This is a genomic window from Microcystis sp. Msp_OC_L_20101000_S702 (assembly GCF_007095705.1).
Classification (GTDB): Bacteria; Cyanobacteriota; Cyanobacteriia; order Cyanobacteriales; family Microcystaceae; genus Microcystis; species Microcystis ichthyoblabe_A.
In genome coordinates, this window is sequence record NZ_SFBO01000120.1 from 1 (window position 1) to 57,671 (window position 57,671).

A 57,671-nucleotide genomic window follows, 5' to 3' on the forward strand; every position below is an offset into this window, starting at 1 on the left:
TTACAGAATTTAGTCAATCAGGTATTTACTGATGCCAATGGAGCGATTACAGGTAATCAAGGATTAGGGGTTAATAGTGCCGCCTTAGTGCAGGTAACAACCGGTGCAATAGCTGGAACTTACCTCGTTATTAATGATAGCGCGGCTGGCTTCCAATCCAGCAATGATTTATTAATAAATATCACTGGATTTACTGGGACTTTACCAGCTTTAGGGAGCATTCCAGTGGGTAATTTCTTTGTTTAATTAACAATCCTTCTAGCCACAACCTCGCTTTTCGAGGAGAATCTTTACTGAACCACAGATAGGCTTTTTCAATTCCCTGTTGTGCTTCAGGTTGTATGACCACTTGATACTTTTGGCTCATGGAGAACTGTCCAGCTTATCGAACAATTCAGAGAAGAATTCCTCTGCCTTCTTACCTTTGCCTTGCTTCATCTCTTCAAGACCACGCTTGACTCCTTTAAGCGTCTCAACCAATTCAGCAGCTTCAAGAAGTGTCTGATAGGATTCCGCATCTTGCACGACGAGTGCTGCTTTCCCATCAACCGTAAGCACCAAAGGGTCTTTGGTTTGTTTGAGATGCTCTAGGAACCGGGTCGTGTTTCGTTTAAACTCAGTTAAAGAATGAATGTCTTTTGAAAGGTTGAGCATTATCCTAGCAGACAAAACGCATTTAATTGTATGCTACCACAAATTAATTCCCCTGTGACAAATACCCGCTCCTCTCACGGCTGGCTTCCAATCCAGCAATGATTTATTAATAAATATCACCGGATTTACTGGTGCTTTGCCAGCTTTAGGGAGCATTCCAGTGGGTAATTTCTTTATCTAAGTGTCTAAGTCACCTAGAAAACGGGTTTCTTCAAGTATTTAGAAACCCGTTTTCTGTGTTAAAAATTGTCAGCTACCCCCGCCATTTATTAGTTACATATTTCTTAACATAAAGTTTGACAACAACTATGGTATAACTTCACAAGAACTTGATATTAAGTAGGTAGGCGTTAAAAGTTGTCAGATCCCCCCGCCTATCGGCACCCCCCTTATCAAGGGGGGCAGGGGGGATCGAACCTAAAATCCATTTTTAATTTAATTATAACCAGCTACTTATTATTACAATAGTCTCAAAAACAATGATCGAATTAAGTCCCGCCGCCGCTAGAGAAATTGAACGTTGGAGTCAAAGCCGTCGTCTGACTGGTTCCTATCTGCGTTTGGCAGTAAAAAATGGTGGTTGTTCGGGACTTCACTATCATCTCGAATTAACCCCTATTGCGGCAGAAAACGATCGCTTTTATCAAAGTCAGGGTATTAATATTGTAGTCGATCCTGACAGCGATCGCTACCTACAAATTTTAAAATTAGACTATTCAGAAGATCTCATGGGTGGTGGTTTCCGTTTTACCAATGCCAACACCCAAAATACCTGCGGTTGTGGTCTTTCCTTTAGCACTTAGTTAACTGGTCCAAATAGCCAAGACAACTAAAAGCGCATTAACCAGATAAAAAGCTCCCACAATCTTCGTTTCCGTCCAACCACTTAATTCTAAATGATGATGAAAAGGAGCCATTTTTAATAATCTTTTGCCCTTGCCATCGGGTCCTTTTGTGGCTTTATAATAGATAACCTGAGCGATTACCGAAAGAGATTCCAGAAAGAAGAGACCACTAATTAAAAATAATCCCCAGAGATGTCCAGTAATTAAACCCACCGCAGCTAAAGCACCTCCCAAAGCGAGGGAACCCGTATCACCCATAAAGACTTTAGCGGGGTTGCGGTTATGAAAAATGAAGCCTAGACAAGCACCAGCAAAACAAGTGCAGAAAATCGCCAAATCTGGATGACTAGGAGCGATAATAATGGCTAAACCCAAAAAAGCGATCGCACCTGTTCCCCCCGCTAATCCATCCACCCCATCGGTGAGATTAGTGGCGTTACTTTCAGCCACAAGGACAAATCCCGCCAAAATCCAGAAGAAAAAGCCCAAAGGAATGACTAATCGACCCCAAAGGCCGATATCGGTACTCACCTGATTGAACGACATCCAGAGGCAAAAAAGCACCGCCCCCGTTATCTGTAAAATTAACTTCATCCGGGGAGATAGGCCCTTATTCGACTTATAACGCAGAATTTGCCAATCATCTAACCAACCGATGCCCATGTAAGCAAAAGTCAGCAAAGCAACCGCCACCACATTAGGAGTGAATTTAGACCAGATTAAAGCGAAAATAAGGGCTACTGGCACAAAAAAGCTGCCTCCCATCGTCGGGGTTCCTGCTTTCTTTAAATGGGCCTGGGGTCCATCTTCGCGCATAATCTGACCCATTTTCAAGCGCCGCAGCATCGGTACTACTTGACAGCCAAGACCAGCACTGATTAACGTTGTGGCCATCAGGGGGAGTAACAGGGAATTAGTGGACTGAAAAAAAACTACTAACAGAAATAGTAATCCCGTTAGTAGAATCAGGAGATGGGTTCCAGTGGGTTTTTTAAAGATAGGGGCGGAAAAAATGTTAGCGTTCACGACTAAAGCGTCAGATAAGGGTAAAATTTGCCAAAGAAGACAGGATTAATCTTCATCTAAGACTAATTCGTCCTCGTCGTCATCATAACCGATATCATCGACATCCATGAGTTCAGATAGTTCCACATCTTCTTCGAGAGTCAGATCCGGTTCGGCGATTTTATCCCGGGGAATCATGCGATTATTTTTTTCTAACCACTCGACAATGGAAGCGTCTTTTTTTAGGGGAATAACCGCGGCCGGTTCGTAGCGGGGTTCTTGACGAATAGAAGGATTAAGCATAATCACTCGACGATTAACAGCAATCATTTCGAGTTTACCATGTCTTTTAAGGCTCTGATAATCTCTTGATTGGCCGCGGGGAAAGTGTAATTATCTAGTTCCTCGATAGTTACCCAGCGGATTTCTTCACATTCGATCGCTCTTGCTTGGCCGCTGAGATAACGACAGTTATATACTTGTAGATTAACCCGAAAATGACTATAGGTGTGGTCGATGGTGATTAAATGACTATCAACCGCGATGTCAATGCCAATTTCTTCTAATATCTCTCGTTTAATACATTCCTGCACCGTTTCATTGCCTTCGATTTTGCCGCCGGGGAATTCCCAAAAACCGCCCAGGAGTCCCTTGGCCAGACGGCGATCGATTAAAATTAAATCTCGATCATCTCTAATTACGGCCACACCGATTTGTTTAGAAGCTAAAGAGTCTGTTTCGGGAATCATAGCGGTTATTGGCGAAAAAATAGGAAAAAATAGTTAAAAACTGACTGCGGAGAATTGAGTCAAAAGATGATATAATCGAGAATTGTACGATTAACGATTAACAATGACAGTCAGTTCCGAATCAAAGTTTATTTTAAAAGTATTGTGGTTAGATCAGAACGTAGCGATCGCTGTGGATCAGGTGGTCGGCAAAGGAACTAGCCCCCTCACCGCTTATTTTTTCTGGCCGCGCAATGATGCTTGGCAACAACTGCAAGAGGAGTTAGAAGCAAAACACTGGATTGATGAGTCCGATCGCGTTGATGTTCTCAACAAAGCCACAGAAGTAATTAATTTTTGGCAAGAGTTACGCAATCAAGGCCGACAAATCACCATGGCCGATGCACAGTTAAAATTCCCCGAAGTTGTGTTTAGTGGTAGCAATTAATCGGCTTTTTAGCCGTCAGCTAGATAATCTTGATAATAGGCAGAAAAATGGCTAAAAGCTGATTGCTAAAGGCTAAAAAATTAATCGGGTAGGTTTATATAAACCCGCCCGATTTTGCTTTAATTTAATTTGATTTGGTTGGGTTTAAACCGATACTAAACCGCCAGCGGCCTGGTATCTAGCGCGAGCTTTGCGCCATGATTGTTGCGCTTGGATAGTTTTGCGACGGTCATCCCCTTTACTGACTTCATCGAGACGAGTTTGGGCCCGTTCGTATTCGGCGCGAGCTTTTTCTTTATCGATTTTTGAGCCTAATTCCGCCCCATTAACGAGGACTTTGATCTCATTATTTTCGACTTCGGCAAAACCGCCCAAAACTGCGATATTTTCCCAGTCTTTCCCCGGTCGAATTCGCATTACGCCAATATTCAGGGCAGTTAATAAAGGAGCGTGACCACTAAGAATACCTAATTGTCCCGTGGAACTGGGTAGGATTACTTCTTCGGCCACGTTATCCCAGACAATGCGATCGGGTGTAATAACCCGTACTGTAATGCTCATTGGTGATAATAACGATAATTTTGGCAGATTTCTGGGTTAAGTAACCGCTAAACGCGGTTACTACTGACTTTTAATTAGCCTTTTTTGAGTTTTTCGCCTTTAGCGATCGCTTCATCGATATTGCCGACCATATAGAACGCTTGTTCGGGTAAGCGATCGAGTTCACCTTTGAGGATCATCTGGAAGCCTTTGATCGTATCAGCGAGGGTAACGTATTTACCCGGAGAACCGGTGAACACTTCCGCCACGAAGAAAGGTTGCGAGAGGAAACGCTCAATTTTGCGAGCGCGGTCAACGGTGAGACGATCTTCTTCCGACAATTCGTCTAAACCGAGAATAGCGATGATGTCCTGTAACTCCTTATAGCGTTGCAGGGTAGATTGGACGGCGCGAGCGGTGCCGTAGTGTTCATCACCGACGATATCAGCTTGGAGCATGGTGCTGGTGGAACCGAGGGGATCTACCGCCGGATAGATACCTTTGGAAGCCAGACCCCGGGATAGTACAGTAGTTCCATCCAAGTGAGCGAAGGTAGTAGCGGGAGCGGGGTCAGTCAAGTCATCCGCCGGTACATAGACCGCTTGGATGGAAGTGATCGATCCCTCTTTGGTGGAGGTAATCCGCTCTTGCAGGTCGCCTACATCAGTGCCGAGGGTGGGTTGGTATCCTACCGCAGAAGGCATCCGACCGAGGAGCGCCGATACTTCCGAACCAGCTTGCACGAAACGGAAGATATTATCAATAAATAAGAGTACGTCTTGCTTGCTGACATCGCGGAAATATTCGGCCATGGTCAAAGCAGAGAGACCGACGCGCATTCTCGCTCCGGGGGGTTCGTTCATCTGACCGTAAACGAGGGCAATTTTCGAGTCTTCGGGGTTATCAGCGTTGATTACCTTCGATTCGATCATCTCGTTGTAGAGGTCGTTTCCTTCGCGGGTTCTTTCACCCACACCGCCAAAAACCGAGACACCCCCGTGTTGAATGGCGATATTGTTGATTAATTCCATCATAATGACGGTTTTGCCCACACCAGCACCCCCAAAGAGGCCGATTTTGCCACCTTGACGGTAGGGGGTGAGCAAGTCAATTACCTTGATACCGGTTTCAAAAACCGTCGGTGTTACTTCAAGATCGACTAATTTGGGAGCGGGACGGTGAATAGGAGAGGTTTCGGTGACGTTAACCGGTCCTTTTTCGTCCACGGGTTCACCAAGAACGTTAAAAATCCGACCGAGGGTGCATTTACCCACGGGAACGCTAATCGCTGCGCCGGTATCCACGATATCCATACCGCGCACTAAACCATCGGTGGTACTCATGGCAACGGCCCGCACTTGGTTATCACCGAGTAACTGTTGCACTTCACAAGTAACCGATAGATTTTGACCGGCGGAGTTGGTTCCTTTTACGGTTAAGGCATTATAAATACGGGGCAGTTTGCCACTGGGAAATTCGGCATCGATGACAGGACCGATGATCTGGACGATTTTACCAACGTTAGTTTCTGTTGTCGCTACCATTGTTTATGTCTACTCTGGGTTTTAGCTGATAACTCCCACAAGGGGAAAGTCTTAATTTTTTGTAAAATTAGCCAATACACAGCTTATCACGCTAGGGGATCAGATCAGTTATTTTCGCTATCAGCCCTCAGCAGTCGGTCGTCACGAGACTCGGAGACAGGAGATTATTTTATTTGTTCCCCCCACTTCCCGCTTCCCACTCCCCGCTTCCCGCTCCCTGCTTGACAAACACAGGGGTTTGCCTTTAATTGAACGTTACCTCATGTCTCAAGGAGAAGATGGCCACAGTGTCGAGGGTTTAATTGCTCAAGATATAGGTTGGGATTTTTAAGGGGAAACTCTCTTTTAAAATTGGCGTTTACTTTTGATTTTATTACTCAATCCAAGCTTTTGGGGGGTTGGGGGAAGTCGCTGAGTCTCAAATTAAATTAATTAAGCTTGAACAAATGCCAGAAAAAGCGACATTTTTTAAGGGATTACAGATACCAAAATACCATTTTAATTTCTATAAGTCATACAAAAATTTAGGTTAAGATGACCTCCGAGGATGAATTAATCTGATTTTTGACGCTTTCTAGTAAAAGTTGATACAAAAAATGAGGTGTTTTTTGATTGGCTAATTCCAGACTATTCTGATAAATTTTAACAGCAGATTCATCATTAATCATTCGATAGTGAATGATTTTTGTCCATTCTGGTGCAGTTATCATTAATTGAGGAATCACTTCAATAAAAGCCTGTATTTGTTGTTGGGGTTCAAAATCTTCTAAAAAATGCAATAAACTAAACATAATTTCAGGATGTTCACAGTTATCATCTAGGATAAGATGTAAGTCTTTTAAATCTTTATCATCAGGATATTTGGCAAGTTTTTCTAATGTTTCCTCAAATAAGTTAATTTCTTGGGGTGTTTTCATTAAGCGATTCTCTTGTAGGATTTTTATTAAATTCATGGGGTTGTTGCTCCTTGATCAAAAAAGGTTGACCAAGTAGTTTTATTAAGTTGAATGAGTTCTTGTAATCCCTTTCTAATATCTGCATTATATAATCCTTGACCTAGATAAATTGAGCGAATATCCCAAACTTCTTGTGCTAAGGTTTGTCGAGGGGAAAGAGTTAAGTCTGGACTTTTACCATAAGATAAGGTTTGACGATGACGACCTCCTTTTCCGGGGGATAAGTGTTCCATCATGATAGCAATTCCTTGATTAGTTGTGTAACCTTTGATTTTCGCTTTCATATACGCATTGGATGGTAGATGATGAGGGGTTAAGTTATCTCCTCTACGACCTAATTTTAACAAGTCGCCGTATGTCCCGACTTTTCCTTCTCCTGTCAGTAGTTTAAATTGAGTGATGTTGTCTCCTTATGATTATTTTAGGCCATAGGTTGATCATAGGTGAATAAAAATCTTATCACTCTTCTATCTTGGAAAATCCCTGTCAACACATAAGTGCTGAAACTCCTATTTTATAAGCGAGCGCTTGCCTATTTTCTAACAACAACTCGAAAATTTAGTTTCTGTTAGTTATTGATCACCCGAAAGCTTGCCCCGAAAGAAAGCTAGAATTTAGACACGATCAGAGCTTTTTCCTGATAATTAAGCTTTAATGACCCATTTTCCTCTTTTCCCCCTGCTCCCCTCTTCCCAACCCAAAAAAGTAAGGCAGGCCTTAGCCTACCTTAAAACAAAGCGAGGTTGATCAACTTTGAAGATGCCGATGCAGTGGATGGAATTGGACTCATACCATATATTGGCGATTATAACAAGGGTTTTGCTGGTTGCATGGATTCAAATAAAAAATAATTTAAAGCTTGACCATAGATTTTAGTCTATATACTGAAACACAAGAACTATCTCCTGTCAAATTTTCAAGGGACAGCTTTACTGAGACGCACTCCCTTCCCTCAACCGTCCGGGAGAATTGTGCTGTAAGATATCTTCAGTTTCAATTGTTTAGGCTCGCAATCGTAGATGAGAATAAATTTCGGTAGCTTTTGCGGCAATCTCAGGAAATTATCGGTTAATTATATGAATTCTGCTAAAATTATCGCCATTATCACGGGAGCGATTTCGATTTTAATCGCCGTTGCCTATTTAATCCTAGTTCAGATTCTGGACTTTCGCACCGAGATGATTCCCGCTCCCCTAGAAGTTATTTTTCCAGGATGATAAAAATTGGGGTTGAAAAATTTTCAACCCCGAAAAAAGCAATTTTTGAGCGGATTAACCCACCGATTGTAACTGTAATTGCGAGAGAATATCGCTCTGCTCGGAGCGCTGATGACTAGAGACTGTCACCACAGCTTCAGCAGTTACATCTAATAGCGCATGGTCTCCAGAATTGACTTTTCCCGATAACATCGCCTCGGCTAAACTATCCTCTAAGCGTCGAGTTAAAGCACGACGTAAAGGCCGCGCACCGTAGCTAGGATCATAACCCTCATTGATGACCAAATCCTTAAAAGCGGCGGTAACTTGCACAGAAATGCCTTTTTCTGTCAATTGTTTGGCTAGATCTGCGATCAGAATATCGGCAATCTGGGTAACTTCTTCGCGAGTTAACTGTCGGAAAACAATGATTTCATCGAGACGGTTGAGAAATTCGGGACGGAAATATTGTTTTAACTCGTCTGTCACCCGATTAGAAATCTGTTGGTAACGCGATTGAGCAAAATCGTCAGCCATCTCAAATCCTAAGCTATTACCGCCCTTTTCGATGACTTTTGAGCCAATATTCGAGGTCATGATAATTAGGGTATTCTTAAAGTCCACCCGACGACCTTGGGAATCGGTCAAACGACCATCTTCTAACAGTTGCAGGAGAAGATTAAAAACATCGGGATGTGCTTTCTCGATTTCGTCAAACAAAACCACTCTATAGGGTTGACGACGCACTGCTTCCGTTAACTGACCGCCTTCATTATAACCGATGTATCCGGGAGGCGCACCGATTAATTTAGAAACCGTGTGGGATTCCATAAATTCCGACATATCTAGGCGAATCATACTGGATTCCGAGCCAAAGAGCAACTTAGCTAAGGCTTTCGTTAATTCAGTTTTACCCACTCCCGTGGGACCGGCAAAAATAAACGAGGCAATCGGACGGTTAGGATTCTTTAAATTTACTCGCGCTCGACGAATAGCACGAGAAACGGCATTTACTGCCTCCTGTTGACCAATAATCCGCTCGTGCAGTTGATATTCCAGATTTAAGAGCGATTCCGACTCAGTTTCAGTTAATTGGGTAACGGGAATACCAGTCCAAGCGGCGACAATTTGGGCGATTTCCTCCGCATCCACCACCGGAATTAAAGATTCGGGGTTAATTAGGGGTGATTCTTCGCTAACCTCTGCGGGACTTTTACTTTGCAGGGAATAGCGTAGATGGGTGCGGGATCCCGCTTCATCGAGAAGATCGATCGCTTTGTCCGGTAAAAAGCGATCATTGATATAGCGCGAGGATAGATGAACAGCAGCTTCGATCGCTTTTTGATCGTATTTTACCTGATGGAAATCCTCGTAGGTGGCTTTTAAACCGCGTAAAATCTCGATCGCTTGCTCTTTGGTCGGTTCTCCCACCATAACTGGCTGAAAACGTCTTTCTAGAGCCGCATCTCGCTCAATATGCTGTTTATACTCATCGAGAGTGGTTGCCCCTAAACACTGTAACTCGCCGCGAGCTAAAGCAGGTTTAAGCAGGTTAGAAGCATCCATAGCTCCCCCCATGCTACCAGCACCCACAAGAGTGTGAATTTCATCAATAAACAGGATAATACTGCCCGATTTGCGAACTTCCTCCACGATACCCTTTAAACGTTCCTCAAAATCGCCGCGAAAACGGGTTCCCGCCAGTAAAGACCCCATATCGAGGGCAATTACCTGTTTATCCTGCAAAAGTTCGGGAATATCGCCACTATGGATGCGTTGTGCTAACCCTTCAGCGATCGCTGTTTTCCCCACCCCCGGCGCACCGAGTAAAATCGGGTTACTTTTGGTACGACGGCCTAAAATTTGGACAACTCGCTCGATTTCTGGCTCTCTACCGATTACAGGGTCAATTTTGCCATTTTTGACCTCTTGGCTTAAATTGCGACCATATTGGGCTAAAATACCGCCTTGGGGAGTATTTTTCTGGTCTTTATAGTCACTATCACCTGTTAAGCGACCACTAGCGACTTTTTCCCCAGCATTTTTCAGTAAAAGGCCGCGAAGTTTGATCAAATCAACACCCTGCATAATTAAAATTTTAGCGGCTAGGGATTCAGGATCGGCGGTGATAGCGAGTAATAGATGTTCAGGTGCGATCGCCTGTTCCCCTAATTGTCGAGCTTCCTGAAATGCTTGCTCGAACATCTTTTTCGCTTTCGGGGTAAAAGGGATATTAACGGGACTGTAACCGCTGCCACGGCCGGTCATTCCTTCAATCAGGCGGCGACTTTCGTGCAGGGTGACTTTTAAATCCTTGAGAATTAAGGCTGCGGCGGCGGTGGCTTCTCCTATCAATCCTAACAGTAAATGCTCCGTACCCACGACACTGTGACCGGCACGACGGGCTTCTTCTTGGGCGAACATCACCGCTTTGATAGCTTTCTGGTTAAAGTATTCAAACATGATCGACGGCTTCCTGGCTACTGGGCTTTACTTGTTACTGTAACGTTTTCTTTACATTAGCCGGAAGGGGGATATCCGTATCAGTAGGGTGGGTTAGTCAGTGGTGAGTTTGGGCGATGCTTAAAATCCTTAACAAAAATTAAGGCTGCTGGCAGTTATAACCTAACCCCTGTGCAACTGTCGCTCTACAAAACTAATGCAGAAATGATAATTATTGATGTACCATATAAGGCGCGATAACTGAGGACGTAAGGATTGAAAAGGCTGCCAGCCAAGTTTTTTCGAGCCGAAGGTGGGTCGGAGCCGGTCAAAGATTGGTGGAAAACTCTCAGCCGTGAAGATTGCCGGATTATTGGCAGCGATATCAAGGACGTAGAGTTTAGCTTTCCCATCGGCTGCCCCTGTGCCGTTCACTTTCATCAAGAAGTCCCAAAAAAAACCAAAACAGGAAATCGATTTAGCTCTCAATCGTAAGAAGGAACAGAAAAAATATGACCCCTAACCCCCATACTGGCTCCGATTTCGATGATTTTCTCAAAGAAGAAGGTCTAGGAGGACTGTAGTGCGGTGGCACTCAAACGGTTACGGTTGCGGCAGTTGGCTGAGGAGATGAAACGGCTCTCTCTGACGAAAACGGAGATGGCGGCGCGGATGCAGACCAGTCGAGCGCAACTTGACCGCCTCCTCGACCCCGAAAAGACGGGCGTTTCTCTCGATACTATCCAACGGGCGGCTTCTGTGGTGGGCCGCCAATTGCGAATCGAGTTGCTCTGAGGGAAGTCAGAAAGTTCGGAGTGCCGCAGATGAAATTACCCAACGGGGAACTGGCAGAAATCTCGATGGAAAAACTGATTGGCTATTGCTTAAATCCAGAACATTCCAGGGGAAAAAATAAAGCCAGAGTCTTTCGCTCTCGTCTGGGAATAACTGCCGAGAACGCTGAGGTTTTGCGATCGCTCATCTCACAGGCTGCCCTGGAGGGGGAAGTTGTGCAACAAGCGGTCACGGAATTCGGCCAGCAGTTTAAAGTGGATTGGACGATACCAGAACGGGTAAGGAACAGAACTGCGAACTATCTGGGAAATCAGCTTAATTAATCCCAACCCTCGCCTAATTTCTGCCTTTATCAAGTGAAATAAAATGAAAGACATCAAACTCTTAGATCCGGTTGCCATCCTCAACTCCGTCCCTCGGGAGCGATTGACTTTGGTTGAGCCAGATTATGAAGCTTTCCCCAGCTTGCCAAGCGGACAGGTGGGAACGGTGGTTGAGGTGTATGAAAAAGGTTCGCGCTATCAATATTTAGTGGAATTTTCTGACAGTCAGGGGCGGGAATATGCGATGGCTATTCTGCCAGGCGATGAGCTTCTGGTCTTGCATTATGAACTGGAGGCGGCGTGAATTCTGCTTAAGGGAAAACGCTATGGCTCAAGTAGCGGTTAGCGAAATTTTGAACCCTATTATCGAATCTGACACACCGCGCCACAATCCCTCACGGAAGGCGATAGGTCGCCTGAGAAGCAGTAAAACAGGGGAAAATACCTGAAACTCTTTCCCCTGTGAATCCCTAAGCTAGGGAGAAGAATATAAAGATTTATTAAATTGTAGCTTTTGCTACAGTTGTGGGGGGGGGAGTGTGTATGCTTCTGCTATCTCCCTTTGGTGTTGGGTTGGGGTGCTGCTTGATCTAGCTACGAGGGAGGGCGATCGCACTACCCGCAATTTCAACAATGGCATGGGCAAGGATGCGCGAGTCTATCTCGATTCGATAGAAACACTACTAAAAAGATTAATATTCATTATGGGTTGGAGAAATTCACTTTTACTAACATTGTTGATTTTGGTTGTTGGCATTGGTCTTGGAGCGATTACAGGAAGTCCTATAATGCGTGGAATTGTCTTCTGGACAGCACTTTGGGCAGCAATTGATTCCCATAGAATAGAAATTCATAAGTATAAAATTACAGGATCATTCGTACCATCATTTGGTAATTCATGGTCAGTTTTTTTGTTTTTACTTCTCCTTTGGGTGTATTGTTTTCCTGCCTATTTGATTATTAGAGGAAAGATTCTTAAAGGAATTATACCTTTAAGAAACGAAGACGAATAAGGCTACCAATCAATCCAGACTAACTCCCCTCTCCTGCTCCCAGAGGGGTTGGGGGAGAGGTCAAATCATCAAACCATTATCTATCAACGAGTTGCTCATCGCCAAGAAATTTATAAATTTTTCCCTTAGTGCGATAACATGATCTTGTATGGTATTTTCTTCAACCGCAAACTAAAACCTTCCCAATATACCGAAAAAGAAACCACAAAAGCCAGCTAAATTGTTTCTAAAAATACCATAAATGCCCCTTCATTCAGTCAGTTGAGGAGGGGAATTTATATCGTATTTTTATGTTATCTTGGGGGTATCTATACCGTTTTGCGGAAGGCAAAAGTCTTATACCATAAACTTTTCACGTTCCTAGTATGTGCCTCACTCATTCGCAAATTGCTATATTTTTACAATCCAAGTCAATCATTTTCAGTCTATACTGTTACCAGTGTAAAATAAATAAGAGGGGTTATTCATAATGAGTCCACATCCGTATAACTTTGACAACCTTCTCTTCTGGAATAACCTGATAAACCAAACGATGCTGAATATTAATACGTCGGGAATAATAGCTCGCTAAATCGCCACTGAGTTTCTCATAAACAGGATAAGATTGATACGGATTTGACTTAAGAATATTTAATAACTCGTTAGCTTGTTTTGCCAACCCAGTACGAGCCAGCTTTTCAGCATCTTTTTTCGCTTGTTTGGTAAAAACCAACTGCCAATTATCCATTTAAAATTGCTCTGATACCCGCCTCATCCACACAATCTTCAATAGAAGTGTTGCCACCTTCAATAATTGAATCTACCATACCAGGAATAGAATACAAATAAAGCGTTTCTTGAATAGAGTTCCAATCTTCCTCAGCAATTAAAATAGCATTCTTTTTCGTACCAGATAACAAAATCGGTTGATGATTATCATTGGTATCATTCACTAATTCATCAATTTGTTCTTTGGCTTCAGTAACAGTAACAATTTTCATGTAACTATCCCTTAAATTAACAACAAGAGTGCAACCGATTCTAACACAAGTCAACTATTATTCAGGATAATAGCACCTTTTCTAAATATTTGTCAAATTTATTTTTGCTTATTCTCGTTGCCAATTCTTGATAAGTTGCCTTGCTCTGAAGAATGGTACATTGACTGATTGATTACTTTTCTGGGTGTTCCTAGTGGATTGAGTAAAGCACTAATAAAAACATTGGTATCTATAACAACTCGATTAGTCTGAGTAAAACTCCTAGTTTGGGTTGAAGCATGAAACCCAACAACTTCCCGGAATATTTTCACAATCTTGGTTGGGTTTCGCCTTGTGAGCCGATTGGTAATACCTGCTCAATAATGATAGCTCAACCCAACCACCTTGTTCCTAGAGATTTACACTTTTTGTTATCTCTGATCAAGGGTTGCGCTTGCTTTGGTTTAACCTGAGCGACTTAGTTTTTGCTGCGCTTTTTTCCGGCTTGAGATTTTGAGTTTTACGGCAACCGCTTGAGTTTTTTTGAATTACCCCTTGACAATCAAGACAGTCGCTACGGCTGATAACTGATAACTGACTTCTAACCCAATTTTGGACAAAGATAAGCAAAAATTATTTATTGACTCCACAAACTTGAGAATATTTAAATTAACATTTCGCAATATTTACAAATTCTTAAGAATTAATTGAGAAAGATTTTTATTTAACAAAGATGTTATGAAGGTTACAGCGATTTGATAGAATTTCATAATGGGCTATTCTGTGCTTTTTTAGGCAGCAATGGTTGAAACCCTTGCCACATCTACAAAGTAATCCTAATTAAGACGGGTAAATTAGTCAATTTCACCCACAACGATGATCTTTTTTTTGTGTAGTTTTATTGCAAAAAAAAAGTTTTTTTGACCAAAAGCACAAAGCATGATAAGGAAGCTGGTGTATTTCTGGCTGCGCGTAATTATTGCAGAGTTAGGTCAAAATCAGGGGATTTTCTGTTTTCAAGTGATGAAATACAGAAAAGCAGCAATTCGATCGAGAAATCGATAAAAACAGCCTAGACTAGAAAAAGAATCCTCTATCCTGACAGCTATCCTGTGGAGATTACTTTTTTAGGAACCAGTTCCGGGGTTCCCACTCGTTCGCGTAATGTCTCTAGTATCGCCCTTCGTTTGCCCCAACGGGCGGAAATATGGCTGTTTGACTGTGGAGAAGGAACTCAACACCAGTTACTGCGTAGCGACCTGAAAAGTTCCCAAATCCGACGCATTTTTATCACCCATATGCACGGGGATCATATCTTTGGTTTAATGGGATTGTTAGCCAGTATTGGATTAGCCGGTTCTGCTCAGGATATTGATATCTACGGACCCCCCGGACTAGGGGACTATCTGCGTGCTTGTGCTAAGTATTCCTATACTAATTTAGCCAATCGGGTGCGTGTCCATCCCATTTCCCCCGGCATACTCTACGAAGATGAAGAATTTACCGTCTCCTGTCAGCTATTAAAACATCGTATTCCTGCCCATGGTTATCGTATCGCCGAAAAAGACCGTCCTGGACGTTTTGATGTGGAAAAAGCCAACGCTTTGGGTATTCCCCCCGGACCAATTTACGGCAAGCTGAAAAAAGGGGAAACTGTCACCCTCCCCGATGGCAGCAAAATTCGCGGTCAGTCCCTCTGCGGAGAAACGGAAATCGGCCGTAAAATTGCCTACTGTACCGATACTATTTTCTGTGAAGGATCGATCGAATTGGCACAAAATGCAGATGTGCTAATTCATGAGGCGACTTTTGCACACCAAGATGCCGGATTAGCCTTTGAAAGTGTTCACTCCACTTCGACGATGGCAGCCCAGGTGGCCTTGGCAGCCCAGGTAAAATTGTTATTAATGACCCATTTTAGTCCCCGTTATCTACCGGGGAATTCTCTGGATATTTCCAATCTGTTAGAGGAAGCGCGGGCAATTTTTCCTAACACTAAATTAGCCTACGATTTCCTCACCTACGAAGTCCCCCGCAACCGTCAAGAAATCGCCTTAGGAGTTAAGTAATTATGCCAGCAGCAGTAGAAGAAAAAAGCATGGTTCCCACGGTTTTAGTGGGTATTGGTGGCACGGGTAACGAGATTTTATCGCGCTTGCGTCGTTTAATCGAGGAAAGTTATGGCAGTTTGAGCAATTTTCCGATTGTCAGTTTTTTGGTGGTTGACACGGATAAGGATTATAAAATCAGTAATCCTGAAGCTGCTGGCAGTGCTTTTAAAGATAACGAAAAACACTGGGCCCGGGTGAGTGGAAAACAGGTACAGGAAATGGTATCTGATATGGATAGATATCCCTGGATTAATAGTTGGTTTCCCCCGGAATTAGAGAGAAATATTACTTCCCTGGAAGCGGGAGCGGGACAAATTCGCGCCTGTGGTCGTTTTGCTTTATTTTGTAATTATCATGAGATCCAAAGAAAATTTCTAGACGCGGTGAGACGGGTAAAGGGACAAGAAAACTTTATGCTTGATCACTATGGAATTAAAGTTAGTAATAGTGCTATTAATGTCTTTACTACGGGGTCTTTAAACGGTGGTACGGGTAGCGGAATGTTAATCGATCTAGGTTACTGTATTCGTAATTGGTTACGAGGGGAAAGTAGTCCTTTGAGTACGGCAATTGTTCCGACTCCTGAAGCATTTGCGGGGATTAGTGTCGGCGATCGAGTTTTGGCTAATGGTTACGCTGCCTTGATGGAATTAAATTACTTTTCTGACTACAGAACTGAATATCAGCAACAGTTTAGCAGCGGTTTAGTCGATGAAGTTGTTAGTAAATTACCCCCCTTTGATTTTACCTATTTAGTGGGGACAAAAAACGGCGAAGGTGATTTTAAACTCGGTCAAATTCGGGAAATGATCGCCCAAAATATCTTCCTAGATATGACCTCTGATTTTGCACCCCATAAACGTTCTATTAGAGATAATATTAAGGGTTCTTGGGCGCAAGCTGACCCGGGGGGACGCGGTTATCCTAAGCAATTTATGAGTTTTGGACTATCAACTATTGAAATTCCTATTGCCCAAATTCGTGCTTCCTTATCGGAACGTTTAGCCAAAGATTTAATTAATTGGTGGCTGAATGATTCCGTGATTTTACCCGCTCAAATGTTGGACTTAGTAAGAGGTGATATCCTCAAAAAAATGCGCTTGAGCGAAGGGGAGTTAATTATGGATTTATGTGCCGACAAGGATCGCTCTTTAATTGCCATAATCTCCCAATGGATTAACGAAACTCGTCAGGAAATCAATCAAGATAATTGGCTATCTTGTACCAAACAGGGTGTTAATATTTTAGGCAACGAACAGGGAAAAATTCTGCAATTTATTAATGATTATTTAACGCCAAGAGTCGAGGAATTTAAACGCAATCATTTACTAGAATTGAGTCCCGATGAACGGATGCACGGCGATTACCTGAAAAAGATTTATAGTAATCGGGATGAAATTATTCAACGGGGTAAAAAGTCCCTAGAAATAGAGTTTTATAATATCCTTGAGGATCGGAACCGTGGGGTAAAATTTGCCGAGAGTTTTATTGTTTTAGTACGACAAATCTTCACCGACATAGCAGAAAAATTCCGTCGCGATCAAGAACAGGTTTGGAGTCAAAACGAAAGTAAACGTCAACGAGAATACGACACAGCCTTGGCAGAAATTAATGATATGAAAGATAAACTTCATATCTCAAAAAAAGATAAGATGGAAGAATATTGTGAACAAGCTTTAACGGGATTGGAAGGCTATTTAATGGCCAATATTCAACGAAAAACCAGAGGTGCGGGAGTAGAGGTTATTAATCGTTTACTGGAACATCTTAATCAATTAGAAAGCCGTTTTAATCGCTTTCGTCAGAAGTTAATTCAAAGTCGCGATCTATTTAATCTGCAAGCTAACCAACAGATTGATAGTGCCGATGCTTTGTTAATTAATGGGATTAAATTATTTGATAGACAAGAATTAAATGGTCTTTATCAAGACTTTATCGAACAATTTGCTTCGGGGATTGCTGGTAACAAAAACGCCTACGATACGGGTATGGATAACCTTTGTTTACCCCTCTCACAGGAGATTTTAAAGCAATCTAGTCCCCTCTGGAAAGAAACGCGGCGCTCCGATGAAAATATGCGTTTATTTGACATCACCGAGATTGCCGATATTCGTCAAGGTGATTTTCAAAAAGTTATCCTAAACCAAGCTAATCAACTCCTACAAAATGCTCCCGCTAGTAGTCGCATTCAGCAGGAATTAGCCGCTTGTGATCGCTTGTTAAAAATCTATAACAACGATGCCGATATTATCAATAATCTTCGCATTGCCTACCAAAAATCGCGACCCCTAATTATGCTTAATCCTGCGGTTTTGCGGGGAAAAGATGCGGGTTTTACACCCCAATTAAATCAAAATGTGGCCCTGATTGGGGGAAGAAATACCAGTAACCCGGCAGCCCAAAAAATTATTCCGAAACTGCGGGAATTTATTGCCAACGAAGACGATATTAAACCCTTGGGAGACGTGGAAAAATATCGTCTTGTCTTCGTGCAGGAAATTGGCGGTTTTTCCCTACGTTGTCTCGAGGGAATGCGAGAGTTGCGCCAATCCTATCAGGACTGGAAAGGAGAATTTATTCTCGCCAAACGCGCCCAACAAATGGGGGAAAATCGCGATTTACCCATCCCCGTGCATATCCAAAAGGAACCGCCTTTCTGGGATGTTTTTCCCGAAGATCCGAGTATTTATCAATTGGTGGTAACAGCCCGAGCTTTGAAAGTGCTTTTCCCAGAAGTCAATCGAGTCACTAATGAGAAAACAATTCGCTATGAAATTAAAACCGCAACGGGATTAAAAAAAGTCGATATCGCCACCAGTTGGGAAGATGCGGTACAGGTGTTAGAAGTAAAAGCTTGTCGCGAAGATAAGGAAAAAATTCAAAGTCAGGTGACAGCTAAGTTACAGGCTGCAGCTACTCCGGAGAAAAAACAAGCTTTGTATCGGACTTTCATTGAATATTTACAACAACGTTCCGAGGAGTTAACAGGAGGAAAAGACAATACAGAATATAAACGGGAAGATGCAATTATTTTGCAGTTAATCCATAACTATAAGTTGGATAGCGCTGGAGAAATTCCTCTTTCTCCGGTGACGGAAGTGGCTAACCCAGCTTTAATTATCTGCGGTAATTGTGGACATAAAAACCCGCCCTCGTCTAATTTTTGTTCTAAGTGTGGGGCAAAATTAGTTAAGTAGAAATTAGATTTTGGGTTTGATCCCCCCTGCCCCCCTTGATAAGGGGGGTGCCGATAGGCGGGGGGATCCGCCTTGATAAGGGGGGTGCCGATAGGCGGGGGGATCCGCCTTGATAAGGGGGGAATCTGACAATTTTTAACACCTACCTAATTTAATAGAAAAAGTGGGGGTGTTAGCTGGACTAACATCCCCCACAATGAAAATTTTCGGGAAAAATTGCCTAATAGCGAAAAAACTGGATTATAATAAGGTCTTTACTCAAGATTTTTGCTAATCGCTAACTGCCATAAAACCCAATCAAGACCCCTGTTTATCGAGAGAAAAACCAATGGTAGCCACTTTAAAAGGACGAGATGTTTTAAGAATAACCGACATGAGTAGCCAAGAAATCAGCGCCCTACTCAATCTATCGGCACAGCTTAAAGCTGGTAATCTTAACCCTAGCTGCAACAAAGTCTTAGGATTGCTATTTTATAAAGCTTCCACTCGGACCCGGGTTTCCTTTACCGTCGCCATGTACCAGTTAGGGGGACAGGTGATCGATCTTAATCCCAGTGTAACCCAAGTGGGGCGCGGGGAACCCTTAGCCGATACAGCCCGGGTACTCGATCGCTATCTCGATATTCTCGCGGTTCGCACCTTTAAACAAGAGGATTTAGAAGCTTTTGCTAATTATTCCCGCATCCCGATTATCAACGCTTTAACGGATTTAGAACATCCCTGTCAGATATTAGCCGATTTACAGACTATCCAAGAGACTTTTCAGACTTTACGGGGAATTAACCTCACCTATGTGGGGGATGGTAATAATGTCGCTAATTCTCTCCTCCTAGGTGGCGCTTTGATGGGGTTAAATGTGCGGGTTGCCTCCCCCGCAAACTATCAACCCGATGGGGAAATTGTCGCCAGCGCCCAGGCTATTGGCGAGAAAACCGGTAGTAAAATCTTAATTACCGACGATCCCGTTACTGCTGTAAAAGACTCTCAGGTGGTCTATACTGATGTCTGGGCGAGTATGGGACAGGAAAGCCTCGCTGATGCCCGAATTCCCGTTTTTCAGCCCTACCAAGTCAATGAACAGCTAATGAGTCACGCTGACAAAGACGCGATTATTCTCCATTGTTTACCTGCTCACCGGGGCGAAGAAATTACCGACGGGGCGATCGAGGGTGTACAATCAAAAGTCTGGGAACAAGCGGAAAATCGGATGCACGCCCAAAAAGCTTTAATGGTGAGTTTATTGGGATTAATCTAGCTGTAGATGCTCAGTTACCTAAAATAATTATTAAACTCGATCATCAATCATCCTAAGACCTGTCCGACACCGGAAGTTAACGCTAGGATTGATGGTAAGAGCAATAATCAGGGCAGCCTCCACACCTAACTATATGTCAGACACCTCCGCCGTTAAAAAATATCTCGCCCATTGGTTTCAATTGGGAAAAAAAGTTATTTGTCCCAAAAACCAAGCTATGCTATTTCCGCTGCCAATTTTCAATGCTGATCGCTATTCGTCGGAGTTTGAGGATTGTTGGCAAAAAATGCTTGATCCTGAAAGTGGCGATTGTTACCTAGAGGGTACTCAACAAACCATCCAAGACTTACTTTCCCCTCAATGGGAATTTCATCCCTGCGCTCGTTGTACTATACCTGTACCAATTGAAGTGCTGGGACAATCGGGTTTATCCTGTCCCTGCCATGATTTGAGTAATTGGCCCAATTTAGAATTACCCCTACCCCATTTACCCGTCAATAGTCGAGAAAATCTCGATCGCATCCGGCAAAGATTGCTAAAAAATTCTCACCCACATTAACCAGACAAAAAGAGACGTTAGGGGTAACGTCTCGAAAAAAGGATTGATATTTAACGATTTCTGCCAAAAAGATTGACTAAATCTCGCAATCTCTCGCTATATTCTCCGGTTAAAGCTTCCTGACGATAGCGCCATGACCAATTCCCTTCTGCGACACTGGGGGTATTCATCCGCGCATCCGATCCTAAACCTAACACATCCTGTAACGGTACGATCGCCTGATTAGCCACGGAACTATAGGCCAGTCGAATCAGATCCCAAGCCACTCCCTGACCACTGGGAGCGCCAAGATATTGATATAGTCGCGCTTTTTCGTAGTCATTGGCGTTATCCTGAAACCAGCCCACAGTAGTATTATTATCGTGAGTGCCGGTATAAATCACACAGTTGCGTTCGACATTAAAAGGAAGATAGGGATTACCCGCATCACCCCCAAAAGCGAAGTGGAGAATCTTCATGCCGGGGAAGGCAAAGTGATCGCGAAAATCTAGGACTGCTTGGTCAATATCGCCCAAATCTTCGGCAATAATCGGCAATTTACCTAAACGAGCGCCAATAGTATTAAAGAGATCATAACCTGGGGCCTTGAGCCAATGACCATTAATAGCGTTTTCCTGGCCAAAAGCCACGGCCCAATAGGCCTCTAATCCGCGAAAATGATCGATACGGATAATATCGACTAGGGAAAGAACCCCTTTTAAACGGCGTACCCACCAGTCAAAGCCCGTATTTTTGAGATAATCCCAGTTATAGAGAGGATTGCCCCATAATTGCCCCGTTTCTGAGAAATAATCCGGGGGAACCCCGGCCACTTCCAAGGGATTACCGGTTTGGGTATCTAGTCGGAAAACCTGCGGATTTGCCCAAACATCGGCGCTATTATGGGAGACATAAATGGGGATATCACCGATAATCTCGATACCGAGGGAGTTAGCATAGCGTTTTAGGGCTAACCACTGCTCAAAAAACTCAAATTGCAGGAATTTGTGCAGAAAAATCTCCTCTTGTAACTCCTGTTTCGGTGTTTCCAACGCACCCCAATGACGTTCGCGAATTTCTGTCGGCCATTCCATCCATGCTTTACCCTGGTAAGCGTGGGATAAAGCCATAAATAGGGCGTAATCCTCCAACCAATCGGCATTGCCAGCGCAAAAGCCAGCAAACTGTTTGTAAAGAATTGTGTCAGAACCCTTGACAAAATTGCTCGCCGCCTTTCTAAGTAGGGGAATTTTCCAAGCGATCAATCGCTCAAAATCCACTTGATCGAGGGGAAAATCGGGAATATCCTCGAAATCTGCGTCACTAAGCAGGTTTTTCTCCCGAAGAAGATCGAGACTAATCAGGAGATGATTGCCGGCAATGGCGCTAAAACTCATGTAGGGAGAGTTACCGTACCCTGTGGGGCCTAAAGGGAGAATTTGCCAGAGTTTTTGACCACTTTGAGCCAAAAAATCGATAAATTGATAGGCTTCCCTACCTAGTTCTCCAATCCCGTAACGGCCAGGATGACTGGTGGGATGAAGCAAAATACCGCTAGAACGGCTAAAAGCCATGAAAAAACCCCCTTATCAGTGATTCGGTTAGCAGTTATTAAGTGTTTAAAGCTGAATGCTCACTGCTATCTCCAAGCTAACCCGATCTCGATCGATAACGGCAATACTTAACAACTTTATTAGACCTATAGGACACAATCAGGCATTACAGCCGTACATTAACAGCTCGTCTTTCCAGTGAAAAGGATTCCTTCGGATCACGTTCTACGTTACCCCGGAGGAAAAACCGATCGCTTGTCAGTTATTGCGCCAATGATAGGGGCGCATCGTGGTCAGTGAGTTGATCGAACTGCGTGCGCCCAAAATGTAATATAGATATTTCGACCAAATTGAGATGCAGCCGCCGAAAATTCAAGAGCGATTCACTTACTGTCAGTAAGTCCCACTTCTTGTAACCTCCTCTTCAACCCAGACCGGTTACTGTACTGCTCGTAAATCCGGTTCAGGCGCTCTTGGAAAACGGGCAACCGGTTTTGATATTCGGCTAAATCTCTTAATTTGACCAACAATTTAACAGCCTCATCGTAGGATTTAGACTGGGCTTTCTGAATTAGGGACTCGACTTGCTGCCAAACTTGCGCTTCCCGTTTAGCTAAAGTTTGTAGTTCCTCAATTCGCTTGGCTTCCGCTTCTTGTTGTCGCCGTTTTTCTGCCTTTTTTCCTTCCTCAGCAGCAGCCTCAAGAAGTTCTTGGATCGTGCGTCGAGGCTGGTTAGAAGCAGGAGAAGTAGGGATTAATTGAGACAGCTTTTGTTTTAATTTAGCAGATAAATTATGTTCTCCTTTAGCCAATCTTAATAGGAAATCTTGGCGTTCAGAAGCCGATAATTGGCTAATAGCTTGTTGCCAAGTTTGCTCCGAGATAGTTGTTAGTTTACCACTGGATGCACAAGCAACATTTAATAAGTGTTCGTCCAATTCAAAGATTTCCGTAAAAGCCTTTTGAGCGGCAGAAAGTTGCCCTAGTCCGGGGGGTAAAGGAGGTTCTAGTTGGGTCTTATCGATGTCTATATATCCCTCGGATAAGTCAATAGCTTTCAGCCAGGCTAAATATAATCCTCGATAATCTTGCTGGAGAATTTCTTGGCGTAATCCTATCAATTCCGATAGAATCCCTTCTCCTTCTATCCAGTCATTAAAACCCTCTTCTTGACTAAATTCCCAATCTAAAATTGCCCAATCTCCCGCAAAAGATAAGCTGATATAATTATCGATACAGTAAAGTTCAATTGTTTCTCGGTTGATCAGGGATGTGGGAAAACGAAACATTAATTGCTGTGTTCCCCAGTTGGTGATGTAGTACATGATATCGAAATACCGAGCCAGCACCTGTTTGGGATCCCCCCGAAAATTGCCGTAACTATAGGTGAAACTGGCAGTCGTTGCCGTCGGTTTGACGCGGCTCGATAGCTCGCAGATGGCAGCCCTTTCCTCTTGGGTGAGGGGGCGATCGATAGCTTGGAATTCGTAATATTGGTATTCGCTCATGGTGTGCAACCTATCTCAAGGTTTATGATCGATATGCTGATAATTGTACGGGGATAGTTAGGGTTTAAAGATAAATTCGACAGGACGGGCGCTCTCGGATGTATTAGGAATAGCAAGAATATGCAAATCGCCCGATCTTTACCGATAAGGAAAAAGTTCGGGTGATCGATCGGTAATTTCCCCGCATCGGTCTTTTCAAGAAATCTAATCTATTCCTTTGGATAGTGACACGGTCAAAATCGATAAGATTATAATTTCTTTTGTTAAGCACTTTAGCGATCGCTGAATATTTCTACCATCGGCGATTCATTGTCGGCTAATCGTTAAATTTTGTGAAAACAGCCTCATTGGTTGAGATTATCGGAGATAGAGTAGGGATAGGTGAATAAGGGGGAAATAATCAGATTACTTGGGGGACAATTGCACGGATGAAATCGCCGAAACTTCATTAGGTTAAGAGTTTTACCATTTGGAGAAAAGTTTAGATAAGAGGTGGGGTCTGTTTGGTGGCAGGGATGATACTGAAACAGCTTGACCTGACCAGTATCAGACGGTTAGTTTGGCGGTGGCGGCGGTGCAGATGGATTATTGTGGGGTAGAGGGTGCGATCGCTCTCTTGAAAGACCAGTACGCGGTGGGGACGGTAACAGCGAAGATTATTTCGCCTAGACCTTAAAGGAGACTGATATGTTTAGCTTAAATGATTTATATGAGCTAATAGCGAAAATTAGCAATTTAAAGGGAATTTTAACCCTAATTTTGGGGTTCGTGCTTTTATCGATTCTGCTTTTGTGGCGAGCAAAAAAGTTAAACTTAGAACCACAGAACCAGATTCTCGACAGTCGATGGAGTTATACATCCCATGAAGTTAAAGAATTTTTTAAAAACTTAGAACCAAAAGGAGTAGAACTTTATAAATGGACTGAGATAACTGTCGATGGAATATTCCCCTTTATCTACGGGGCTTTTTGTGCTACTTTTATTGTTCTTCTTTATCCCACAGAAGTTGCCCGAATATTAATATTGTTTCCAGCTTTTACTATTCTAACAGATCTGGGTGAAAACTTGACGATTTTTGCCCTAGCCAGTAAATACTCTAAAAGTCAAAACAGTCATTTGTCTAACCTAACTAGAATAGCCATGTTTTTTACCAGAACTAAGTTTGTTTTATTAAGCACTTCCTTGGTCATCATCCTGATCGGAGGAATTACTAAGTATCACTCTTTTTTCTTTCCGTTGCGAGTCCCAATCGTCTTTGGTTTGATTTTGGTTGTCTTTCCTATCTTGGCAAATACGTTAGCTTCTGTACTTTTTCAAAATCTATTTTTCATGCGTGGTTCTTGGCAACTTGCTTCGGTAACAGTAGGTTCTACGATGGCTGCATTAATGGTTTCTTTTACTTCAGAGGAGATTTTTCTCAAAAATCCTTCACTTATTTCGTCTTCAAGTCAAAACTTGTTACCGTTGATGCGATATGGTCTGGCTTTGCTACTAACATTACCTACATGGGTTATGGTCTGGTGGCGTTCCTTTTCTGAATTAAAGCAAAGAGAATGGTTTTCAGGAATTCTGGCAGGTTTAGTTGCTAGTGGAGGATTTATCGGGCTTATAGCTTGGCTAGGTTCTTTGCTTAAAGATTTTTCAGTCAAAAATCTGGCAATTTTTCGGCAAATTCCAGCATTAGGTCAGTATATATCTCAGCTTAGAGAAGAAGATTTTCTCGGACTTGCTTTAGGAATTATTGGTTTACTAATCTATGGATTGGTAATTTATTTTTTCAAACCAAGAAGGAAGAAAATTGTTTCTTATCTAGGCGAAGCTCCTGCACTTTTGTATGCTTTATTATTAATTTGGATATTGACAGGGGTATTGGGCCTTTTAACATCTCATCTCGATCCATTCCACTTTCCTATTATTTTGTCCTTGATTGGTGTCTCTGGATTGATGTACTTATTTTTTGAAGTAGATCACTACTTTAAGTTGGCTGAAATTAAATATCCAGATATTGAAGAACAATTACAAAAAGGGGAACTAAATCAAGAGCAATATGGGACAAAAAAAGAACAATTAAATCAAGATCAACTAGGGAAAACGAAAGACTTTAAAGAAGCAATTCAAAAACGTCTTGAAAAACAAACAGAAGCAGACAAGACTTTAGTGGTTGTAGCTGCTAGTGGTGGGGGGATTCAAGCAGCAGGTTGGACAGTACAAGTTTTAAACGGCTTACAGGAGGAGTTAGGGCCTTCTTTTACTCAGGCAATCGGATTAATTAGCTCGGTGTCTGGTGGGTCTGTGGGAACGATGTTCTTTTTTGATCGGTTTGGGAAGAAAGGATTTCCTGAACAACAAGAATTAGAAATAGTCTTCAATAATGCAACTGAAGATAATCTAGATGCCGTAGGTTGGGGACTCGCCTATCCCGATTTGGTACGGTTCTGGTTTCCACCTCTTGCTGGCGATAAATACAATGATCGCGGATATGCAATAGAGGAGGATTGGAAGGGAAATATGCTTTATCCTAAAGCTACTCTAGCTGACAGGCGAGCGAAGATATTTGAAGGACAAATTCCTATCCCAGTCTTTAACGCCACTTTGGTTGAAGATGGTCGCCGGTTTTTGATTTCTCCGATGACCTTCATTAAGGATAATGAGGATGCAGAAAGACGTAAGGCCTTTGATTTTAACACTCTCTTTAATAACAGTGAAAATCGGATAACTACTGAGAGCATAATATATGATTTAAACGTCACGACAGCCGCCAGACTCTCGGCATCTTTTCCCTATGTATCGCCAATTGCTCGTAATAATGGCGATTTCACATTCAACTATCATGTTGCTGATGGAGGGTATTTCGATAATTCGGGGATGTTTACAGCAGTTGAGTGGTTAGATAAATATCTAGATGATTTTAGTAAAAACCTGAATATTAAACGGGTTTTACTTCTCCAAATTAACGCATCCCCTGAAGCGAAACTGCCACCAAAAATCAAGGGAGACAAAGGATGGTTTATGGAATGGATTGGTCCACTCCAGGCAGTCTATAGTGTACGAGATTCAACGCAAGCATCTCGCAACTCAAAAGAAGTTGAGTTACTAGCAAAACGAGCAGAAAGGAAAGGCATAACAATTAAGCCATTTGTTATCTCCTTCCCAGAAGGCTACAAGCAACCCCTGTCTTGGAAATTGACTGAACAGCAGAAAGAAAATTTGCGGCTTGGATGGAAAGAAATTAAGGGGACTCCTACTTTCCAACAGCTGCAAGAATTATGGCAGAAAAAATGGAATATTCCACATGAGTGGAAATGAAGAGTCCGCTTCTGTACTTGATTAAGGACGATCAAAGATGTTCAACTATCTTTTTGCCTTTTCGAGCTTGGCTGGATTAAGTTTGATTTCAATTTTATTTTTTCAGCCTCGCTGGATTCTTTCTCTTATTGCTTCAATTGTCCCTGGTGCCGTCTATTTTACTAAAACTGACAAGCCAATTATTGCTCTCACGATTGATGATGGTCCTGATGCGGTGGCAACACCAAAAATTCTGGAAATTCTTCAGCAATATCAAGCGCGGGCAACTTTTTTCATGATCAGCGATCGCGTCAAGGAGAACGAGTCGGTAATTAGAGAAGTAGTCAATCAAGGACATGAGTTAGCCAATCACCTTACTGAAGATAAACTCAGTATCCAACTGTCACCAGAAGAGTTTGAAACAGAATTACTGGAGGCTGATAGAATTATTGCCAACTTTGCCAAACCTCGCTGGCTGCGTCCAGGAGGGGGTTGGTATAATACCACTATGGTCAAGATTGCTCGCCAAAACGGTTATCGAGTTGCGCTTGGGTCTATATTTCCCTTCGATACCCATATTCCTTTATCTTGGTTTGCTTCGACGCAAATTCTCTGCAATGCTCGTCCTGGTTCGATCATTATTTTGCATGATAGTGGTTTGTGGGGAGAAAGGACTGCATTAACGCTCTCTAGAGTGCTGCCCAAACTTTCTCAAAAAGGATATCAAGTGGTGACACTTTCAGAACTATATGCAAGGAATTTGTGATGGATGATTACGAGAAATATGAAGCTGATTGCCAAAAGATAAGAAGAGCCAATCAGAAATTATTAACGGATTTTGAGAGTTGGTTAAAATCATCGGGTCTGTCAGAAAAAACCCTAAAAAATCATCTTTACAAATATAGATTTTTATACTAATAATTAACCTTCCCAGTACGCCTATGCCATGAACAACCTCCTGACCGTAGGCATTGCCAGCCTGACTGCGTTGGCACTTGCCCTCCCCAACCCCATCATCCTCGAACACGAGCAAGCCAAACTGAAGCAATTGAAGCAGAAGCACACCGCCGCCGTCAGGGACTACCAGTTAGCTGTAGGGAAGCTGCAATCTGCCAAGAACCAACGGGCTTACCAAAGCCTCCCTGGAAGCAGCGCGGCGGGTTGAGTAGGTCAATCAAGCGCGGTCTAATTATGAGCGGCAGTTGGCTGAGTATCAGCAGCGTCTGGGGGAGAGGGAGTTTCAAGTGGCTCAAGTTAAGGCAAAGCTCCAGGAGGTGGATAATGCGCTGCCGAAGGCACTGCGAAGCAGACCGCGTCCCTGTCTGTGGTCAAGAGTCCTTACGATGGCAATACTTCTCGGATAACGTCATTCGTGCGTTCACAATGAGACTGAAACCCTTATGATCCCGTAGGCGAGAAGCCCTAAAAAATCCTTAACCAAGAGGTATTGCTTACGATGGCACGTTACGGCGGGTGAAATGGCTTGGGCAAAATCCTGACGGCGGACTGATTGCTGAAATCACCTTGATGATAGCTAGAGAAAAGCGATAATTGACAATTAAAGGTTTGAAAACAAGGGAAGCATCAGGCAAACTAATTATGATAAAATGTTAATAAATAAGCGGGAAAAATGAAAGAAATTTAAGGGGAAAATTAATTATGCAACTAGAAGATTATTTCTTATTTATCTCCGAAAATGATATTAGAATCAAAGGTGATCGCCTCGGAATTGACAACGTACTCTTTTATTTCTTGGAAGGCTATACTCCAGAAGAAATAAATGCTATCTATCCCGATCTAAGTCTAGAGAAAATCTACGCTACTATTACTTATTATCTCCAGAATCAGCAAAAAATTGATGCCTATTTATTGCGCCTCCAGAATTGGCGAGAGACTCGCTACCATGAAGCACTAAAACATCCTTCACCTCAACGAGAAAAGATGAGAAAAATTAAACAGTAAAGGCAAAATTCTGTCAAGGTATGAAAATCAAGTTTTTACTGGATGAAAACTTATCTTCCCGCTTGAAAGTTGCTGTCTTAAGGTTAAATCCAGAGATAGATATTTTACGCGTTGGAGAGCCGAATACACCACCGTTAGGAACTCTTGACCCTGATGTTCTAAAGTATTTAGGATTATCTCAACGACTCTTGGTGACAGATAATCGGGCTCTTCTGGTTTCTGTGTGGAAACGAGGTCTATACTGATAGTTTCTTCGACAAAATAGTCCTAAAAGTGTTACCCGATAAGCATTTCACGATTCCATAAGCAAAAATTATCACACAAGTACCAGTATGCCTGAACATTTAGAAGAATATTGGCAAAAAAATCAACAAATCTGGGGACTGTTTTGGATACGTCCCACCACAACGATGGGAAAACTAGCCGAAGAATTAATTATAATTTGGGAAACTACCGAAGCAGAAGAATGGATCAATATTGTCGATTGGATTCCTTTTTAATTAATGATATAATAAGATTATTACCGTCCTTTTTATGCTTGATTATTAATTTGAATGACTCGCCAAATTCATGACCAATTTGCTAAGGAATATCTGGAGGAGTTACTAACACCTCTAGGGACGATTAGAAAAAGTAAGAAAGTAAAAAGTGAGGTTCAAGAAATCGATGTCTGGTTTGAACCATTTAGCTCACCTCCTCCCACTGAGTTACCTTTAGGGTTACTCGGAAAAATGGCGGCTACTTCCTGTTTATTTGAACCTTTTCGCAATCCCCCGACCGAGGTAGAGATTCGCAGTTGTTTGTCAAAGTTATACACGGTTCATGGGGATGTCTTGAGAAAAGCGAAACGGTCAAACAAAACTCTGACGGTCGCAGAATTGCCTTTCTTATGGATTCTAACGCCCACCTTTTCAGCTAGAATGATTGAAGATTTCGGGACTCACAGCGATGAGAGTAATTGGTTAACAGGGGTTTACTTTTTAGCGAAGTCTCTCAAAGCGGGCATCATTGTCATTCATCAATTACCAGTAATTGATGACACCTTATGGTTGAGGGTATTAGGTAAAGGAGGAACTCAAAAACGAGCAGTAGAAGAGTTAGTTGAACTGCCAGAACGCAATCCTTTTCGAGAGAATTTACTAGAAATTCTGGCCAACTGGCGCAAAAACTTAGAATTGAGAGATAATTTAAGTACAGAAGAACAGGAGGACATCATGAACTTATCACCAGCTTATTTACAACAAAGGGAAGAGTGGAAATTAGAAGGAAAGCAAGAAGGGATACAACAAGGTAGTTTAGAAGAACGGTATTCCCTGATAGCCAGTCTTCTGGAAGGACGGTTTGGCAGCCTAGATTCGGAATTATCTGGTCTGGTGGAACGGATCGCCCAACTTCCCATCTCGGAACGCACCGGATTGCTTCTTTCTTTGGCAAATTTATCCCGTGAAGAACTGCTACAAAGATTCAGGGAAAATTAAAACTCCAGCCCGTCCAAACCATGAAGAATCATCCCTAAACCCTGATGGTCGTTTGTCCGAGGAAATCTCTGCCCAATCATCGCAATTTTCTCCATACAATTTTTTTCCTGTACTGAGAGTTTTTCCATACCCATTATGATAAGATATTAATAAATAATCAGGAGCAATTATGACAATTACTCCAAAATCAGAACAATTAAGCAGCGATACTTTATTAGAGCAAGAGGCTAAAACCTTGAAGACTTCCTTTCCTTCTAACTCTTCGCCAAATAGTAAAGCTATTTTTCTGCAACAGGCAGGTGCTTTAAGCGATGATAGTTCTTTGGCCGACCTAAGAGATTCTATTTACCAAGCCAGGGGACGTTCGGAAACTGACGATGATGTATCTTCTTGACACGGATACTGTAACTCATCTCCACTCAGGTAACACTAACGTTATTAATCGATTGGAAAACTTACAAGATGAGGAAGTCGCCATTACGATTGTCACCAAGATCGAAATTTTGCGCGGGCGGATAGATTATCTGCTTAAGGCTTTTTCAGGGAGTGATTTACTGAAAGCACAAGAGCTTTTCTCTCGTTCAGAAACCTTATTAAATCAACTTCCTGTAATTTTAATTGACCCAAATGCAGCCAATCAATTTGACCGCTTACAAGATATTTCTAAATTTCGCAAAATTGGCAGGTCTGACCTGTTAATTGCTAGTATCGCCTTAGCTAATCAAGCCAGGCTAGTAACCAGAAATCTGCGACATTTTAGACAAATTCCTCATTTATTCTTAGAAAATTGGGTCGATTAATTCCCGTTCCTAATTGTTAGCAAGATTGGGAGAAAAGTCCGCTCAAACCATGAAGAATCATCCCTAAACCCTGATGGTAGTTTATCCGTTGAGGTTACTGTCAAGTCCGGCTTTAACACAGACGCTCCCCTGTCTGGACAGCAAGTAAAGAGTGCGAGTTGACCCAACGCGCGATCTCGAAGATATCCGTTTCGTTAACAATCATCTCTTCTAAATGTTGAAAGTCTTCATTTTTATCCATCGGAATTATCATTTTAATAGACCTCTCCCTAGTTTGATAAAATCACAATCAGGGGATATTGTCAACAACTAACCGTAGCTTACCCAGTCGTTTATGTCTTGCTGATGCACTTTTTTTAAAATGGTGATAAACTCAACGGTACTGGGTACACTCTCCCTATCGGATGAATTTGAGAAAAAATCGAGAGAAAAAAACGATGAACGAACGAGAAACATCCAACAAAATTGAGGCGGGCGGGGGTTTTCCCGTATTGCAATATTGGGCAGAAAAAACTCTCTCTCCTCAAGGGGTTAAACTCTGGCAAACCTTAAATCATAAAAGTGCCTGTTTAGCTTGCGCTTGGGGAACGGGAGGACAAAAGGGCGGTTTTGTCAACGAAGCGGGGGAAAGTCTGCAACGTTGTCTCAAAAGTGTCGAGGCAGTTACTTCCGAATTAATGCCAGGTATTAAAACTGATTTTTTTCAGACCTATCATCTCGCTCAATTACAGTCCTTAACCTCCCTAGAATGCGATCGCTTGGGTCGTTTCAGTTATCCCGTCCTCTTAAAAGCCGGAGAAAGTCACTATCAACGGATTAGTTGGGAAGAAGTGTATCGATTAGCCGAACAAGCTTTTCGTCAACCGTCCGAGACTATTGCCTCCTATAGTTCGGGACGTTCTTCTAATGAAGCCGCCTATCTCTTACAATTGTTTTTCCGGGCATTAGGAAGTAATAATTTAGCCGATTGTTCCGATCTCTGTCATGCCGCCTCGACCGTAGGCTTAAAACAGGTTTTCGGAACCGGAACTTCGATGGTCAGTCTGGAAAGTTTAAAACAAGCCGATTGTGTGGTGTTAATCGGTTCTAACGCTCCGGCTAATCATCCTCGCCTGATGAATGAATTAATTCAAATTCGTGATCGCGGCGGTAAAATTATTATTATTAACCCGCAAATTGAAGTCGGATTGGTCAAATTCTCCTCACCCGCTTTTCCGATTAAATCTTTATTGCGGGGCGGTTCCGATATTTCAACTCTCTACCTACAGCCGATTCCGGGTAGCGACACCGCCCTATTCGTCGGATTACAAAAATCTTTGATCGAACAAAATTTAGTTCGGTGGGATTATCTGGAATCCCATACAGAAAATTGGCAATCTGTTATAGATTATGCCCAACAAACACCCTGGGAAACCATTACTAAAACCTGCGGTTTGTCCCGAGAAGAAATTGAAGCAACCGCCGCCCTTTTCGGCAATTTAGAGCGTGTGGTTTTCGCTTGGGCGATGGGGGTTACACAACAGGAAAATGGTGTCGATAATATCATCAGTATTGCCAATACCGCTTTAATGACGGGAAATGCTGGCAAAATCGGAGCCGGAACCATGCCAATCAGAGGTCATTCTAATGTACAGGGCTTCGGTTCTATGGGCGTTACAGTGAGATTACGTCAGGAAATCGCCGAGGCACTTGCTCAACTTTTAGGAAAGCCATTAAATATAACCGGCGGTTATGATACCAGGGCATTAATTGAAGCTGCCGAACGGGGAAAAATTAACACTCTTTTCTGTTTGGGAGGTAATCTTTATGGAGCAAATCCAGATTTAACTCAAGCCAAAAAAGCCTTAGCTCAAATTGATACGATTTTTTATGTAGCTACTAAGCCAAATTTAGGACATTTTCAGGGATTAGCCCGACAAAATACGATAATTTTACCCGTATTCGCTCGTTTTGAAAATCCTCACCCGACAACCACCGAATCGGGCAATAATTTTGTCCGTTTTAACGAGCGGGGAAGCAGTCATCTACAGGGTTCCCATGTGGATATCATCTCGGAAGTAGAACTGTTAACAAATATTGCCGTCAAGGTTTTAGGCACAAACCCGATTGATTGGTCGAGATTACACGATACCGCCTATATTCGTCAGTTAATCGCCAAAACGATTCCGGGTTATGAAAAGATCGGGCAATTAGATCAAACCCAAACAGAATTTACCATTAGCGGACGGATTTTTACCGAACCCCATTTTCCAACATCGACCGGAAAAGCGCAAATGTCTGTCACGCTTTTACCCACTTTAAAAGCACCGCAAAAGCAAGATTTCAATCAACCAGAAAATGCACCCGGAATTGCTCTGATTCTCGGAACAGGACGCAGTTATGGACAACATAATACCGTCGTTTATCAAGTAGGCGATAAATATCGGGGAATGCCTCACCGTCATTGTTTATTGATCAACGCCGAAGATGCCAAAAAAGCGGGCTTTCAAGAACATCAACGAGTCACCGTTCAAGGAGATGCCGGCAAATTAGAGAATATCGAACTTATTTTCGGTCCGATTCGCGAAGGTGTTGGCTTTATGTTCTATCCCGAAACCAATGTTTTATTCAAAGCTAAAATCGATCCTCGCTGTGGGACTCCTGCTTATAAACGAGTTCCCGTCTGGGTTTTTTAGTTATCAACTCCTCTAATTTTCTTTTTTGGAAATAATGAAATAGAGTTAACCAAGCCAACCAACGAATCGAGCAGAATGGCTTCCTGAAAAGTTATGGTCGATTTGATCGCATTTCTGTTATCCTATTCTTACCGTCATTAAAATAAGTAGGCATGGGCGAGTTTTTGCTAACCGTATTAAGCATAGCAAGTTTGTTTGCTGTCGGGATGGCTACCCCTAGCATTGCCAGTCCCACATCTGCAGCGACAAACTTGCAACTAGCTCAACGTCCTAACTGTAACAATCCCCAGACTCAAAGCGAAATGAACATTTGTGCCAGCATCGCTTATCAAAACGCCGATCGCAAGTTAAATCAAGTTTATCGACAACTACTGCCAAAACTGTCAGCTGCTCGCAAACAAAAATTAATTACCGCCCAACAAGCTTGGATTAAGTTTAGAGACAGCAGTTGCGAATTTGAAAGAAGCGCCTATGAGGGAGGCTCTATAGCTCCCATGATTTACAGTAATTGCTTGGCAGCTGTCACCGAGCAGCGTACCAAAGATTTGCGGAGATATTTAGAAGATAGCGATCTCTAAGTCAGAATCGCCGTTGATATTACCGATAATTCCTTAGACGTTTACTGCACAACAGCCTAAGCGGGTGAGGGGAATCGAACCCCTATCATTAGCTTGGAAGGCTAGGGTTTTACCACTAAACTACACCCGCATTTTCTTAGCACTTTCGTTAGCATAACACGAATTGCCAATTTTTACAAGTAGGGATTTTCAGCTTGTGAATCGCCTCTAGATGGTCATAGATTGCCTAAAAATCCCGATCGCTCCTTTTTATCCCCGATTTGGCTAAAAGTTTCTTCCACGCGATCGAGGTCTAGTTGGGAAAAATTATCGATCGCCCAGTTGGACACTCTCTGCATAAAATGGAAGGGGTAGGTATGAGCGATTCCCACCACCTGCATTCCCGCTCTTTTTGCCGCTTCGCAACCGACAAAAGTATCTTCAATCACCAGACATTCCCAGGGTTGCAACTGTAGATTAAAATTCCAACGATTGAATCTTTCTACGGCCAGTAAATAACCATCCGGTTGGGGTTTACTGGTGCTGATCTCATCACCGGTGACAATGACACTAAAGTAATCCCCAAGGCCCGCCTGTTGCAAGATTGATTCTACTTCCGAGCGTATTGCTCCCGTCACCAAACCGATTTGTAGATCCCTGGCCTTAACCCGTTTTAAAAAAGAGTATATCTCTTCATAAATAGGAAGTTTCTCTAATTTTTCTAATCTTTCTCGGTATAAACTCGCTTTTTTGTTAATTAACTTAGTCAGATACTCCTCGGTCACTTGACGACCGCGACGGGTGAGAACATTACGCAAACAGACGCGATCGCTTCTTCCCAGACATAACTCCGCAAATTCCGACCCTAGGGGCAGTAAATTTTCCCCGAGCAAGATTTCATTGATTAACTCTTGATGGATTGGTTCATCATTGATGATCACCCCATTAAAATCGAACAGAACAGCCTTTAACATCAATCTTAGACAGAAAAGCTAATAAATACTCAGTGTTCTTGATTATACTAAAGTTTTTCGTCGGGGCCGGGCGGGTCTTGTCCCTGACCCCATCTCAACAAACAATTTTAACCAGAAAATTGCCAAGGCCTTGACAAATTCCCAGATTTGTTCTATTATTTTGTTATAGTGGGAATCCGTGCTGCCCTGTAACCCCCCTATTTGGGGCTGAAATATTAGCCAAAAATATAACAAAAGAATTTAGGGACCTGCGTGGGAATAATATCCCAACCGATCGGAGGGCGCAAGCTTTGCGCCCCTACAGTAACGGATTTTGTCCACAATGTAGGGGCGAACTGCGTTCGCCCAAAAGGTACATTAATGTAGGGGCGAACTGCGTTCGCCCAAAAGGTACATTATTAAAGCGCAAGTCCCTTAGGCCATTGTTTCCGATACCCAACGACGGAATAATTCCACAGCAATCCGATAACGGCAGTCTTGGCATTCGATGACATGATGATTTTCAAGGGTTTTTAGGGCCCGGTCGAGAGTTGTGGCAGTTAGTCCGGTGCTGGACAGTAAATCTGCCCGGGTTAATCCTTGCAGATGGGGAGAAAGAACTATTAAAATCTCCCCTTGTCCGGCCGCATCTTGTTTAGCCTGTTTCCAGACACCCGTAAAATAATAATTCCCCCTTTGGAAAAACTCGTCATCGATGGCTTTTTCCACATCTTCCACCTGAAAACGAATATCTTGGGGACGTTGCAACTCAAAGACCTGTTTATTATAAAAACGTACCAGATGAAAGCCGATCAGTTGTACTAAATAGGGTTGACCGTGGGTAAGTTGATAAATTTTGTCCAAAGCGGATGGGGTATAGTCTAGGGGAAAATCCTCGTCTTCCCCAACGGGATTAGCGAGGATAACGCGAGTGGACTCAGGAGAGAGGAAACTGACTGGAATCGGGTAAACACTGCCAAAAAAAGGATGAAAATAATCGGCAGTCATCTCCTCTAGGGTATGTAATCCGGCAAAAACAAAAGCTAGACGCGGACTACTCTGGACAAGGGAACGCAGATAGCCAAGGAAATTCCGGGGGAGGGTATTCGCTTCGATTAAATCCTCAATTATCTCGAACTCATCGAGGGCAATAATTAAACCAGTTTTAGCTTTTTCCGGCAGAATCTGGCGCATCAGACGGTCTAAATAACGATTAAAATACATTTCTGGATGTTGGGAGATTTTTTCCTCTTCTGGGGCATCAATTGCCAAAGTTTGGGCGATTTCCTCAGCCATAGTCAGGAGAACTTCGGCTAGGCTGGTTACTGTGGCCAAGCGCTGTAAATTAATGTAGATAACCGAGACATTTGGTGGAAGATAGGCCTCCAGATTGCGTAGAATCGAAGTTTTACCCATGCGACGATGACCATAGAGAACCACGGAGGATAGGTTATCTCCGGACCACATTGACTGAAGTTCCCGCAGGATATCCTCACGACCAACAAAGCGTTTACCGATCACCGGATCACCGATAATGTAGGGATTAGGAATCGGTTGGGTAATAGTTACCGTTCCCACCGTTCCCGCGATGGATGCGCTAATGTCTGCCCATGTTGCGACGATGGAAAGGATTAATAATGTTTCTGCTTGGTATAAATTGGCCGCCTGTTGGTCGGTTATATCCCTTAATTCCCCGATAATCCGATTAAGAGCGAGGGATCTGGTCTGTTGGGAATAACTTCCCTGGACTAAAGCTATTTCTGTGATAACTCGATTTAAACTGCTGATAGCTTGCCAAGTTTGCGGACGTAATGAAGGTTCTGCGGCAATGGGGGCAACCTCCAGGGAAGCGATACCATCGAGAGTTGCTGCCTGACTAAATCGGTGTAAAGTTTGGGCGAGGCTATACATTTCTTCCCCGTAGGCGAGGGAACGTACCACAGCAAAGGCTTTTTCGGCTTTTTCGGTGTCCCGTTGGCGAAGATACCAAAAACCGGCGGCGGCGGCGCGAGCAGGGGTATCGAGACGGATTTTGCTGTCACGAAAAGAAAACAGTTTCGCCGACGCATATTTTAACAATTGCCAATCGGAGGGATTTTCTGCCAGACGGGAGACGCGATAGATAATTTCTGCCTCTGGGAATTGCGATAAAACGCGGTTAACGGCGACAAGGACAGGAATAAACTGGCGGCTGTACTGAAGGTATTGATTGAGGTTATTAATAGCCGTTTCCCAGTCTTGCTGTAACCATTGTTGTAGAGTCGAGGTTAACCCCGGCAGCGGTAGAAGGGTAATACGGGGAAAAAGTCGCCCTTGGGGGCCTGCCAAAAGCCCGATTAGCCAATTATCAGGACGGAAAAAGGCGAATATAAACCCCACGCCGGACACCACGCTGAACACCACGCCGTACACCACGCCGTACACCACGCCCAACACCACGCCGGACACCACGCCCAACACCACGCCGTACACCACGCCCAACACCACGCCCAACCACACGCGGGACACCACGCCCAACAACACGCCGAACGCCATGCCGAACGCCATGCCGAACACCACGCCGAACACCACGCCGGACACCACGCCGGACACCACGCCGGACACCACGCCGAACACCACGCCGGACACCACGCCGGACACCACGCCGAACCACACGCCCAACACCACGCCCGACACCACGCCGGACCCCACGAACACCCAATTAACAGAAAGTCCTAAATTTGCCGCTATGCTACAGATAATCAGAGGGGTAATTACAGTTAAGAGAAGACCCTGAATCCCTAGACGCAATTGTACGGGATGGTCGCGGAGAAATTGCCTTGTATCGCGCCATGTTTTCTGTTCGGTTAATTTATCGCCGCCGCCTCTCGTTTCCACATACCAGCGCACTGCTTGGGGAAAATAAAACACCCAGTACAACAGCAAAAGATAATCAAAGGGATTCCATAAAGATAAATCGCGTTTGAGTTTAGGGGCGAGATTAATTCTGGGGACGGTGCTTTCCTTCATAATTTTTATCTCTAGCTATTTACCCGGTGATGGTTTATTAAGTAGTTAGGTGTTACTCAAGGTAGGATCAAACCCCCCTTATCAAGGGGGGCAGGGGGGATCAAACCCCCTTATCAAGGTAGGATCAAACCCCCCTTATCAAGGTAGGAGCAAACCCCCCTTATCAAGGGGGGCAGGGGGGATCAAACCCCCCTTATCAAGGTAGGATCAAACCCCCCTTATCAAGGGGGGCAGGGGGGATCAAACCCCCTTATCAAGGTAGGATCAAACCCCCTTATCAAGGTAGGAGCAAACCCCCCTTATCAAGGGGGGCAGGGGGGATCAAACCCCCCTTATCAAGGGGGGCAGGGGGGATCAAACCCAAAATTAAATCAACTTATTGTTTAGTTATAACCTAAGTTCGGGATGCTGAGTTATTGACTTTGGTTTGATAAAGTTTAAAACAACTTTGCATCACCTCTCGCGGCTTTCCTTGACTTTGCCTAACAAGAGAACTTATTTCCTCCTCAGTAAAAGTCACTCCAGTTTGACTTAGACGATGACTAATAAACTCTTTAATTTTAGCTTCATCCCATAATTTAATCGGAAATTGTTGACAAATTCCCTCGAAAGGTGAATCACCTCCTTTGTTATCAGGAAATAAAACATCAAGGGGACGATTAGCCGCTACTACTAATCTTAAAGGTGGATCGGGACGATTGGCCAACTCTCTTAATTGACTTCTAAGCTGATAGCTGAAATATTTTTGAGTCATATTATCTACCACATCCAATAATAACAGGATTTTGTGTTTTTCTAATTCCCTAGTTAATCTAGTTCCTTTGAGCGGTTTATCGTAAGGTACAGCTATACCAATCTGATGACATAATTCATAATAAAAATCCTTATCTCCTGCTAATCCTTCTAAGTTTAGATACAAGGGTTGTCGATGACTAAGTAAATACTCCCTTGCTTGATGGTAAATTCCCCAAAGCAGGGTGGTTTTTCCCGTTCCCCTTTCCCCGATAATAGCAGCACTACTGCCGGAATTTAAAACCTCAAAAATATCTTTAATTTCTTGTTCCCGTCCAAAAATCTGCTGAATTTCTTCAATACCTCCGGAAGTGGGTTTAAAAGGATTATGGGCATTTTTTTGGGGTTGTAATTGCGGAAAATATTTAAAAATAGTCTGAACTGGAATCGCTCTTCCTCCTAAATCACTATACTCATCTCTGGTTATATTCACCACTCCGCACACTTTCCCCGTGCGTAAATTTAACAGCGGTGAACCACTAAAACCGGGTTGTACTTGCCCTAATTTAAACTTGATTAGGGGGTTTTCATCCCCCGTTAAACCTATATACTCAAAGTCACTAGGATCACCGTTCGGATACTCGTTGGTATAGCCAAAAGTGTATAATTTATCTGTTAATTGTAAATCGTGATCAAAATCGACATATTTGTGATCTAAAGACGAGTTTAATTGTAAAAGAGCCAGATCGATCCCGTCTAGATTCGGTAAGTCGATAATTTTAGCCCCAGAAATTTGACCTTGCCAAATTATCTCGATAGTCTCGTTATTATCCCGCGCATCTTTTACCACATGAAGACAGGTCAAAATTAACCCTTGTCCCACAAAAAAGCCTGTTCCTGACGCATCGATTAACTTTAACCTGACAGTGTACGGAGGTAGAGATTCCGGGGTAAGCATTTAATCAATTTATCCTCCCCATTCTAGGGTAATTTTTAAATTTCCCTTTCCTTCACCTTCCACAATTAAAGCGGTTAGTTTACCAGATTTTACCCTGACTTCTACCCCAAATTCTACGGTGGCCTTTTTGGGCTGCACTTTACTTATCGTAGCAGCGATCGATTCAGTAACTGCCTCAATTGTATCAGCCACACTTTGAAAGTCAAATATTTGATCGGATACTTCCCGTTCACCACCGAAACTTCTCGCTTCCACTAACATGGTGACATTTTCTTTAACTTTAACTGAAATAATCTCATATTTAGATTCTGGCATAAGGCTCCTTCAATGACCCATTTATGGTTTTCTCGATTGCTTCTCGGACAAACTTATAGCGGAACTAAAAAGGCTTATATATATTTCGGCACGGATTCCCATTATACTAGAAAGTATAGGTCAAATCGAGGGATTTTGTCAAGTCTTTTTTGCCATTAATCTATTTGTGTTATGCAATAGAGGGGGTTATAAGGAATGAAACCCCGATAGAGACAGACATTGCTGCGATTTTTGTCAATTGTTTTCGCTCTAGAACAAACTAATCAATTAAGTCTCTTGCCATATAAGGATTTAGTCAATTTATGCCCCTATATCGAACCATACCAAGTAACGAAGAACCTTCTTTTTCCTCTTCTTGAATCGCCGATTTCGGGACAATGACGACGTTAACCGATTCTTCTACTTCGTTGAATAGTTCTAAAACATATCCTTCCTCACCCCCCTTCGGATGGGCAACTATATCAACAAGAATCGCCGAATCACCCTGCTTAAGATTGTATTCGGGAACGTCGCGGGCTAGGGTCACTTCTTCGTATAGTTGCGCCATGGTTTATTTTTCCTTTCGGGGTTTGAGGGTGATAAATTGAAATTGATGATCTAGGTTTCGTTTTAGCCAAATCGTGACAACGGATAGGGGAACTTGATTACTGCTGATTAATTCCCCCTCGACTCGATAGAAGGTTCCGTATTCGTTGGTAAGATCTTCGATGGCGGGATTGGTTTGAATTAGTTGGATGAGGGCGGTTTTTAGTGCATCGGGATTAGCGAGGGTAAAGCCAGCGCGGGCGAGGTATTTTGATTTGTCATCTTTGGGGCGAAATTTGAGGAGATATTTAGTTATTTTATCATCGGGAATTAGGGAGTCGCTAGGCAGGTACATCGGATCGAGAGAATTTTGTTTGATTTTACCTTGAATTGAAGTTTTAATATCGATTAACTGATCAAGTGTATTAATTGATATTGTTTCAAGTTTTTTTTGGGGTTGTAATTGCAGAAAGTTTTTTGAAATAGTCTGGACTAAAAAGGCTTATATATATTTCGGCACGGATTCCCATTATACTAGAAAGTATAGGTCAAATCGAGGGATTTTGTCAAGTCTTTTTTGCCATTAATCTATATAATTGTCGGGTTGCTCACCAGTCATTGTCCTGAAAAAAATTATGCCCCGGTTTGTCAAACAAGCATATATGCAGCGGTTAACCGAGACAGGACAGGAGCCTCTCTTATTCTTTGTGTGATCAGGAGCCTCTCTTATTCTTTGTGTGATCAGTTTAACTTATATAGAACCGATCAATCTTTGTGTCCTTTGTGTCTTTGTGGTTCGTTCCAGTCGCTCGCTGGTGGGAATATATCTTATAAAATACATTTTACCCACCAAACCCAAGAGAGCCGACAGGAGGCAAAAAACGAGTTATTGGACAGAAAGAGGCGATGGGATGTTATTATTTAAAGCCGATTCCCCGGAAGCAGCCGAATTGATCATCGGGCAGCATCCCCTGGCGAATAGTAGTGGAATAGGCTATTAAAGGAGTGAACCCTGTGCAAATATTCACAACAATCCCCGGTTTACGCACTTTTTTGGCTGATTATCGCCATGATCACAGTATTGCCCTCGTGCCAACCATGGGCGCTCTCCATAAAGGTCATGCTAGTCTAATTCGACGCGCAGTGACGGAAGCGGAGGTGACTGTGGTTAGTATTTTTGTTAATCCTCTACAATTTGGCCCCACAGAGGATTTTTCTCGCTATCCCCGCAGCCTTGACAGCGATCGCCAATTGTGTGAATCTTTGGGAGTTGCTGCTATTTTTGCTCCCAGTGCGGAAACTTTAGGAATTGGTGATTCTGAGGAGATAACCGCAGTTGTTCCCCCGATTTCTCTGACTAGCGGGTTATGTGGTGCTTTTCGTCCGGGGCATTTTCAGGGAGTAGCCACAATTGTCACGCGGTTGTTTAATATAATTGCACCGACGATCGCCTATTTTGGCGAAAAGGATGCCCAACAGTTAGCGATTATCCGGCAATTAGTCAGGGATTTAAATTTAGCGATCGAGATTCGCGCTTGTGCTACAGTGCGAGAAACATCGGGATTAGCAGTTAGTTCTCGCAATCAGTATCTATCGGCCACAGAAAGGGAAAAAGCGACAATTATCGCCCAAAGTTTGCAATTAGCTCTCGAAAGTTTTCGTTTAGGGGAAAGACAAAGGGAAAAATTACTGGCTATTGTGCAAAAAAATCTCGACAGAGTAGCAGAATTTCGCTGTCAGTATCTGGATTTAGTCCATCCCCAGAGTTTACAACCGATCGAGCAGATCGAGACAGGGGGACTGTTAGCGATCGCTGGATCGATCGGTCAAACCCGTTTAATTGATAATATTATCTTGCGTCAACGTCGGGCAGTTATCGCTATTGATGGGCCTGCTGGAGCGGGAAAATCGACGGTAACGCGCTTAGTAGCCGAAAAATTGGGGTTAACCTATCTCGATACCGGTGCGATGTATCGCGCGGTGACATGGTTAGTGGTGAATTCCGGTCTGGATTTGTCCGCAGAAGCGGCCATCGCCGAGTTATTATCTTTAGCGAAGATAGAAATAATCCCCGCCGATAATCCTGAAAATGTGACTATAGTGAAGATTAACGGGCAGGATGTGACTTTAGAGATTCGCTCTCCCGCAATTACCTCGCAAGTGTCCAGAATTGCCGCTCAAAAAGCGGTGAGACAACAGTTAGTCACCCTGCAAAGACAGATGGGAATGTCGGGGGGAATAGTTGTGGAAGGTCGGGATATTGGTACTAATGTTTTCCCAGAAGCGGAATTAAAGATTTTCTTGACAGCGACACCCGAAGAAAGAGCGAGAAGGAGATTAAAAGACTTAGAAGCGCAGGGAAATGGAGGTATTAGTCTCGCAGAATTAACCCAAGAGATTGAAAAAAGGGATTATTTGGATAGTAATCGCTCCCTAGCACCCCTGCGAAAAGCCGCAGATGCGATCGAAGTTAATACCGATCATCTCAGTATTACAGAAGTCACGGAAAAAATCATTGCTCTTTATCATCAAGGAGAAGAAAATCAATGGAGAAGCCTCTAGTTTTTTTAGATACTGATGTTTTGATTTCTTATCTACGAGGAGATCTTGCCAGTGTGCATTTATTTGATCGAGAAATACTCGATCGCGTTTGTCTTGCTATTAATGCGATCGTTTTACAAGAGTTATTATTTTTGGCAGAAGTTCGTAATCATCCTGAAATAGTCGATCGGATTCAAGAAAAGGTGACTATCTTGGATTTTGATTTAGTAAAACTTGATCAATATTGGCAAAATGCTAGAGATATTCGCAATATTTTGGTACACTCGAATGATGTTTTAATTTTAAGTAGTGCCGCTAATTGTGATTATTTAGTTACCTATGATCAAAAACTTAAAAAAGCCTCTAGTTATCTATATAACTCTAAACCGATGGTAGTAACACCTGAAGAATTATTAGCTCAACTTGAAAGTAAAGTTTAGTGTAAAGGTTGACAAAATTGAAAATCTATTTAGATACAGGTGTTTTTATTGATTACCTGAGTCCCTTGATCTTGGGAGGAATAAATTTACGTCCTACAAATCGCCGTGGTCGCACTCCTGCTCAACTATCTCAAGATGCCGAAAGTGTACTTAAAAAAATCGCTTCTTCACACTTAGCAGCAACATCCAGTCTGACCTACTATGAAGTCGAAGAAGCACTATCTAAGCAATTTACTTCTGTGACTATAGGGATGGAAAATGCTAGTAACTTTAGGGTTTTAGCTGCTCGTTCAATTGTAGTGCAAACTTTTAATGTAGTGAGGTTTTTCGGAATTACTGCTCTCGATCTTACTTCTACAATCGTAGAATTACAATTAAATTGTTTGGAACTACAAATGAGAGGTATTAGAGCTGCTGATGCGCTCCATGTAGCGACGGCTATTCACTTTAACGCAGAAGTATTTATTTCAGTAGATGAAGATTTGCTGAAACTCAATACATTAATTACTAATAATCAAGGAAATGCTATTAATTTTTGTGATACTGATACGGCTTTGTTACTTATATAATTTTATCAAGTTTGTTTGGGTTCCCTAATGTAAATTCTAGGTGATAATCATCACAAAAACTTATGCTTATAAATTCCCTTACTATCAAATCTATCTGTTTAACGGTAATTTCCTTGATAATTCTTGGCAGTCCAGCTATATCTTTAGCCGATCATAGATCACCAATAACTTTAGCTGCTAGGGATTTATCAAACCAGCAACAGGGAAAAAAAATTATTCTTAATGGTCGTTCTTTGCCCGTTTCTTGGCGACAGTGGACAGCAGCAAATAGTACCAGAATCGCCATGGGTGATACGGGAGCAAGACAATTATTCGGCATGGATTTTCTTAGCACAAATGATCCAAAAAAGCAACCGATAAACTGGTTTAATTTACAAACTTTATCGGCTAATTTGATCAATTCCGATCGCTGGCTGGATGTTACGGATATTTTACTAACAATGGGGGCAACAACCACTATTAATGGCGATAGTTTAACTATTAACTTTCCTGCTGCCCAGATTCAAGATATTCAGCTAGAAAATTATGGAGCAGTACAAAGGATTATTATTCAACTCGATCGCCCGACCTTTTGGCAAGTTAGTCAAGCAAAAAATGAAGCAGTGATTACCCTAGAAGGAAATGCCCAGCAATCGCTCATCTCTAGGTTTCAACCCCAAACTATCAGCAACAGTAACCAAAATAACGATGAAGATGATCTAGGCAACTCCAATAATAACTTACCCACTCAGATCACTTCCTTAGAAAATAATGGAGTGATCAGTCGTTTAAAAATTAACCTTCCCACTGCCTACGGATTACAGATCAGCAGTGTGGCTAATCCTCCCCGAATTATCATTGATTCTCGTCCCGATGCTATGGATGAAAAGCGCATTGTTTGGCAAACAGGGTTAATCTGGAATCAAAAATATATCCAGTTAGACAAAGATTGGTTTCCCGTGACTTGGTTAGAAATCGATCCCAGAAATCCTCAGATAACTATTAAACCAATTACCGCTAATTCCACCTCAATGCGCGGCACTAATCCCCTGATCACGATTAATAGCGAAAGTAACGCAGTAGCGATGATTAATGGCGGCTTTTTTAATCGTAATAATCAGTTACCTTTGGGGGCAATTCGTGTGGATGGCAAATGGTTATCCGGACCAATTTTAAACCGAGGAGCGATCGCATGGGATAATCGTGGTAAAATCAGGATCGATCGCCTGAGTTTAGAGGAAACTCTCATTACTGCCACCGGACAACGTTTTCCCCTAACCCAGTTAAATAGTGCCTTCCTAACAGCCGGCTGCAGTCGTTATACTCGCGATTGGGGAAGTAATTATTATCCTCTCACCGAGCGCGAAACCGGGTTAGTCGTTCAAGGCGATCGCGTAACGGAGAAATTAAATAATCTTTCCCCACAGAACAGTATAGACATACCAGAAAATGGCTATTTAGTCATCTGCCGAAAGACAGAGATTAATTTAAAGATTGGTGAAAGAGTCAACCTCGATAGCGTCACCCTACCGAGGGATTTTGCCAATTATCCCCAGATTTTAGGTGCAGGTCCCCTATTATTGCAGAATGGACGCATAGTTTTGGACGGAAATGCTGAAAAATTTAGTCCGGCATTCCAAAATCAACAAGCTTCCCGCAGTGCGATCGCAGTTAGTCAAGAAGGAAAAATTTTGCTAGTTGCTATCCATAATCGCGTCGGGGGAAGGGGGGCAACTTTAGGCGAATTAGCCCGAATTTTGCTGTTAATGGCGGCAAAGGACGGTTTAAACCTAGATGGGGGTAGTTCCACTGGAATAACCTTAGGGGGTTATCTGCTCGATCGCTCTGCCGTTACCGCCGCAAAAGTCCATAATGGAATAGGGATATTTTTATCCCCGTCTCCTTGAAAAGTGTGAAAACAATGGATAATAGCGACTGGATTAAACAATTGCTGCTGATGGGTATTGGTACTACTTCCATGGTGGCAGAAAAGATCAAAGAAGTGAGCGACGAATTAGTAAAAGACGGTAAAATCAACTCCGATCAGGCTAAAAACTTTGTTGATGATCTGATGACACAGATGAAGTCCGAACAGGGAAACTTCGAGAACAACTTAGAACGCTATATTCGCCAGATTTTGCAGGATTTAGGGGTTCCCCGACAATCGGAAATGGACGAACTGCGGGGAAGGATTGATAGATTAGAACGACAGGTGAGAGACTTAGAGAATAAACTCTGGCGTTAGGGAACTATGAAATCAATGCGCGAAATCTTGCTCAGTTTTGCTATCATTGCGGTTTGTGGCTTATTTTTAATCGTTGCTTCCCTCTTTGGTGGAGGGGAAAAAGCCAATGCGATCGCCGCAGAAATCGATCCACCCCCTATCACTCAAACTATTAATAAGGAAATCATCTCCATGGATTTAGATCAAGCAGTTACCACTGATTCGGGACTAAAATACATCGATATCGTGGAAGGAACTGGAGAAACTCCCCAAAAAGGTCAAAAAGTAACTGTTCACTACACGGGAACCCTGACAGACGGCAAAAAATTCGATAGCTCCAAGGATCGCAATCAACCTTTTACCTTTACCATTGGAGTTGGTCAAGTGATCAAAGGATGGGATGAAGGAGTCGCATCGATGAAAGTCGGTGGACAGCGTACCTTAATTATCCCCCCAGAATTGGGTTATGGTGCGCGGGGTGCCGGTGGGGTGATTCCTCCCAACGCGACTTTACTTTTCGATGTGGAATTGTTGGGAGTTAAATAGGTTTTTCCTCTGATTTTTCACCTCTACCCGCATCGATCCTGAATGCGGGTTTTTTGACAGATTGCTGGAAGCTAAAGGCCAAATCAGGAAGATTTAGTAAATTCTAGACCGTTTTCGCTACCGTAACGTTCCATAAAACGCATAAAACGATCCCACTCTGCGGGAGAATTAAAAATAACCGTAGCTTCGATCGCCGTGGGTTTACCGTTGATGAATTTGCCTTTTACTTCCCTGGTGACGATTTCTCCTTCTTCATCGACGAGATACATCCCCGTGATTTCCTCGGTTTGTTGATCTCCCAGGATAGTCGGTTGATCAAAATAAAATTTTGCCGATCCCTTCTCTCCCGTTTTAGTGCGACTTAAGCGGATATCGGGAACAACTGGTTCTTTTAACCCCCGGGAAAACTGAATTTCTGCCATTACTTTTCTTTATCCTTCTCATAAAATAGACATTTCTAGATCATCTCACACCAAGTCGCAAGTAAAAAGCAGATGGGACACCATAAACTTAAAGTATCCACGGTAAACTCGCGGGGGTGGGTTTGACTGATGAAAGATCACTTGTAAACCTCTCCCTTCCCACTGATAACCAATAACTGAGATGAGATGGTTTTATTAGAAGCAGCGGTTCATTCTTCCCTACGCGCTTTTTTACGCGAACAAGGACGCTTTTACTGGTCTCATCATCTCACTATGGGGCGACTGGTGGCTAGAGCTTTACGCTTAAAACGGTCCTCTCTCATACAAACTGGAACTACTCTGTCCCGTTATTGTCTCAGTTATCTCACCCCGGCTCTTTTGGGTGATACACCTGTTCTGATTGTTGCCCCAGAGTCGGAAGTAAACCTACTGTTAGAAGTGGAAATCCCCCATCTGCAAGCATGGTTACAAACTCAGCGAGATATCCTCAAAAGCGATCGCTTTCCGGCTAATTTTACCGGTTTACTCCTCACCACACCCCAACAATGGTTAGAGGATAAATTGGGCAATCTCGGTCATTTTCCCCAGAATATCGCCACTATAATCGATCGAGCCGAAGATTTAGAAACTTGTCTAGTAGATTATCTCACCGTCACCATTACTCCCGAACAATGGTCTGCTTTAGAGTCAGCATATCCCCAGCATAGAGAGTTTATAGACTTAATTAAAGCACAACTTAGCCAAAGTATTCTTGGTCATCCCATTAATCCCTATAATTGCTATCTTATTGATGCCAAGGAAAAAGAATATATAATTGCTCTCCTGCAACGCTTACATCAAGACTTAACCACTGATTCTGTTTGGCAACTTTTAGCGGCAAAAATCCCCGAGCCTAATTATCTCCTCTGGACATCAGTAGATCGAGATCGAGAAGAATTTACCCTAAAAATCAGCCCTTTGGAGGTGGCTAGTTTTCTCAAACCGATTTGGCAGCAGCAACCCTTTGTTTTAATCGGCAGTTTTTTAGATAGCGAAAAATCCGCTAATTTATACCGTCAAAATCAGGGTATCGGAGAAATTTTAACTCTAAAGTTTGCAGCTGATCGCGAAAGTGAATATATTCATTTATATCTACCCGATCGCATCAGCGCCCCCAATACGCCCGAATTTCAACCGATGTTATTAAAGCAAGTGCGGGAATTAGTTAGTGCTAATCATACCAGTGAACAACCGATAGTAATTCTGATTGAAGATGTTCCCCTCAAAGCACAAATTGCCACCCAAATCGCAGCCGATTACGGTTCGCGAGTACAAGTGGAAAAAACTGGGATTAATAGTAATACTATTCTGGTTTCTGGTTGGCAATTCTGGCAAACCCATCAAGAAAAATTTCTCACCCCCAGTTTATTAATTATCGCTACTTTACCCTTACCTTCCCCCGAAAATCCTCTTGTTGCTGGCAAAATTGCCTACTATAAACGACAACATCTCGACTGGTTTCGTGCCTATCTTTTACCCACAGCAGTGAGGGAAATTCAGAAATCTGTTCAGTCTCTCCGGGAGTGTCAAGGTTGTGTGGCTGTCCTCGATAATCGTGTCAATGCTCGCAGTTATGGCCGACAAATTCTCTCCGCTTTAGAACCCTATGCTAAAGTTAATTATCTCGATCAACAATTTTTTCAAGATAAAGATTAAATCAGTTATCAGTTATCAGTTATCAGATGGGGTGCATCTCAATTTTGTAGAAATATCTATATTACATTTGGGCGCACTGCGTGCGCCCCTACCATTGACGCGATAATATTATTGTAGGGGCGAATTGCATTCGCCCTCTTGGAATAACTTCTGCTGCTCACCAATATGTGAGAGAATGTCACCAATAAGAGATGCACCCTATCAGTAATCAGTTCACTGTTCACTGTTTACTGATCACTGATTACTGATAAAATCTCCCCCAGAGCCATATTTCCAACTGTCTAAATAACGATGATAAAGATATTTTTGCTTGTCGGGTAACTTTTCTAAAACAGGTTTTAAGCTGGTTGCTAAGGGATATAAACCACTATACAAAGCTAAATTAAAATAATGTCCTGTCCAATCGATAAAAGGACTGATACCCACTTGCGGAATCATCGGTAAAACTAATTGAGGATTAACCAAAGGCAAAGTTTTTGAGAGGGAAGAAAACTGCACCACATCCTGTAAAAACGGTTTTAATACCTCATCTCCCAACTTATTCATTACCCGAAAAACTCCACTCATTAAGTCATTAATTTGATTTGGATTAGGGTTAGCAGACATCTGGACACTCATGGTTTTTTGAAATAGCCACGTTACCGATATATTCGGTTGATAAGGTTGTAAAAGTGCTAAATCTTCTCGGTTTAAAGCATCGATTTGTAAAGCTTCCTCGATGGCAAAAGTTAGCCTTTTTAAATGCCTAACCATTGCCCCAAAACCACCAAAACTGACCGGAGATTGACTACCACTACTATCTCCCACTGCCAGAATTCTTGACCAGGGCATCTTTAAAGGACTTTGACGATAGGCAGGGAAAAAACCCGCTAGAAAACGCTGAAATTTTACCGCTTCTAAATCTACCTTTTGATACTCTGGCAGTAATCTTAAATACTCCTCCATCAAAAATTCTAAACTAAAGCGATCGGGATGGGTATCAAGATAGGTAAATAAATAAGTTGTCCGACCATCCCTAGCGGGAAATGCTTCCCAAAAGTATTGACATTGGTGCAAGATTGGGGTAAAAGAATAAATTAAATCACCAGTTTCATTACTGGGAAAACCCTGACCGCAACTACCCACCACTAAACAAACTCCATCGGGTTTTTCTCCTTTTCTTGCCTGTTTTGCAATTGGCGAAAAATGACCCATGGCATCGATTAATAAACGGGTTTTTAAAGTTACTTCTCCCGTTTTAACCATTACTCCATCGGGATGAATAATCCCCCCACTAAACCCCGAATTTTCTAATAACTTTCCTCCCGCTTGCAAAAACTTAGTTTTTAAAGTCTCTAGCAAATAAACCGGATTAACACCAATATTTAAAATATCTCTAACCCAAAGCTCATAACCTTGATAAAATCCCACCCTCCCAGGATTATATTCTGTCGCTATCGCTTGATTTAATTCAGCTTCGGTCAATAAATCTAACTCTAAAAAACTGCTTAATTCTAAACGGGAAATATTCCACTCCTGCTCACGACCGCGCAGAATACCTCTTTCTAATAATGCCACACGCCAGCCCCTAGTTTGTAAAGCAGCCCCGATAAAAATTCCCAGGGTTCCCCCCGCAATAACTAGATCAAAATCCGTCTCTCCTAAAGATTCTTGACTTTGATTAATTACCGTAGGAATAAGCGGATTTTCTAAACGCAAAGCTTGCCAAGTTCGATCGCTGGCTCGCAATTGTTGTAAACTCTGAGGAGATACGCGATCGAGTAAAGATGCAACTAAAGACATAATCTTATATCAGTTATCAGTTATCAGTTATCAGTTATCAGTTTTCAGTTATCAGTTATCAGTTTTCAGTTTTCAGTTTTCAGTTCACTGTTTACTGACTGAACACTCAAAAAAGCTCCCTTCTAGCCGTTTCCTAACATTATAGACTGGCCATCTCACCATTAAGATAACTGCTCTATACGAGAAACCTATTTAGATTGGAAAAACTTTTTCCCTTCTTCAATGAGTTTATTAATATCCTTGAGAGAAACTCCAAAAATCGCTAAAACTCCTGTAAAGACTAACAAAAAACCGATAAAACTATTCCGATCATAGAGAAATAAACCCACTAAAACGATAAAATAGGGAGAGAGAATTTTACTAATATTTTCAACTACAGTAACCACCTCTGGAGTAGGAGTCTCAACAAGATTAATATCGGTTTTATCCTGATCCGGTTCGAGATTTTGCTTAATCGAAAACATCACCTCCTGTAGGTCTTTTACCTCCGGTGGGTTCGGTTCCTTCCCTGGTTTGCCAAACATTTTTAACTCCCTCGCCAATTTATCTATACCATCTATGGTAGCCAAAAAAAGGGCAAGCCGGAAAAGCGCGAGCAGGTCGAGAAATTCTCAGGGCAATTTTCCTTATAACCCCCTCGGCCTCGGCTGCTATAATCAGAGGAACAACTCCCAAGTTCGTTAACGGTACAAAAAAACTATGAATACCAGTCCAGACCGTGTGATTATCTTCGATACCACCCTTCGAGATGGGGAACAGTCCCCGGGTGCCGCTTTAAATGTGGATGAGAAGCTAACCATAGCGCGCGCACTGGCACGACTGGGAGTTGATGTCATTGAAGCAGGTTTTCCCCACGCTAGTCCGGGGGACTTTGATGCGGTGCAGAAAATTGCCGGCAGCGTCGGCGGCGAAGCTGATAGCCCGATTATTTGCGGATTAGCCCGGGCTACTCAAAAAGATATCAAATCAGCAGCCGATGCGCTCAGACCCGCCGCCAAGCCCAGAATTCACACCTTCCTAGCCACATCTGATATCCACCTCCAATACAAACTTAAGAAGACTCGTCAGGAAGTTCTTGAGATTGTGCCGGAAATGGTGGACTATGCCAAATCCTTCGTTGATGATGTGGAATTTTCCCCCGAAGATGCCGGCCGCAGCGATCCGGAATTCCTCTATCAAGTCCTCGAAAGAGCGATCGCCGCAGGAGCCACCACCGTTAATATTCCCGATACCGTCGGTTATACCACCCCTAGCGAATTTGGGGCTTTAATCCGTGGTATTAAGGAAAATGTCCCCAATATCGACCAAGCGATTATCTCCGTCCATGGTCACGACGATTTAGGGTTAGCGGTGGCTAATTTCCTCGAAGCAGTTAAAAATGGCGCTCGACAGTTGGAATGTACCATTAACGGTATCGGTGAGCGTGCCGGTAATGCTTCCCTAGAAGAATTGGTGATGGCCCTTCATGTGCGGCGCTCCTATTTTAATCCTTTCCTCGGTCGTCCCCCAGAGTCCACGGAACCTTTAACCAAGATCAACACCAAGGAAATCTATCGCACTTCTCGCCTAGTTTCTAATCTTACCGGCATGATCGTGCAACCGAATAAGGCGATCGTCGGTGCTAACGCTTTCGCACACGAGTCGGGAATCCATCAGGACGGGGTGTTAAAACATAAACTCACCTATGAGATTATGGACGCAGAATCGATCGGTTTGACCCATAATCAGATCGTCCTCGGTAAACTCTCCGGCCGCAACGCTTTTCGCTCTCGTTTACAGGAATTGGGTTTTGAGCTTTCGGAAACGGAACTTAATAACGCTTTTATCCAGTTTAAAGAAATGGCCGATCGCAAAAAGGAAATCACCGATCGCGATCTAGAAGCTATTGTTAACGATGAAATCGATACGGTTCCCGATCACTTCCGCCTTGAATTAGTACAAGTGTCCTGTGGCAATAGTGCCAGACCCACGGCCACGGTAACGATTCGCACTCCTGACGGTAGCGAGTTATCCGATGCGGCCATTGGTACAGGACCGGTAGATGCTCTCTGCAAAGCGATCAATCGAGTGGTGCAGATTCCGAACGAATTAATCTCTTTCTCGGTGCGGGAAGTTACCGAGGGAATCGATGCTTTGGGAGAAGTGACTATCCGTCTCCGTTACGAAGGACGCACCTATTCTGCTCGCGCGGCCGATACCGATATTATTGTCGCCTCCGCTCGTGCCTACGTCAGCGCCTTAAACCGTCTCCATGTCGCACTGCAGCAGAAGGAAAAAACCCCCGAAATGCTACAAGTCTAGATAGGGTTTGCTGAACAATTTGGTCGGTGGGGTTAGGAGTCAGTTATCAGTTATCAGTTATCAGTTCACTGAGAAAACTCCCCACACCCCACGGTGCTATTGGAGAAAATCTTAAATTTGTCTCGCAAATTTCTAAAATGTTGCTAAGTTAATATTATGAGCTTGCGCTCTAACAATTTTAATACACTTGTATTGAAATTGGATTCGCGTAAAAGCAATGAGGGATGAAATTTGTCCGTAAGAATCCGATCAAATTAAATACAATAGCTAAAGACTAAAGGAATTAGCCAAGGCAAATAGGGATTATGTTCCTCTTGCCAGTGGGAACAGTTAACCCATCCCATAATTCCTTTGATACTTAGCTATCTGGTCAACACCGCAGACAAACCGGCGATCGGATTCCAGTCCTCCAGCCATTTACCCAATTTTTGCAGGAGCCAGATTATGAGTTGACCGAGCTAAAACAGCATTCCGTGTCGCTAAAATCGCATCGACACAAGGAAATTTAAGCAAAAATCTTCTCCCATTTGTTGTAATTAAAGCTACAATCGGAAAAGTCTTTGCCCCTCTCGGATTTGAGACACAAATTTGTTCAGTATCACCTAGATTGAGATTCGATCTTCTAGTTTTGCACAGAAGGAGCAAGAGGAAAACGGCATGATGCAGGCCCACGATGTACTAACCCTTACCGAGCCGCCATTGGATTTAGATTTGATTGACCTAGACGAAGACTTCGATGATGAGGATATCGAGTTAGAGCTAGAAGAAACCAGCGATAGCAACGATGGCAAAAAAAACCGCCGCCTTGCCAGCGCTCGTCGTCGCGACGCCGCTAGAAAAAAACCCTATACAGAAGATTCGATTCGGATTTATCTGCAAGAGATCGGCAGGATTCGGTTATTGAGAGCGGAGGAGGAGATCGAATTAGCGAGAAAAATCGCCGATCTCCTGAAATTAGAACGCATTCGCGAAGATTTTTGCCTCTATAGCGATGCTGAATGGGGAAAACAGGTTTTCCTGTTCGAGCGCATCGAAAAAATTATCGTTGAAAAATCGGAAAAAGAGCCGAAACTATCGGATATTAAGGCTTATTTAGGTAAGACGGAGCTAACGGCTCCCCTGCTGGAAGAATGGCTGGCCAAATCAAAGGAATACTTATCGGCCTTTAAGCGTCGTTTGTACCATGGTCGTCGCGCTAAGGAAAAAATGGTACAATCGAACCTGCGTTTAGTGGTTTCGATCGCCAAGAAATACATGAATCGCGGTCTTTCCTTCCAAGATTTAATTCAAGAAGGTTCCCTCGGTTTGATCCGTGCCGCCGAAAAATTCGACCACGAAAAGGGTTATAAATTCTCCACCTATGCCACTTGGTGGATTCGTCAAGCCATCACCCGGGCGATCGCCGATCAATCCCGCACCATTCGTCTTCCCGTCCACCTCTACGAAACCATCTCCCGGATCAAAAAAACCACCAAGATTCTTTCTCAGGAAATGCGTCGCAAACCCACCGAGGAAGAAATCGCCACCAAGATGGAGATGACCATCGAAAAACTCCGTTTTATTGCCAAATCTGCCCAATTACCTATTTCTCTAGAGACTCCTATCGGTAAAGAAGAAGATTCCCGTTTAGGAGACTTTATCGAAGCGGATGGGGAAACCCCAGAAGATGAAGTTTCTAAAAATCTATTACGCGAGGATTTAGAAAATGTCCTCGATACCCTTAGTCCTCGCGAACGCGATGTGCTGCGGCTGCGCTACGGTTTAGATGACGGCCGGATGAAAACACTCGAAGAAATCGGTCAAATTTTCAACGTCACTCGCGAGCGCATTCGTCAAATAGAAGCCAAGGCCCTGCGGAAACTGCGTCACCCCAACCGTAATAGTATCCTCAAAGAGTATATTCGTTAATTTCCCGCTCTTCAAAAACTAGAAACTGGGTCTCCTTGAGGCTCAGTTTTATTGTTATCTACACTTTCCTCGACGGCTGCATCTCAATTTGGTCGAAATATCCATATTATATTTTGGGCGCACGCGATGCGCCACTAGCACGGATAGGTGAACTTGATTACTGCCGATTAATTCCCCCTCAACTCGATAGAAAGTCCCGTATTCGTTAGTAAGATATTCGATAGCGGGATTGACGAGGGTAAAACCAGCAGGATAACTGCTATACTATATTTATAGTTCACTGAGAGAATAGAAATGGATCACAATTGCGATGCTTGCGATTCTAAAATCGAAGATATTCCAGAGTTTATTCGTCAAAACCTCATTGTCGTAAAATCTATATGGAGATACAGCTGTGAGGCAATTAAAGAATTAAAAGACAATGATTACAACAAACACCTGATTTTAATTATAACAGATTTAGAAGAAGAAATTTTAGAAAATCGAGAAATATTTTCAAAAAATCAATCTGCCAAAAATTATTTTACTACACAGATTAAACAATATTTAGAAGGCACAAAAAAATCTGCTGGGGAGCCATCGGCTAAGAGTTTATGGGCAAAACCAATATCTACTCAGTTGAAATTTATTTTAGAAGCTTTAAATTCAGCATCAGATCCTAAAAAATTTGAATTAAAAGACATATTATATTTTGTTGAAATAATACAAAGAGAGATAATTTCAGTAGAAAGTCTTGAAGGTTTACTTAATTTACTTATTACAGAAATCCTCAAAGAAGAAATGAATCTAGAGGAATTAAAATTTATCGTTAACACTATTATAATAATGTTTATTGAGCGAGGATACTATGTTAAAACTCTAGAATATTTATTACATAAACAATTATCTTTGTTTCAAGATCATTGGAACCGTATAAGTACAAGTACAGATGGATTGTATTTATACGGTGGACTCATATATGGATCACCCAAATATAACGAGGAAGTTTATTCTGAAAACGAAGACTATAAAATTGCCCTCAAGCAATATTATGACTCTTTGGGGCTTAAAGATAGGATTTTTCTGATGAAAAAAATTTATGTCGAACCACCTAAAAAGTATAAGGTTATTTTTAAACTTTCTAATTTTGCTCTAGCCAATTCTCAATCATTAAATATAGGTAACGTTTATTTTTATATTCCGCAAATTCATGGAAAAATAACAATTCAAGACGACAGATACAGATACAGATACAGAGATGAAAATTCTGATCTTGTTTGGTTTGAAAAAACAGTACAGGAATTTGAAGTGATGTCCGAGAGTATTTATTATGTTGCTGTTGACATCGAAGGAAATGATTTTTATTCAATGAAGGATCAAGCGATAAGAACAGTAGAGAGGGCTGTGTCTGTCTTCCTAAAAAAGGATACTCTCATGAAAAAGACAAATAACAACGAAATACAAATAATATCAAATAATTACATTATCTGTAACGATCTAGGTGAGGGTGTTTTTTATCATTGTTATATATCGAATTCTAAAGAATTTGATATTCCTAATAATATTTATACTGACAGAATTGGTCATTGGCTTTCTTCTAAAAACTCACTTAATAAAAGCGTTGAAACATGGTTAACTGCCATTGAACTATATCGTAAATCTGTTGAGTCAGTACAAAGTTCCGACGCGCTTCTATATTCTTGGTATTCCCTTGAGCATTTTATCAATAAATCGGAAAAAATTACTGTGAGGCTTCCGAGGGAATTTGATAAATCTGTTTTTGAAGAATGGTACAATGCGAACAATATTTCAGTCCTACAATTATTGCTCGCTATTGTTACCATTAAATCCCATCTTTTTGATCTCCTAATTACTTTTGCGGATAATTTAGCGAGAAAAGGCTTTCCATGGGATAGATACTCAGTATCTGATGAAATTTTAAATATATTTTTTATTAGTAAAAAAGATAACGGTTCTATTGGGATAAACGCAAGTAATTTTCTTGAAAACTTTCAATTAATTTTTGATGATTTTGAGCAGAAAAATAGTCAATTCGATAAATATATAAGTGAGATTCGTGGTCATTTTATTGATCACACAACTTGCTTGAATAAAATAAAACAAGCAATAATCGATGTCAAAAATGATGTATATAATATCTATCGCATTAGAAATATGCTAGTTCATAGTAGTAACACAAAAAGTAAGCTTTTAGAATATTATTCAAAAAGAAATAAGGAATACAGCTTAAGACTTATTTTAGAAATCAGAAAACATTTATTTAAAACCGAGAGTGATACTGAAATACAGCCGATAGATACTTATTTTACAAGGACGATAATTGATGCTAACGTCGCATTTGAAGCAGTAGTCAATAATGATATGGATAAATTCAGAAAATGGATAATACAATAGGAAACTCTACG

The 57,671-nt window shown here is 42.4% G+C and carries 56 protein-coding genes, 1 tRNA gene and 3 pseudogenes; 34 read left to right on the forward strand and 26 right to left on the reverse strand.

All coding sequences use genetic code 11. The features are described 5' to 3' along the window. On the forward strand, window positions 1-246 hold a 246-nt coding region (locus EWV60_RS12670), incomplete at its 5' end, for a bluetail domain-containing putative surface protein (RefSeq protein ID WP_287232598.1). A gap of 117 nt (window positions 247-363) precedes the next feature. Here EWV60_RS12670 and EWV60_RS12675 read toward each other — a convergent pair. Then, a complete protein-coding gene (locus tag EWV60_RS12675; RefSeq protein WP_002754869.1) occupies window positions 364-654 on the reverse strand; it encodes a type II toxin-antitoxin system Phd/YefM family antitoxin in 291 nt (96 codons plus the stop codon). 76 nt (window positions 655-730) lie between these two features. On the opposite strand from EWV60_RS12675, the pseudogene EWV60_RS23250 reads away from it, so the two are divergent. Beyond that, window positions 731-835 (forward strand): annotated as a pseudogene (locus EWV60_RS23250) (bluetail domain-containing putative surface protein); the annotation flags it as partial. 298 nt (window positions 836-1,133) lie between these two features. Beyond that, entirely contained in the window at window positions 1,134-1,457 is a 324-nt protein-coding gene (locus EWV60_RS12680; protein WP_287232601.1) for a HesB/IscA family protein, read from the forward strand. Here the strand turns inward: EWV60_RS12680 and mraY are convergent, their stop codons facing one another. From mraY to mutT, 3 genes are read right to left on the reverse strand one after another with little or no spacing between them, the layout of a single operon-like run. Next, window positions 1,458-2,525 (reverse strand): phospho-N-acetylmuramoyl-pentapeptide-transferase, encoded by a 1,068-nt coding sequence (gene mraY / locus EWV60_RS12685; RefSeq protein WP_287232603.1) that lies wholly within the window; start codon window positions 2,523-2,525, stop codon window positions 1,458-1,460. A gap of 45 nt (window positions 2,526-2,570) precedes the next feature. Continuing rightward, window positions 2,571-2,834 (reverse strand): DUF3134 domain-containing protein, encoded by a 264-nt coding sequence (locus EWV60_RS12690; protein ID WP_002735746.1) that lies wholly within the window; start codon window positions 2,832-2,834, stop codon window positions 2,571-2,573. Then, window positions 2,831-3,253, reverse strand: coding sequence for an 8-oxo-dGTP diphosphatase MutT (gene mutT / locus EWV60_RS12695; protein ID WP_069475138.1), 423 nt, complete (start codon window positions 3,251-3,253; stop codon window positions 2,831-2,833). The genes EWV60_RS12690 and mutT overlap by 4 nt, the downstream gene beginning before the upstream one ends. Window positions 3,254-3,356: 103 nt before the next feature. Here mutT and EWV60_RS12700 point away from each other — a divergent pair, with 103 nt between their 5' ends. Next, the gene (locus EWV60_RS12700; RefSeq protein WP_002736597.1) at window positions 3,357-3,680 is read left to right on the forward strand and encodes a 30S ribosomal protein PSRP-3; all 324 of its coding nucleotides are present in this window, start codon (window positions 3,357-3,359) and stop codon (window positions 3,678-3,680) included. 144 nt (window positions 3,681-3,824) lie between these two features. On the opposite strand, the gene atpC is transcribed toward EWV60_RS12700, so the two are convergent. The 4 genes from atpC to EWV60_RS12720 all read right to left on the reverse strand — a co-directional run bounded on the left by atpC (window position 3,825) and on the right by EWV60_RS12720 (window position 7,004). Next, window positions 3,825-4,241 carry an ATP synthase F1 subunit epsilon gene (gene atpC / locus EWV60_RS12705; protein ID WP_002735380.1) on the reverse strand — a complete coding sequence of 139 codons (417 nt, stop codon included), beginning with the start codon at window positions 4,239-4,241 and terminating at the stop codon, window positions 3,825-3,827. A gap of 74 nt (window positions 4,242-4,315) precedes the next feature. After that, entirely contained in the window at window positions 4,316-5,764 is a 1,449-nt protein-coding gene (gene atpD / locus EWV60_RS12710) for a F0F1 ATP synthase subunit beta (RefSeq protein WP_002737987.1), read from the reverse strand. A 524-nt stretch (window positions 5,765-6,288) separates the two neighbouring features. Continuing rightward, window positions 6,289-6,717 carry an Imm30 family immunity protein gene (locus EWV60_RS12715; protein ID WP_002737083.1) on the reverse strand — a complete coding sequence of 143 codons (429 nt, stop codon included), beginning with the start codon at window positions 6,715-6,717 and terminating at the stop codon, window positions 6,289-6,291. After that, window positions 6,714-7,004: a hypothetical protein gene (locus EWV60_RS12720; RefSeq protein ID WP_002737970.1), complete on the reverse strand. Its 291-nt coding sequence runs from the start codon at window positions 7,002-7,004 to the stop codon at window positions 6,714-6,716. Before EWV60_RS12720 ends, EWV60_RS12715 begins: the two co-directional genes overlap by 4 nt. Window positions 7,005-7,796: 792 nt before the next feature. Between EWV60_RS12720 and EWV60_RS12725 the strand changes: the two genes are divergently transcribed. Next, window positions 7,797-7,937, forward strand: coding sequence for a hypothetical protein (locus tag EWV60_RS12725; protein ID WP_002786556.1), 141 nt, complete (start codon window positions 7,797-7,799; stop codon window positions 7,935-7,937). Between the two features lie 54 nt (window positions 7,938-7,991). Here EWV60_RS12725 and EWV60_RS12730 read toward each other — a convergent pair whose 3' ends face one another. Both EWV60_RS12730 and EWV60_RS12735 read right to left on the reverse strand, forming a co-directional pair. Beyond that, the gene (locus EWV60_RS12730; RefSeq protein ID WP_287232610.1) at window positions 7,992-10,379 is read right to left on the reverse strand and encodes an ATP-dependent Clp protease ATP-binding subunit; all 2,388 of its coding nucleotides are present in this window, start codon (window positions 10,377-10,379) and stop codon (window positions 7,992-7,994) included. 162 nt (window positions 10,380-10,541) lie between these two features. Continuing rightward, the gene (locus EWV60_RS12735; protein WP_043997184.1) at window positions 10,542-10,799 is read right to left on the reverse strand and encodes a hypothetical protein; all 258 of its coding nucleotides are present in this window, start codon (window positions 10,797-10,799) and stop codon (window positions 10,542-10,544) included. A 189-nt stretch (window positions 10,800-10,988) separates the two neighbouring features. On the opposite strand from EWV60_RS12735, the gene EWV60_RS12740 reads away from it, so the two are divergent. From EWV60_RS12740 to EWV60_RS12755, 4 genes and pseudogenes are all read left to right on the forward strand, one after another. Next, window positions 10,989-11,153, forward strand: a complete 165-nt coding sequence (locus EWV60_RS12740; protein ID WP_223210860.1) for a helix-turn-helix domain-containing protein — start codon at window positions 10,989-10,991, stop codon at window positions 11,151-11,153. A gap of 29 nt (window positions 11,154-11,182) precedes the next feature. Then, window positions 11,183-11,513: pseudogene (locus tag EWV60_RS12745) on the forward strand (DUF6883 domain-containing protein). 6 nt (window positions 11,514-11,519) lie between these two features. Next, entirely contained in the window at window positions 11,520-11,780 is a 261-nt protein-coding gene (locus EWV60_RS12750) for a DUF4926 domain-containing protein (RefSeq protein ID WP_287232615.1), read from the forward strand. 235 nt (window positions 11,781-12,015) lie between these two features. After that, entirely contained in the window at window positions 12,016-12,489 is a 474-nt protein-coding gene (locus EWV60_RS12755) for a hypothetical protein (RefSeq protein ID WP_149106595.1), read from the forward strand. Window positions 12,490-12,949: 460 nt separating this feature from the next. Here the strand turns inward: EWV60_RS12755 and EWV60_RS12760 are convergent, their stop codons facing one another. From EWV60_RS12760 to EWV60_RS23255, 3 genes and pseudogenes are all read right to left on the reverse strand, one after another. Further along, window positions 12,950-13,216, reverse strand: a complete 267-nt coding sequence (locus EWV60_RS12760; protein WP_002756029.1) for a Txe/YoeB family addiction module toxin — start codon at window positions 13,214-13,216, stop codon at window positions 12,950-12,952. Next, complete coding sequence (locus EWV60_RS12765; protein WP_002736246.1) at window positions 13,209-13,469, reverse strand: type II toxin-antitoxin system Phd/YefM family antitoxin; 261 nt, start codon at window positions 13,467-13,469, stop codon at window positions 13,209-13,211. Before EWV60_RS12765 ends, EWV60_RS12760 begins: the two co-directional genes overlap by 8 nt. Before the next feature lie 76 nt (window positions 13,470-13,545). Beyond that, window positions 13,546-13,774: pseudogene (locus EWV60_RS23255) on the reverse strand (putative toxin-antitoxin system toxin component, PIN family); the annotation flags it as partial. Window positions 13,775-14,560: 786 nt separating this feature from the next. On the opposite strand from EWV60_RS23255, the gene EWV60_RS12770 reads away from it, so the two are divergent. The 4 genes from EWV60_RS12770 (at window position 14,561) to EWV60_RS12785 (ending at window position 20,570) form a co-directional block, all read left to right on the forward strand. Then, window positions 14,561-15,517 (forward strand): ribonuclease Z, encoded by a 957-nt coding sequence (locus EWV60_RS12770; RefSeq protein WP_002756024.1) that lies wholly within the window; start codon window positions 14,561-14,563, stop codon window positions 15,515-15,517. A 2-nt stretch (window positions 15,518-15,519) separates the two neighbouring features. Further along, the gene (locus tag EWV60_RS12775; protein ID WP_287232617.1) at window positions 15,520-18,756 is read left to right on the forward strand and encodes a tubulin-like doman-containing protein; all 3,237 of its coding nucleotides are present in this window, start codon (window positions 15,520-15,522) and stop codon (window positions 18,754-18,756) included. 328 nt (window positions 18,757-19,084) lie between these two features. Beyond that, complete coding sequence (gene argF / locus EWV60_RS12780) at window positions 19,085-20,011, forward strand: ornithine carbamoyltransferase (RefSeq protein WP_002736751.1); 927 nt, start codon at window positions 19,085-19,087, stop codon at window positions 20,009-20,011. Between the two features lie 133 nt (window positions 20,012-20,144). Continuing rightward, entirely contained in the window at window positions 20,145-20,570 is a 426-nt protein-coding gene (locus EWV60_RS12785) for a hypothetical protein (protein WP_287232618.1), read from the forward strand. Window positions 20,571-20,620: 50 nt separating this feature from the next. Here the strand turns inward: EWV60_RS12785 and malQ are convergent, their stop codons facing one another. Together malQ and EWV60_RS12795 are read right to left on the reverse strand one after the other, a co-directional pair. Then, window positions 20,621-22,123 carry a 4-alpha-glucanotransferase gene (malQ, locus tag EWV60_RS12790; protein ID WP_002737299.1) on the reverse strand — a complete coding sequence of 501 codons (1,503 nt, stop codon included), beginning with the start codon at window positions 22,121-22,123 and terminating at the stop codon, window positions 20,621-20,623. Window positions 22,124-22,485: 362 nt separating this feature from the next. Then, the gene (locus EWV60_RS12795) at window positions 22,486-23,610 is read right to left on the reverse strand and encodes a hypothetical protein (protein ID WP_287232619.1); all 1,125 of its coding nucleotides are present in this window, start codon (window positions 23,608-23,610) and stop codon (window positions 22,486-22,488) included. Window positions 23,611-24,297: 687 nt separating this feature from the next. Between EWV60_RS12795 and EWV60_RS12800 the strand changes: the two genes are divergently transcribed. From EWV60_RS12800 to EWV60_RS12840, 8 genes are all read left to right on the forward strand, one after another. Further along, window positions 24,298-26,916 (forward strand): patatin-like phospholipase family protein, encoded by a 2,619-nt coding sequence (locus tag EWV60_RS12800; protein ID WP_002794910.1) that lies wholly within the window; start codon window positions 24,298-24,300, stop codon window positions 26,914-26,916. A 37-nt stretch (window positions 26,917-26,953) separates the two neighbouring features. Beyond that, window positions 26,954-27,661 carry a chitin deacetylase family protein gene (locus tag EWV60_RS12805; RefSeq protein WP_002796185.1) on the forward strand — a complete coding sequence of 236 codons (708 nt, stop codon included), beginning with the start codon at window positions 26,954-26,956 and terminating at the stop codon, window positions 27,659-27,661. 180 nt (window positions 27,662-27,841) lie between these two features. Then, window positions 27,842-28,060, forward strand: a complete 219-nt coding sequence (locus EWV60_RS12810; RefSeq protein ID WP_044034387.1) for a hypothetical protein — start codon at window positions 27,842-27,844, stop codon at window positions 28,058-28,060. 494 nt (window positions 28,061-28,554) lie between these two features. Continuing rightward, complete coding sequence (locus tag EWV60_RS12815; RefSeq protein WP_287232620.1) at window positions 28,555-28,857, forward strand: DUF433 domain-containing protein; 303 nt, start codon at window positions 28,555-28,557, stop codon at window positions 28,855-28,857. Between the two features lie 332 nt (window positions 28,858-29,189). Continuing rightward, on the forward strand, window positions 29,190-29,357 hold the full coding sequence (locus EWV60_RS12825; RefSeq protein WP_223211017.1) for a hypothetical protein: 168 nt from the start codon (window positions 29,190-29,192) through the stop codon (window positions 29,355-29,357). A gap of 54 nt (window positions 29,358-29,411) precedes the next feature. Beyond that, the gene (locus tag EWV60_RS12830) at window positions 29,412-30,335 is read left to right on the forward strand and encodes an RpnC/YadD family protein (RefSeq protein WP_287232622.1); all 924 of its coding nucleotides are present in this window, start codon (window positions 29,412-29,414) and stop codon (window positions 30,333-30,335) included. Between the two features lie 169 nt (window positions 30,336-30,504). Then, entirely contained in the window at window positions 30,505-30,729 is a 225-nt protein-coding gene (locus EWV60_RS12835) for a hypothetical protein (RefSeq protein ID WP_110580516.1), read from the forward strand. Further along, the gene (locus tag EWV60_RS12840) at window positions 30,713-31,135 is read left to right on the forward strand and encodes a type II toxin-antitoxin system VapC family toxin (protein WP_287232623.1); all 423 of its coding nucleotides are present in this window, start codon (window positions 30,713-30,715) and stop codon (window positions 31,133-31,135) included. The genes EWV60_RS12835 and EWV60_RS12840 overlap by 17 nt, the downstream gene beginning before the upstream one ends. A 112-nt stretch (window positions 31,136-31,247) precedes the next feature. On the opposite strand, the gene EWV60_RS12845 is transcribed toward EWV60_RS12840, so the two are convergent. Further along, window positions 31,248-31,376 (reverse strand): hypothetical protein, encoded by a 129-nt coding sequence (locus tag EWV60_RS12845; protein ID WP_287232624.1) that lies wholly within the window; start codon window positions 31,374-31,376, stop codon window positions 31,248-31,250. Between the two features lie 196 nt (window positions 31,377-31,572). Between EWV60_RS12845 and EWV60_RS12850 the strand changes: the two genes are divergently transcribed. Both EWV60_RS12850 and EWV60_RS12855 read left to right on the forward strand, forming a co-directional pair. Then, on the forward strand, window positions 31,573-33,810 hold the full coding sequence (locus EWV60_RS12850; protein ID WP_287232625.1) for an FdhF/YdeP family oxidoreductase: 2,238 nt from the start codon (window positions 31,573-31,575) through the stop codon (window positions 33,808-33,810). 152 nt (window positions 33,811-33,962) lie between these two features. After that, on the forward strand, window positions 33,963-34,388 hold the full coding sequence (locus tag EWV60_RS12855) for a lysozyme inhibitor LprI family protein (protein ID WP_287232626.1): 426 nt from the start codon (window positions 33,963-33,965) through the stop codon (window positions 34,386-34,388). 59 nt (window positions 34,389-34,447) lie between these two features. On the opposite strand, the gene EWV60_RS12860 is transcribed toward EWV60_RS12855, so the two are convergent. The 7 genes from EWV60_RS12860 to EWV60_RS12890 form a co-directional block, all read right to left on the reverse strand. Next, window positions 34,448-34,518 (reverse strand) — tRNA-Gly (locus tag EWV60_RS12860). Between the two features lie 85 nt (window positions 34,519-34,603). Next, entirely contained in the window at window positions 34,604-35,341 is a 738-nt protein-coding gene (locus EWV60_RS12865; protein ID WP_287232627.1) for an HAD family hydrolase, read from the reverse strand. Between the two features lie 414 nt (window positions 35,342-35,755). Continuing rightward, entirely contained in the window at window positions 35,756-38,329 is a 2,574-nt protein-coding gene (locus EWV60_RS12870; RefSeq protein WP_287232628.1) for an AAA family ATPase, read from the reverse strand. Window positions 38,330-38,723: 394 nt separating this feature from the next. Continuing rightward, window positions 38,724-40,019: a S1 family peptidase gene (locus EWV60_RS12875; protein WP_287232629.1), complete on the reverse strand. Its 1,296-nt coding sequence runs from the start codon at window positions 40,017-40,019 to the stop codon at window positions 38,724-38,726. Between the two features lie 9 nt (window positions 40,020-40,028). Then, entirely contained in the window at window positions 40,029-40,334 is a 306-nt protein-coding gene (locus tag EWV60_RS12880; protein ID WP_016516640.1) for a CU044_2847 family protein, read from the reverse strand. A gap of 295 nt (window positions 40,335-40,629) precedes the next feature. Continuing rightward, complete coding sequence (locus tag EWV60_RS12885; RefSeq protein ID WP_002755998.1) at window positions 40,630-40,881, reverse strand: DUF4926 domain-containing protein; 252 nt, start codon at window positions 40,879-40,881, stop codon at window positions 40,630-40,632. Between the two features lie 3 nt (window positions 40,882-40,884). Continuing rightward, window positions 40,885-41,214 carry a DUF6883 domain-containing protein gene (locus EWV60_RS12890; protein WP_002755997.1) on the reverse strand — a complete coding sequence of 110 codons (330 nt, stop codon included), beginning with the start codon at window positions 41,212-41,214 and terminating at the stop codon, window positions 40,885-40,887. 382 nt (window positions 41,215-41,596) lie between these two features. Here EWV60_RS12890 and EWV60_RS12895 point away from each other — a divergent pair, with 382 nt between their 5' ends. The 7 genes from EWV60_RS12895 to EWV60_RS12925 all read left to right on the forward strand — a co-directional run bounded on the left by EWV60_RS12895 (window position 41,597) and on the right by EWV60_RS12925 (window position 47,158). Beyond that, window positions 41,597-41,860, forward strand: a complete 264-nt coding sequence (locus tag EWV60_RS12895; protein ID WP_287232633.1) for a hypothetical protein — start codon at window positions 41,597-41,599, stop codon at window positions 41,858-41,860. Window positions 41,861-41,873: 13 nt separating this feature from the next. Continuing rightward, on the forward strand, window positions 41,874-43,421 hold the full coding sequence (locus tag EWV60_RS12900) for a bifunctional pantoate--beta-alanine ligase/(d)CMP kinase (protein ID WP_002773871.1): 1,548 nt from the start codon (window positions 41,874-41,876) through the stop codon (window positions 43,419-43,421). Continuing rightward, window positions 43,406-43,840, forward strand: a complete 435-nt coding sequence (locus EWV60_RS12905) for a type II toxin-antitoxin system VapC family toxin (RefSeq protein ID WP_002773869.1) — start codon at window positions 43,406-43,408, stop codon at window positions 43,838-43,840. The genes EWV60_RS12900 and EWV60_RS12905 overlap by 16 nt, the downstream gene beginning before the upstream one ends. A gap of 17 nt (window positions 43,841-43,857) precedes the next feature. Then, window positions 43,858-44,409 carry a type II toxin-antitoxin system VapC family toxin gene (locus EWV60_RS12910; protein ID WP_149107206.1) on the forward strand — a complete coding sequence of 184 codons (552 nt, stop codon included), beginning with the start codon at window positions 43,858-43,860 and terminating at the stop codon, window positions 44,407-44,409. A 62-nt stretch (window positions 44,410-44,471) separates the two neighbouring features. Next, entirely contained in the window at window positions 44,472-46,295 is a 1,824-nt protein-coding gene (locus tag EWV60_RS12915; protein ID WP_287232635.1) for a phosphodiester glycosidase family protein, read from the forward strand. Window positions 46,296-46,309: 14 nt separating this feature from the next. Further along, the gene (locus EWV60_RS12920; RefSeq protein WP_002773863.1) at window positions 46,310-46,633 is read left to right on the forward strand and encodes a phasin family protein; all 324 of its coding nucleotides are present in this window, start codon (window positions 46,310-46,312) and stop codon (window positions 46,631-46,633) included. A 6-nt stretch (window positions 46,634-46,639) separates the two neighbouring features. Beyond that, entirely contained in the window at window positions 46,640-47,158 is a 519-nt protein-coding gene (locus EWV60_RS12925; protein WP_002773862.1) for an FKBP-type peptidyl-prolyl cis-trans isomerase, read from the forward strand. Between the two features lie 83 nt (window positions 47,159-47,241). Here EWV60_RS12925 and psb28 read toward each other — a convergent pair whose 3' ends face one another. Further along, the gene (gene psb28 / locus EWV60_RS12930; RefSeq protein WP_002755988.1) at window positions 47,242-47,580 is read right to left on the reverse strand and encodes a photosystem II reaction center protein Psb28; all 339 of its coding nucleotides are present in this window, start codon (window positions 47,578-47,580) and stop codon (window positions 47,242-47,244) included. Window positions 47,581-47,766: 186 nt separating this feature from the next. Here psb28 and EWV60_RS12935 point away from each other — a divergent pair, with 186 nt between their 5' ends. Continuing rightward, a complete protein-coding gene (locus EWV60_RS12935; protein WP_287232639.1) occupies window positions 47,767-49,275 on the forward strand; it encodes a helicase C-terminal domain-containing protein in 1,509 nt (502 codons plus the stop codon). 234 nt (window positions 49,276-49,509) lie between these two features. Here the strand turns inward: EWV60_RS12935 and EWV60_RS12940 are convergent, their stop codons facing one another. Together EWV60_RS12940 and EWV60_RS12945 are read right to left on the reverse strand one after the other, a co-directional pair. Continuing rightward, window positions 49,510-51,057, reverse strand: coding sequence for an FAD-dependent oxidoreductase (locus EWV60_RS12940; RefSeq protein WP_193977373.1), 1,548 nt, complete (start codon window positions 51,055-51,057; stop codon window positions 49,510-49,512). Window positions 51,058-51,245: 188 nt separating this feature from the next. Further along, entirely contained in the window at window positions 51,246-51,581 is a 336-nt protein-coding gene (locus EWV60_RS12945) for a hypothetical protein (protein WP_002773854.1), read from the reverse strand. A 175-nt stretch (window positions 51,582-51,756) separates the two neighbouring features. On the opposite strand from EWV60_RS12945, the gene EWV60_RS12950 reads away from it, so the two are divergent. The 3 genes from EWV60_RS12950 to EWV60_RS12960 all read left to right on the forward strand — a co-directional run bounded on the left by EWV60_RS12950 (window position 51,757) and on the right by EWV60_RS12960 (window position 57,660). Beyond that, window positions 51,757-53,358: a 2-isopropylmalate synthase gene (locus EWV60_RS12950; RefSeq protein ID WP_002755985.1), complete on the forward strand. Its 1,602-nt coding sequence runs from the start codon at window positions 51,757-51,759 to the stop codon at window positions 53,356-53,358. A 657-nt stretch (window positions 53,359-54,015) separates the two neighbouring features. Beyond that, entirely contained in the window at window positions 54,016-55,266 is a 1,251-nt protein-coding gene (gene rpoD / locus EWV60_RS12955; protein WP_002786972.1) for an RNA polymerase sigma factor RpoD, read from the forward strand. Between the two features lie 294 nt (window positions 55,267-55,560). Further along, window positions 55,561-57,660, forward strand: a complete 2,100-nt coding sequence (locus EWV60_RS12960) for a hypothetical protein (RefSeq protein WP_287232643.1) — start codon at window positions 55,561-55,563, stop codon at window positions 57,658-57,660. Window positions 57,661-57,671 lie beyond the last annotated feature (11 nt).

Coding starts and splice junctions, on each gene's coding strand:
- EWV60_RS12675 (WP_002754869.1), bottom strand. CDS start 654: ATGCTCAACCTTTCAAAAGACATTCATTCTTTAACTGAGTTTAAACGA.
- EWV60_RS12680 (WP_287232601.1), top strand. CDS start 1,134: ATGATCGAATTAAGTCCCGCCGCCGCTAGAGAAATTGAACGTTGGAGT.
- EWV60_RS12690 (WP_002735746.1), bottom strand. CDS start 2,834: ATGATTGCTGTTAATCGTCGAGTGATTATGCTTAATCCTTCTATTCGT.
- mutT (WP_069475138.1), bottom strand. CDS start 3,253: ATGATTCCCGAAACAGACTCTTTAGCTTCTAAACAAATCGGTGTGGCC.
- EWV60_RS12700 (WP_002736597.1), top strand. CDS start 3,357: ATGACAGTCAGTTCCGAATCAAAGTTTATTTTAAAAGTATTGTGGTTA.
- atpC (WP_002735380.1), bottom strand. CDS start 4,241: ATGAGCATTACAGTACGGGTTATTACACCCGATCGCATTGTCTGGGAT.
- atpD (WP_002737987.1), bottom strand. CDS start 5,764: ATGGTAGCGACAACAGAAACTAACGTTGGTAAAATCGTCCAGATCATC.
- EWV60_RS12715 (WP_002737083.1), bottom strand. CDS start 6,717: ATGAATTTAATAAAAATCCTACAAGAGAATCGCTTAATGAAAACACCC.
- EWV60_RS12720 (WP_002737970.1), bottom strand. CDS start 7,004: ATGAAAGCGAAAATCAAAGGTTACACAACTAATCAAGGAATTGCTATC.
- EWV60_RS12725 (WP_002786556.1), top strand. CDS start 7,797: ATGAATTCTGCTAAAATTATCGCCATTATCACGGGAGCGATTTCGATT.
- EWV60_RS12730 (WP_287232610.1), bottom strand. CDS start 10,379: ATGTTTGAATACTTTAACCAGAAAGCTATCAAAGCGGTGATGTTCGCC.
- EWV60_RS12735 (WP_043997184.1), bottom strand. CDS start 10,799: ATGAAAGTGAACGGCACAGGGGCAGCCGATGGGAAAGCTAAACTCTAC.
- EWV60_RS12740 (WP_223210860.1), top strand. CDS start 10,989: ATGAAACGGCTCTCTCTGACGAAAACGGAGATGGCGGCGCGGATGCAG.
- EWV60_RS12750 (WP_287232615.1), top strand. CDS start 11,520: ATGAAAGACATCAAACTCTTAGATCCGGTTGCCATCCTCAACTCCGTC.
- EWV60_RS12760 (WP_002756029.1), bottom strand. CDS start 13,216: ATGGATAATTGGCAGTTGGTTTTTACCAAACAAGCGAAAAAAGATGCT.
- EWV60_RS12765 (WP_002736246.1), bottom strand. CDS start 13,469: ATGAAAATTGTTACTGTTACTGAAGCCAAAGAACAAATTGATGAATTA.
- EWV60_RS12775 (WP_287232617.1), top strand. CDS start 15,520: ATGCCAGCAGCAGTAGAAGAAAAAAGCATGGTTCCCACGGTTTTAGTG.
- argF (WP_002736751.1), top strand. CDS start 19,085: ATGGTAGCCACTTTAAAAGGACGAGATGTTTTAAGAATAACCGACATG.
- EWV60_RS12785 (WP_287232618.1), top strand. CDS start 20,145: ATGTCAGACACCTCCGCCGTTAAAAAATATCTCGCCCATTGGTTTCAA.
- malQ (WP_002737299.1), bottom strand. CDS start 22,123: ATGGCTTTTAGCCGTTCTAGCGGTATTTTGCTTCATCCCACCAGTCAT.
- EWV60_RS12795 (WP_287232619.1), bottom strand. CDS start 23,610: ATGAGCGAATACCAATATTACGAATTCCAAGCTATCGATCGCCCCCTC.
- EWV60_RS12800 (WP_002794910.1), top strand. CDS start 24,298: ATGTTTAGCTTAAATGATTTATATGAGCTAATAGCGAAAATTAGCAAT.
- EWV60_RS12805 (WP_002796185.1), top strand. CDS start 26,954: ATGTTCAACTATCTTTTTGCCTTTTCGAGCTTGGCTGGATTAAGTTTG.
- EWV60_RS12810 (WP_044034387.1), top strand. CDS start 27,842: ATGAACAACCTCCTGACCGTAGGCATTGCCAGCCTGACTGCGTTGGCA.
- EWV60_RS12815 (WP_287232620.1), top strand. CDS start 28,555: ATGCAACTAGAAGATTATTTCTTATTTATCTCCGAAAATGATATTAGA.
- EWV60_RS12825 (WP_223211017.1), top strand. CDS start 29,190: ATGCCTGAACATTTAGAAGAATATTGGCAAAAAAATCAACAAATCTGG.
- EWV60_RS12830 (WP_287232622.1), top strand. CDS start 29,412: ATGACTCGCCAAATTCATGACCAATTTGCTAAGGAATATCTGGAGGAG.
- EWV60_RS12835 (WP_110580516.1), top strand. CDS start 30,505: ATGACAATTACTCCAAAATCAGAACAATTAAGCAGCGATACTTTATTA.
- EWV60_RS12840 (WP_287232623.1), top strand. CDS start 30,713: ATGATGTATCTTCTTGACACGGATACTGTAACTCATCTCCACTCAGGT.
- EWV60_RS12845 (WP_287232624.1), bottom strand. CDS start 31,376: ATGGATAAAAATGAAGACTTTCAACATTTAGAAGAGATGATTGTTAAC.
- EWV60_RS12850 (WP_287232625.1), top strand. CDS start 31,573: ATGAACGAACGAGAAACATCCAACAAAATTGAGGCGGGCGGGGGTTTT.
- EWV60_RS12855 (WP_287232626.1), top strand. CDS start 33,963: ATGGGCGAGTTTTTGCTAACCGTATTAAGCATAGCAAGTTTGTTTGCT.
- EWV60_RS12865 (WP_287232627.1), bottom strand. CDS start 35,341: ATGTTAAAGGCTGTTCTGTTCGATTTTAATGGGGTGATCATCAATGAT.
- EWV60_RS12870 (WP_287232628.1), bottom strand. CDS start 38,329: ATGAAGGAAAGCACCGTCCCCAGAATTAATCTCGCCCCTAAACTCAAA.
- EWV60_RS12875 (WP_287232629.1), bottom strand. CDS start 40,019: ATGCTTACCCCGGAATCTCTACCTCCGTACACTGTCAGGTTAAAGTTA.
- EWV60_RS12880 (WP_016516640.1), bottom strand. CDS start 40,334: ATGCCAGAATCTAAATATGAGATTATTTCAGTTAAAGTTAAAGAAAAT.
- EWV60_RS12885 (WP_002755998.1), bottom strand. CDS start 40,881: ATGGCGCAACTATACGAAGAAGTGACCCTAGCCCGCGACGTTCCCGAA.
- EWV60_RS12890 (WP_002755997.1), bottom strand. CDS start 41,214: ATGTACCTGCCTAGCGACTCCCTAATTCCCGATGATAAAATAACTAAA.
- EWV60_RS12905 (WP_002773869.1), top strand. CDS start 43,406: ATGGAGAAGCCTCTAGTTTTTTTAGATACTGATGTTTTGATTTCTTAT.
- EWV60_RS12915 (WP_287232635.1), top strand. CDS start 44,472: ATGCTTATAAATTCCCTTACTATCAAATCTATCTGTTTAACGGTAATT.
- EWV60_RS12920 (WP_002773863.1), top strand. CDS start 46,310: ATGGATAATAGCGACTGGATTAAACAATTGCTGCTGATGGGTATTGGT.
- EWV60_RS12925 (WP_002773862.1), top strand. CDS start 46,640: ATGAAATCAATGCGCGAAATCTTGCTCAGTTTTGCTATCATTGCGGTT.
- psb28 (WP_002755988.1), bottom strand. CDS start 47,580: ATGGCAGAAATTCAGTTTTCCCGGGGGTTAAAAGAACCAGTTGTTCCC.
- EWV60_RS12935 (WP_287232639.1), top strand. CDS start 47,767: ATGGTTTTATTAGAAGCAGCGGTTCATTCTTCCCTACGCGCTTTTTTA.
- EWV60_RS12940 (WP_193977373.1), bottom strand. CDS start 51,057: ATGTCTTTAGTTGCATCTTTACTCGATCGCGTATCTCCTCAGAGTTTA.
- EWV60_RS12945 (WP_002773854.1), bottom strand. CDS start 51,581: ATGTTTGGCAAACCAGGGAAGGAACCGAACCCACCGGAGGTAAAAGAC.
- EWV60_RS12950 (WP_002755985.1), top strand. CDS start 51,757: ATGAATACCAGTCCAGACCGTGTGATTATCTTCGATACCACCCTTCGA.
- rpoD (WP_002786972.1), top strand. CDS start 54,016: ATGATGCAGGCCCACGATGTACTAACCCTTACCGAGCCGCCATTGGAT.
- EWV60_RS12960 (WP_287232643.1), top strand. CDS start 55,561: ATGGATCACAATTGCGATGCTTGCGATTCTAAAATCGAAGATATTCCA.